General features: G+C 67.1%; 53 protein-coding genes and 1 pseudogene. 14 read left to right on the forward strand and 40 right to left on the reverse strand.

What is annotated here, in order from left to right:
- Nucleotides 1–113: 113 nt before the first annotated feature.
- The 4 genes from VGV06_09955 to merB form a co-directional block, all read right to left on the reverse strand.
- Entirely contained in the window at nucleotides 114–521 is a 408-nt protein-coding gene (locus VGV06_09955) for a hypothetical protein (GenBank protein HEV2055480.1), read from the reverse strand.
- Complete coding sequence (gene merF, locus VGV06_09960) at nucleotides 518–727, reverse strand: mercury resistance system transport protein MerF (protein ID HEV2055481.1); 210 nt, start codon at nucleotides 725–727, stop codon at nucleotides 518–520. Before merF ends, VGV06_09955 begins: the two co-directional genes overlap by 4 nt.
- Nucleotides 728–1022: 295 nt before the next feature.
- Nucleotides 1023–1262: a glutaredoxin domain-containing protein gene (locus tag VGV06_09965; GenBank protein HEV2055482.1), complete on the reverse strand. Its 240-nt coding sequence runs from the start codon at nucleotides 1260–1262 to the stop codon at nucleotides 1023–1025.
- Nucleotides 1259–2107, reverse strand: a complete 849-nt coding sequence (gene merB / locus VGV06_09970) for an organomercurial lyase (GenBank protein HEV2055483.1) — start codon at nucleotides 2105–2107, stop codon at nucleotides 1259–1261. Before merB ends, VGV06_09965 begins: the two co-directional genes overlap by 4 nt.
- Between merB and VGV06_09975 the strand changes: the two genes are divergently transcribed.
- A complete protein-coding gene (locus VGV06_09975; GenBank protein ID HEV2055484.1) occupies nucleotides 2037–2525 on the forward strand; it encodes a helix-turn-helix domain-containing protein in 489 nt (162 codons plus the stop codon). The two genes, merB and VGV06_09975, sit on opposite strands and share 71 nt — an antisense overlap.
- A 116-nt stretch (nucleotides 2526–2641) precedes the next feature.
- Here the strand turns inward: VGV06_09975 and VGV06_09980 are convergent, their stop codons facing one another.
- Nucleotides 2642–3301: a peroxiredoxin gene (locus VGV06_09980; protein HEV2055485.1), complete on the reverse strand. Its 660-nt coding sequence runs from the start codon at nucleotides 3299–3301 to the stop codon at nucleotides 2642–2644.
- Between the two features lie 188 nt (nucleotides 3302–3489).
- Between VGV06_09980 and VGV06_09985 the strand changes: the two genes are divergently transcribed.
- Both VGV06_09985 and VGV06_09990 read left to right on the forward strand, forming a co-directional pair.
- The gene (locus VGV06_09985) at nucleotides 3490–3696 is read left to right on the forward strand and encodes a hypothetical protein (protein HEV2055486.1); all 207 of its coding nucleotides are present in this window, start codon (nucleotides 3490–3492) and stop codon (nucleotides 3694–3696) included.
- A gap of 35 nt (nucleotides 3697–3731) precedes the next feature.
- Nucleotides 3732–4661: a cysteine synthase family protein gene (locus tag VGV06_09990; protein ID HEV2055487.1), complete on the forward strand. Its 930-nt coding sequence runs from the start codon at nucleotides 3732–3734 to the stop codon at nucleotides 4659–4661.
- A 446-nt stretch (nucleotides 4662–5107) separates the two neighbouring features.
- On the opposite strand, the gene VGV06_09995 is transcribed toward VGV06_09990, so the two are convergent.
- From VGV06_09995 to VGV06_10010, 4 genes and pseudogenes are all read right to left on the reverse strand, one after another.
- Entirely contained in the window at nucleotides 5108–5425 is a 318-nt protein-coding gene (locus VGV06_09995; protein ID HEV2055488.1) for an OsmC family protein, read from the reverse strand.
- The gene (locus VGV06_10000; protein HEV2055489.1) at nucleotides 5426–5620 is read right to left on the reverse strand and encodes a hypothetical protein; all 195 of its coding nucleotides are present in this window, start codon (nucleotides 5618–5620) and stop codon (nucleotides 5426–5428) included. It abuts the gene before it with no gap.
- Nucleotides 5621–5646: 26 nt separating this feature from the next.
- Nucleotides 5647–6042, reverse strand: a pseudogene (locus VGV06_10005) (redoxin domain-containing protein).
- Between the two features lie 12 nt (nucleotides 6043–6054).
- Nucleotides 6055–6303, reverse strand: a complete 249-nt coding sequence (locus VGV06_10010; GenBank protein HEV2055490.1) for a hypothetical protein — start codon at nucleotides 6301–6303, stop codon at nucleotides 6055–6057.
- A 413-nt stretch (nucleotides 6304–6716) separates the two neighbouring features.
- Here VGV06_10010 and VGV06_10015 point away from each other — a divergent pair, with 413 nt between their 5' ends.
- Nucleotides 6717–6869, forward strand: coding sequence for a hypothetical protein (locus VGV06_10015; GenBank protein ID HEV2055491.1), 153 nt, complete (start codon nucleotides 6717–6719; stop codon nucleotides 6867–6869).
- 257 nt (nucleotides 6870–7126) lie between these two features.
- Here the strand turns inward: VGV06_10015 and VGV06_10020 are convergent, their stop codons facing one another.
- The 4 genes from VGV06_10020 to VGV06_10035 are packed head-to-tail and all read right to left on the reverse strand — an operon-like array spanning nucleotide 7127 to nucleotide 9569.
- Nucleotides 7127–7600, reverse strand: coding sequence for a DoxX family protein (locus VGV06_10020; protein ID HEV2055492.1), 474 nt, complete (start codon nucleotides 7598–7600; stop codon nucleotides 7127–7129).
- Nucleotides 7600–8394, reverse strand: coding sequence for a DNA-binding domain-containing protein (locus tag VGV06_10025; protein ID HEV2055493.1), 795 nt, complete (start codon nucleotides 8392–8394; stop codon nucleotides 7600–7602). Before VGV06_10025 ends, VGV06_10020 begins: the two co-directional genes overlap by 1 nt.
- Complete coding sequence (locus tag VGV06_10030; GenBank protein ID HEV2055494.1) at nucleotides 8378–9253, reverse strand: DUF692 domain-containing protein; 876 nt, start codon at nucleotides 9251–9253, stop codon at nucleotides 8378–8380. The genes VGV06_10025 and VGV06_10030 overlap by 17 nt, the downstream gene beginning before the upstream one ends.
- 40 nt (nucleotides 9254–9293) lie before the next feature.
- The gene (locus tag VGV06_10035) at nucleotides 9294–9569 is read right to left on the reverse strand and encodes a DUF2282 domain-containing protein (protein HEV2055495.1); all 276 of its coding nucleotides are present in this window, start codon (nucleotides 9567–9569) and stop codon (nucleotides 9294–9296) included.
- 188 nt (nucleotides 9570–9757) lie between these two features.
- On the opposite strand from VGV06_10035, the gene VGV06_10040 reads away from it, so the two are divergent.
- Nucleotides 9758–10336 carry a sigma-70 family RNA polymerase sigma factor gene (locus VGV06_10040; GenBank protein ID HEV2055496.1) on the forward strand — a complete coding sequence of 193 codons (579 nt, stop codon included), beginning with the start codon at nucleotides 9758–9760 and terminating at the stop codon, nucleotides 10334–10336.
- Nucleotides 10333–11127: a zf-HC2 domain-containing protein gene (locus VGV06_10045; GenBank protein HEV2055497.1), complete on the forward strand. Its 795-nt coding sequence runs from the start codon at nucleotides 10333–10335 to the stop codon at nucleotides 11125–11127. Before VGV06_10040 ends, VGV06_10045 begins: the two co-directional genes overlap by 4 nt.
- 509 nt (nucleotides 11128–11636) lie before the next feature.
- Here VGV06_10045 and VGV06_10050 read toward each other — a convergent pair.
- Complete coding sequence (locus VGV06_10050) at nucleotides 11637–13754, reverse strand: DUF6600 domain-containing protein (protein ID HEV2055498.1); 2118 nt, start codon at nucleotides 13752–13754, stop codon at nucleotides 11637–11639.
- A gap of 359 nt (nucleotides 13755–14113) precedes the next feature.
- Here VGV06_10050 and VGV06_10055 point away from each other — a divergent pair, with 359 nt between their 5' ends.
- Together VGV06_10055 and VGV06_10060 are read left to right on the forward strand one after the other, a co-directional pair.
- Nucleotides 14114–14275 carry a hypothetical protein gene (locus tag VGV06_10055; protein HEV2055499.1) on the forward strand — a complete coding sequence of 54 codons (162 nt, stop codon included), beginning with the start codon at nucleotides 14114–14116 and terminating at the stop codon, nucleotides 14273–14275.
- Between the two features lie 95 nt (nucleotides 14276–14370).
- The gene (locus VGV06_10060; GenBank protein ID HEV2055500.1) at nucleotides 14371–15393 is read left to right on the forward strand and encodes an MBL fold metallo-hydrolase; all 1023 of its coding nucleotides are present in this window, start codon (nucleotides 14371–14373) and stop codon (nucleotides 15391–15393) included.
- 680 nt (nucleotides 15394–16073) lie between these two features.
- On the opposite strand, the gene VGV06_10065 is transcribed toward VGV06_10060, so the two are convergent.
- From VGV06_10065 to VGV06_10110, 10 genes are all read right to left on the reverse strand, one after another.
- Nucleotides 16074–17156 carry a DUF6282 family protein gene (locus VGV06_10065; protein HEV2055501.1) on the reverse strand — a complete coding sequence of 361 codons (1083 nt, stop codon included), beginning with the start codon at nucleotides 17154–17156 and terminating at the stop codon, nucleotides 16074–16076.
- 464 nt (nucleotides 17157–17620) lie between these two features.
- Complete coding sequence (locus VGV06_10070) at nucleotides 17621–17794, reverse strand: hypothetical protein (protein ID HEV2055502.1); 174 nt, start codon at nucleotides 17792–17794, stop codon at nucleotides 17621–17623.
- A 574-nt stretch (nucleotides 17795–18368) separates the two neighbouring features.
- Entirely contained in the window at nucleotides 18369–19838 is a 1470-nt protein-coding gene (locus VGV06_10075; protein HEV2055503.1) for a copper oxidase, read from the reverse strand.
- Nucleotides 19839–19868: 30 nt separating this feature from the next.
- Complete coding sequence (locus VGV06_10080; protein ID HEV2055504.1) at nucleotides 19869–21251, reverse strand: TolC family protein; 1383 nt, start codon at nucleotides 21249–21251, stop codon at nucleotides 19869–19871.
- Nucleotides 21238–21822 carry a cytochrome c gene (locus VGV06_10085; protein ID HEV2055505.1) on the reverse strand — a complete coding sequence of 195 codons (585 nt, stop codon included), beginning with the start codon at nucleotides 21820–21822 and terminating at the stop codon, nucleotides 21238–21240. Before VGV06_10085 ends, VGV06_10080 begins: the two co-directional genes overlap by 14 nt.
- Nucleotides 21823–22449: 627 nt before the next feature.
- Nucleotides 22450–22602: a hypothetical protein gene (locus VGV06_10090; protein ID HEV2055506.1), complete on the reverse strand. Its 153-nt coding sequence runs from the start codon at nucleotides 22600–22602 to the stop codon at nucleotides 22450–22452.
- Nucleotides 22603–22656: 54 nt separating this feature from the next.
- Entirely contained in the window at nucleotides 22657–23925 is a 1269-nt protein-coding gene (locus VGV06_10095) for an efflux RND transporter periplasmic adaptor subunit (GenBank protein HEV2055507.1), read from the reverse strand.
- A gap of 14 nt (nucleotides 23926–23939) precedes the next feature.
- Complete coding sequence (locus VGV06_10100) at nucleotides 23940–25238, reverse strand: TolC family protein (protein HEV2055508.1); 1299 nt, start codon at nucleotides 25236–25238, stop codon at nucleotides 23940–23942.
- Between the two features lie 6 nt (nucleotides 25239–25244).
- Nucleotides 25245–25664, reverse strand: a complete 420-nt coding sequence (locus VGV06_10105) for a FixH family protein (GenBank protein ID HEV2055509.1) — start codon at nucleotides 25662–25664, stop codon at nucleotides 25245–25247.
- Nucleotides 25665–25696: 32 nt separating this feature from the next.
- The gene (locus tag VGV06_10110; protein HEV2055510.1) at nucleotides 25697–28822 is read right to left on the reverse strand and encodes a CusA/CzcA family heavy metal efflux RND transporter; all 3126 of its coding nucleotides are present in this window, start codon (nucleotides 28820–28822) and stop codon (nucleotides 25697–25699) included.
- A 113-nt stretch (nucleotides 28823–28935) separates the two neighbouring features.
- Between VGV06_10110 and VGV06_10115 the strand changes: the two genes are divergently transcribed.
- A complete protein-coding gene (locus tag VGV06_10115) occupies nucleotides 28936–29241 on the forward strand; it encodes a hypothetical protein (GenBank protein HEV2055511.1) in 306 nt (101 codons plus the stop codon).
- Here the strand turns inward: VGV06_10115 and VGV06_10120 are convergent.
- On the reverse strand, nucleotides 29238–30038 hold the full coding sequence (locus tag VGV06_10120) for an NUDIX hydrolase (protein ID HEV2055512.1): 801 nt from the start codon (nucleotides 30036–30038) through the stop codon (nucleotides 29238–29240). The genes VGV06_10115 and VGV06_10120 overlap by 4 nt on opposite strands.
- A 334-nt stretch (nucleotides 30039–30372) precedes the next feature.
- Between VGV06_10120 and VGV06_10125 the strand changes: the two genes are divergently transcribed.
- Nucleotides 30373–30699, forward strand: a complete 327-nt coding sequence (locus tag VGV06_10125) for a PilZ domain-containing protein (protein HEV2055513.1) — start codon at nucleotides 30373–30375, stop codon at nucleotides 30697–30699.
- Nucleotides 30700–30768: 69 nt separating this feature from the next.
- Complete coding sequence (locus tag VGV06_10130) at nucleotides 30769–31230, forward strand: RidA family protein (GenBank protein ID HEV2055514.1); 462 nt, start codon at nucleotides 30769–30771, stop codon at nucleotides 31228–31230.
- Between the two features lie 35 nt (nucleotides 31231–31265).
- Here VGV06_10130 and VGV06_10135 read toward each other — a convergent pair whose 3' ends face one another.
- The gene (locus VGV06_10135) at nucleotides 31266–32075 is read right to left on the reverse strand and encodes a cobalamin-binding protein (protein HEV2055515.1); all 810 of its coding nucleotides are present in this window, start codon (nucleotides 32073–32075) and stop codon (nucleotides 31266–31268) included.
- Nucleotides 32076–32093: 18 nt separating this feature from the next.
- Between VGV06_10135 and VGV06_10140 the strand changes: the two genes are divergently transcribed.
- The 3 genes from VGV06_10140 (at nucleotide 32094) to VGV06_10150 (ending at nucleotide 33928) form a co-directional block, all read left to right on the forward strand.
- Entirely contained in the window at nucleotides 32094–33098 is a 1005-nt protein-coding gene (locus VGV06_10140) for a hypothetical protein (protein ID HEV2055516.1), read from the forward strand.
- Nucleotides 33099–33391: 293 nt separating this feature from the next.
- Nucleotides 33392–33634: a hypothetical protein gene (locus tag VGV06_10145; protein ID HEV2055517.1), complete on the forward strand. Its 243-nt coding sequence runs from the start codon at nucleotides 33392–33394 to the stop codon at nucleotides 33632–33634.
- A 9-nt stretch (nucleotides 33635–33643) separates the two neighbouring features.
- A complete protein-coding gene (locus VGV06_10150; protein HEV2055518.1) occupies nucleotides 33644–33928 on the forward strand; it encodes a hypothetical protein in 285 nt (94 codons plus the stop codon).
- A gap of 126 nt (nucleotides 33929–34054) precedes the next feature.
- Here the strand turns inward: VGV06_10150 and VGV06_10155 are convergent, their stop codons facing one another.
- From VGV06_10155 to argS, 14 genes are all read right to left on the reverse strand, one after another.
- Complete coding sequence (locus VGV06_10155) at nucleotides 34055–34498, reverse strand: VOC family protein (GenBank protein ID HEV2055519.1); 444 nt, start codon at nucleotides 34496–34498, stop codon at nucleotides 34055–34057.
- A 129-nt stretch (nucleotides 34499–34627) separates the two neighbouring features.
- Nucleotides 34628–35314, reverse strand: coding sequence for a DNA repair protein RadC (gene radC, locus VGV06_10160; GenBank protein ID HEV2055520.1), 687 nt, complete (start codon nucleotides 35312–35314; stop codon nucleotides 34628–34630).
- Nucleotides 35315–35361: 47 nt separating this feature from the next.
- Nucleotides 35362–35796: a tRNA (adenosine(37)-N6)-threonylcarbamoyltransferase complex ATPase subunit type 1 TsaE gene (tsaE, locus tag VGV06_10165; GenBank protein ID HEV2055521.1), complete on the reverse strand. Its 435-nt coding sequence runs from the start codon at nucleotides 35794–35796 to the stop codon at nucleotides 35362–35364.
- Nucleotides 35793–37346 (reverse strand): NAD(P)H-hydrate dehydratase, encoded by a 1554-nt coding sequence (locus tag VGV06_10170; GenBank protein ID HEV2055522.1) that lies wholly within the window; start codon nucleotides 37344–37346, stop codon nucleotides 35793–35795. Before VGV06_10170 ends, tsaE begins: the two co-directional genes overlap by 4 nt.
- Before the next feature lie 2 nt (nucleotides 37347–37348).
- Nucleotides 37349–38068, reverse strand: a complete 720-nt coding sequence (locus VGV06_10175) for a hypothetical protein (protein ID HEV2055523.1) — start codon at nucleotides 38066–38068, stop codon at nucleotides 37349–37351.
- 64 nt (nucleotides 38069–38132) lie between these two features.
- A complete protein-coding gene (gene acpS, locus VGV06_10180; protein ID HEV2055524.1) occupies nucleotides 38133–38549 on the reverse strand; it encodes a holo-ACP synthase in 417 nt (138 codons plus the stop codon).
- A 10-nt stretch (nucleotides 38550–38559) separates the two neighbouring features.
- Nucleotides 38560–39909 (reverse strand): phosphoglucosamine mutase, encoded by a 1350-nt coding sequence (gene glmM, locus VGV06_10185; protein HEV2055525.1) that lies wholly within the window; start codon nucleotides 39907–39909, stop codon nucleotides 38560–38562.
- Entirely contained in the window at nucleotides 39909–40286 is a 378-nt protein-coding gene (locus VGV06_10190; GenBank protein HEV2055526.1) for a CdaR family protein, read from the reverse strand. The genes glmM and VGV06_10190 overlap by 1 nt, the downstream gene beginning before the upstream one ends.
- A 142-nt stretch (nucleotides 40287–40428) precedes the next feature.
- A complete protein-coding gene (cdaA, locus tag VGV06_10195; GenBank protein HEV2055527.1) occupies nucleotides 40429–41253 on the reverse strand; it encodes a diadenylate cyclase CdaA in 825 nt (274 codons plus the stop codon).
- Nucleotides 41254–41255: 2 nt separating this feature from the next.
- Nucleotides 41256–42131, reverse strand: coding sequence for a dihydropteroate synthase (gene folP / locus VGV06_10200; GenBank protein HEV2055528.1), 876 nt, complete (start codon nucleotides 42129–42131; stop codon nucleotides 41256–41258).
- A gap of 64 nt (nucleotides 42132–42195) precedes the next feature.
- The gene (ftsH, locus tag VGV06_10205) at nucleotides 42196–44010 is read right to left on the reverse strand and encodes an ATP-dependent zinc metalloprotease FtsH (GenBank protein HEV2055529.1); all 1815 of its coding nucleotides are present in this window, start codon (nucleotides 44008–44010) and stop codon (nucleotides 42196–42198) included.
- A gap of 70 nt (nucleotides 44011–44080) precedes the next feature.
- The gene (hpt, locus tag VGV06_10210; protein ID HEV2055530.1) at nucleotides 44081–44617 is read right to left on the reverse strand and encodes a hypoxanthine phosphoribosyltransferase; all 537 of its coding nucleotides are present in this window, start codon (nucleotides 44615–44617) and stop codon (nucleotides 44081–44083) included.
- 24 nt (nucleotides 44618–44641) lie between these two features.
- The gene (locus VGV06_10215) at nucleotides 44642–45325 is read right to left on the reverse strand and encodes an SPOR domain-containing protein (protein HEV2055531.1); all 684 of its coding nucleotides are present in this window, start codon (nucleotides 45323–45325) and stop codon (nucleotides 44642–44644) included.
- 32 nt (nucleotides 45326–45357) lie between these two features.
- Nucleotides 45358–47031 carry an arginine--tRNA ligase gene (gene argS / locus VGV06_10220; GenBank protein HEV2055532.1) on the reverse strand — a complete coding sequence of 558 codons (1674 nt, stop codon included), beginning with the start codon at nucleotides 47029–47031 and terminating at the stop codon, nucleotides 45358–45360.
- Between the last annotated feature and the right edge of the window lie 76 nt (nucleotides 47032–47107).

The following is a 47107-nucleotide window of genomic DNA, read 5'->3' on the forward strand; positions in this document are numbered from 1 at the left end:
AGGTCATCCCTTCAACCGACAGCACGACCGTCGACTGAGCGGCTAGCACGACTTGCGCCGCCAACAGCAGAATGAGCGTAGCGACCCAGAATCCGTGTCTGCGCATCATCGCATCACCTCCCGCCCATGCCCTTCATGTCATGACCGGCGGCGCCGTGCCCACCTGTGTCACTCAGGCGGACCAGGATGTCAGAGGCCATTTCGGGGAACCGATCGAGCAGAACAGCCGTCACCACGACAAGGCTAGCCAGCCCCAACAGAGCCAAGGTAGTCCTGCCCCCCACCATGCGGCAGGCGAGCGCTTCGCACCGACGACGCTCCAGGATGTAGAGGGCGAAGCCCGCCACCACGCCAAGGATTCCCGTTGGGATAAAGATCCATCGGTATTGCATGGTCACCGCCATGAATGCGCCGCTTCCGAGGCCGAGGACGATGACGGTCAGCGGCAAGAGACAGCAGAGCGATGACAGCAGGGCGCCAGCCCAGGCGGCCACACCCGCGCCCAGCGAGCCAAGTTTCATGGTTTTCTCCTCCGGACCTGTCTGTACCGGTACAGGGCGAACCCGGTGAAACCGATGAGCAGAGGAAGCACGACCAGATCCAGGCGGCCCGTGAGCGCACCGAGGCCAAGTGCCCCCAGCAGCAGCACCAGCGCCGGGGTGAGGCAGGCCAGGCAGGTCAGCGCCGCGCCGATTACACCGAGGAGCAACCAGCGATCACGCCACATCGCTCCTCCTAGAGCGCCTCTGCGGCGTAGGCCCCGTATTCAAAGGTGAGCCGATAGCGCCGCCCGCAGCACTCGATCACGTCTCCCGCCTTGGCATCTTCCGACAGTGTCATCACCTCGTCGCAGCCCGGACAGCTCACCCGATACGCGAGGGTGGCAGACCACTGCCCTCCCTCATCCCTGATACGCAGGGCGTGGCCCGCGCAGTTCGGACAATCGAGCAGGTCCCCGGATGTGATTCCAGGGGGCAGCTCGATCTCTTCCCCGCAATCGGGGCATCGGACCTTCATCGCGATTAGAGCCCCAAGAGACGCTTCAGCCGCCCCCGGTCGAATCCGACGATCACTTCGTCGTCGACCGTGATGACGGGCACGGCCATGCGGCCGGTCTTGGCGACCAGTTCCTCCCGAGCCGTCGCGTCCTCCGCGACGTTCTTCGCGACAAAAGCAATCCCCTGAGACGAAAGAAACTCTTTCGCCGCGTGGCAGGACTGTCAGGTGGTCGCCCAGTAGACCGTGATCTGCTGGTTCGTCATGGCTTCTGGCCCCTCAGGAGCCCTCCAAAGACCCGCTCGCCGAGCTTGAAGGCCTCGGACACCGGAGTCCCCGCGCCTTCCATCGTGGGATTGGCCTCCCACCACGCCCTCATATGCTCTTCCGACCGGAAGAAGTTGAGGGCCGTTCAGGTTGTCGTCGAGGCTCGCCGCTCGCCGTCGCACCGTTTCCCCGCCCAGACCATGACCCCTTCGGCGTCCGGCCCCGGCCCGAATGGATCGGCCGACAACTCAAGGGTCTCCCCGCAATGATGGCAGCGCGATCGGATGCGCACCGACTCCCCGAGCATCGGCGCCACTCCCAACGCGTCGATCGCGCAGCAGACGTAGCGGTCTCCGCGTCCCGACAGATGGACGACAAAGGATGTGGGGGTGGCCGAAAAGGGATACGCCAAGTCCACGCGACCATCGCGGATTTGGATCAGGTCGTCCTCGTCCCGCCTCGTCAGGGCCGCTCGAATATCGTCCGGGGCCCGCTCGGGGAAGGCCCGGATGATCTCCTCAACCACGATCGGGTCGGGCCGCTCGACGAAAGCTCGCAGAATAGCCTGTAAAACTTCGGCTTCCCGCGCCACGCGCCGTGTGGTCCATCGCGCTTCCAGCGCCGGATCCGCCAGCTCTGCCGCGCTCTTGATCTGGAATGTCATGGGCATCCCCCTCCAAGGCCGTCGGTGACCGTCTCGAACCCCTGGCATAACGGTACAGTCTGTAGTAACTACAGACTCAAGCACTTTCTTCGAGGGGGTGGAACCAGGCATGAACGCCAGATCAGATGGGTTACCAATCGGAGCCCTGTCCAAACAGACGGGCTGCAACATCGAGACCATCCGCTACTACGAGAAGGCCGGCCTCCTACCCACCCCCGCAAGGAGTCCCGCGGGCTATCGGCGATACGGCAGCACTCATCTCAAACGCCTCACCTTCATCCGCCGCGCCCGGGCGCTCGGCTTTTCCATCGAAGAGGTCCGGAAGCTCCTCAAGCTCGCCGATGAACGCAAACGGCCGTGCGCCGAGGTCCGGGTCGTGGCCGGCGTGCACCTGAAGGATGTCCAAGCCAAAATCGCAGACCTTCGAGCCATGGAGCGCGTCCTCCGGGAGACCGTCGCCAAGTGCGCGAGCGGCAGGAGCCCCGACTGTCCGCTCATCGAGTCTTTGTCTCGCGAGGGCCCAGACAATCCCTCCACGTTAACGGCGAGCCATGTGCGGGCGCAGAGGAAGGCGTCAGAACGAAGCGCCCGGGATTGAAACGCGACTTTCAGTCCCCTAGGACGAGTGTGAAAGTCGCCCATCCCGAGACTGCACGGGCGGCCAGCCGCTCACCGGCGGCAGCGACACGGCCGCCGCCGGTGAGCACGTCTTGCCTATCGCGGCTGGGGGACGATCCGGATGTACGGTTTCGGCGCCTTCCAGCCCCCCGGGTACGCCTGCTTGGCGTCGGCATCGGAGACTGCCGGCACGATGATGACGTCCTCCCCCGGCTTCCAGTTCACGGGGGTAGCCACCTTGTGCTTCGCCGTCAGCTGGCAGGAATCCAGGAGCCGCAGCACTTCGTCGAAATTGCGGCCGGTGCTCATCGGATAGGTCAGCATCGCCTTGACCTTCTTGTCCGGCCCGATGACGAACACCGAGCGCACGGTCGCGTTGTCGGCCGCGGTGCGGCCCTGCGCAGTGGTGCCGGAGTCCTCCGGCAGCATGTCGTAGGCCTTCGCCACCTTCAGCTCGGAGTCGCCGATCAACGGGTAGGTGACGGCGTGCCCCTGCGTCTCTTCGATGTCCTTGGACCACTTCTGGTGATCGGGGACCGAATCTACACTGAGGCCGATGATCTTGCAGTTGCGTTTCTCGAACTCGGGCTTCAGCCCCGCCATGTACCCGAGCTCGGTCGTGCAGACCGGGGTGAAGTTCTTCGGATGCGAGAACAGGATGGCCCAGCCATTGCCGATCCACTCGTGGAAATTGATCCGGCCTTGCGTGCTCTCCGCCGTAAAGTTGGGAGCTTCACTGTTGATTCTCAGCGCCATGACGCACCTCCGCATCGTGTGAACCGTTCGTACGCGAGCTACCCGTGGAAGAACTGGGGCCATCACCTCCTGCCGCCGTCGCGTGACCACAGGCCCCCATTAAGTACCTCCGGGCTCCCCACGCGTCAAGTTCCGGCCGGGTATACCATGGGTCACGCGATGCTGCGGGGGCGACCCGGGGAGGGTTTATGTTTCAGCCGAACGAGCGGGTGACGGTAGACCTGTCCGGCCTCGTCATCCAGGGCGTCTCGTTCAGCCAGAACGTGCAGAAGGCCCTCGGGACGATCCTGCAGCAGGTATCCACGGACCCGTCCATCTACAAGGTCGAGCTCCTGTTCAGCTTCAAGGGCATCAAGCGGGTGGAGGTGCCGGAGGGGCGGATCCACCGAAGCTGACCGTGAGCTTGCTTCAGAGGAGCGCAAGAACCGTCATGCCCTGGGACAAACGCATCGAGCCGTTCCTGGACCGCTACCCGGCGCTCCGCGCCATCGGCAACACCCCGCTCGTCCCGGTGCACATCTTCGGCGCCGACCTGCCCGGCGTCGAGGTCTTCGCGAAGATGGAGTGCCTCAACCCGGGCGGCTCGCTCAAGGACCGCCCCGTCCTGCGCATGCTGCTTCCAGCGCTGGCGGATGGGCGGCTGCTGCCAGGGAAGATCATCCTGGACAGCTCATCGGGCAACGCCGGCATCGCATACGCGATGGTGGGGCGGATCATCGGCTACCCCGTCGAAATCGTCATTCCGGACAATGCCAGCGCAGAGCGCAAGAAGCGGATGCTGGCGCACGGCGCGCACCTGGTCTACACGGACGCGCTGAAGGGCTACGATGAAGCGTTGCGCGAGGTGCACCGCCGCCACGAAGCCGACGCCCAGCGCTATTTCTTCTGCGATCAGTACAGCAACGAGGATAACTGGCGCGCCCACTACGAGACGACGGCTGTCGAAATCCTGGACCAGACCGACGGCAGGCTCACGCACGTCATGGCAGGCGTCGGGACCGGAGGGACGGTGACGGGGTTGGGGAGACGCTTGAAGGAGCACGACCCCAAAATCCGCGTGATCTGCGTGCTCCCGGAGGTGTTTCCCGGGATCGAAGGCCTCAAGCCGCTCGGGGGTCCCGAGGATATCGTCCCCGCGATCCTGGACGAGGCGGTCATCGATGAGCGGATTCCCGTCACCAGCGATGACGCCTACAAGATGTGTGGGAGACTAGCCCGCGCGGGCTTTTTCGTCGGCCAGTCCTCCGGGGCCTACATGGTCGGGGTCGAACGCATCGCCCGTCGCGAGCGAGCGGGACGCTTCGTGACGCTGTTCAACGATCTCGGGGAGCGCTACTTCTCGACTCGGCTCTGGGACTAGCCGAGGCCGCGCCCGTCGCGTCCTTCCAGCGATGGAACTCGCGCACGCATGTCTCGGGATCGCCCAGGATGAGCCGATCGGGGGCGAGAATCGTCAACGAGAACTCCGTGCCCGGCGGGCTATTACGGCACTCCGCTAACCGGTTCTTCCAGTGGTAGCGCGTAAGTACCATAAGGCCTGTTCTCGCTCATGACCGGCCTGGTCCCAGGCCTTTTCCTTGGCGCAGTAAACGTTGGCGGCTGAAACGCGACTTTCAGTCCCCAGCACCGAGAACTGGAGTCGTTCGGCACCGTTGGTTCAAATCACGGGCCTGCAATTACCGAAATCGAACAACCTGACCTTCGGGGATGACCTCGTCTGAGGCTGGTGTCCTAGCGAGTTCGGTCCACGAATGCGCCGACGCGATCTCGTACCGGTCCATCCTCATCGTGGCCTCCTTCGGACCCCTACGCCGACGCCGCAGGGCGCCCATCTTCGTGGAGCGTCAGCACCTGCTCTCCTGCCCGGAGGGTGGCGGACCAGCTGATGGTGATGGCGTCCTTGACACTCTGATGGGCCGGGCAGCCCTGTGGGTGGACCTCCAGCGCCCGCTCGGTTGCCTCCCGCGCCTCCGCAGGGACCGTGAGGTCGTAGTGCACGTGGATCGCCGTGATACGGATCGTCTTGCCGATGCCGGAGATCCGCCCCTCGGCGGTCGCCGTGTAGGAGTCTCGATCAAACGCGATGTTGCGCCCTGCCAGGGCGCCGCGCAGTGTGCCGTACATTCACCCCGCGACGGCCGCCACAATGTGGTCGAGAGTCGAGGCGATCGGGGGACCTTCCGTGGCCCCGTAGTATTCCCGGAGGGTGCCCTGCACGCCGTAGACCACCGGCTCCGGGACCTCTCCAAGGTAGGCACGGCGGTAGCCGTCGCGGTATTCGAGCCTGGCGCGTGACGTGTATTCAAAGTCGTCGGCCATGGGACCCTCCTGTCGAGTGAAGCACCTCAGCGTTGCCGGGACAGCGCCCGCACCGCCTCGAGCGTGTCCTCCGGCTCGGGGCGGGTGGTGTAGTCTGGGTCGCTCTCGGCGGCCCGAATGATGCCCTGCGGATCGATGACGAAGCGAGCTGGGATCGGCAGCGTCCACGAGGCGTCCCCGTTGAACTTCTCGAGATCCAGCGGGAACGTGCCGTAGACCTGACGCAGATACGCCGGCAGCTCGAAGCGCAGCCCGAATTTCGTGGCGACCTCGTTGCCACGATCAGTCAGGATGTCAAACGTCAGCTGACGTGTCCGGCTCAGCTCCCGGTTGTGCTCAGGCAATTGCGGAGAAATCGCCACGAGGGTGGCCCCCAGCCTCGCGAGTTCCGGCAGGATCGCTTGTAGAGCCACCAGCTCTACATTGCAATAGGGTCACCACCGGCCGCGGTAGAAGGTGACGATGAGCGGCCCCTTGGCGAGGAGGGCGCGGGAGTCAATCGGCTGCTCGGCGGAATTGGGCAACACAAATTCTGGGGCCTTATCGCCCACCTTGAGGACCCGGTCAGCTGCCCCTGAGGCCCGAAGCTCCTCCACCGCCCGGTGCATGGTCGCCACCACATCGGCCGGGCGCCCGGATTCGAGGCGTGTCTGTAGCGCTTTGAGCTCTGCTTTCAGGGACATAGGCTGATCCTCTCCGCGACTGCGTCAAGATGCCACGCGATGCTTCAGCCCCAGCCCCTCGACACCATGGTGCGAAGGCAGGGGTCCCGATTCGATTCAGTCTGTCTGGAATTAGATGCATGGCCGGCTGCCTGCGATTCGGCGGCGGGTGCCCGGTCCGGCAGGAAGGGTATCGACAGGCCGGCGATCGTTGCCCGGGCCGGGGGTGGTCCGGCCCGCAGGCTCCGCCCAGGGGAGCGGCTTCTCGGGCAGGCGCCAACCCGTGCCGAGGCACTCCAGCCCGCCGGGTCCCTGCCGTACCAGGTCTCGGCCGATCGAGATAAATCTGCCATCGTTGTGACAACTGCCGACCGCTCAGGGCACACGATGGACTCCGAGTCAGAGCATTTCACCTTCCCTGGAGGAGGCCCCTTATGCGGCGGTGGACGATGCTGGTGGTTGCGCTGGTATTGGTGATGGCGTTCGGAACGGGCGGCTGCGCTCAGACGCCGAGCGGCAGCGGAGACATGATGGATAAGGACAAGATGATGGACAAGAAGGACGACAAGATGATGGACAAGAAGTAATAGGTTGGGTTCCAGGGGCTCCTGACACCCCATGACCTGCTCCCGCTGAATGCGCAGCGAGCGTCGGGGACAGCTCCGGCGCTCGCGCGGGGCATGTCACACGTCGACCGTATTTTCAAGACAACTGCTAGAACGAAGGGATTGGACACGCTCAATCCCCTCGCCTTCGAGGCTGACTTGGTCTAAACGGTAGCGCGGGCCTGCAAGCATCGATATCGAACAAGTTGACCTTGGCGGTGGAGATCATTTGCTCAACCTCAGCAGGGCCGGGGCCCGAGCCAGCGGCGGAGCAGGTGGTCCGCCGAAATCGCTCCTGCACCTCGCGTCAACAGGAAGAGCAGGATGGAACCCCAGACCAGGTGCTCGTGCCACGCCTGTGGGTAGACGAAGAGCTGGATGGTGACAATCTGTCCGAGCAGGGGGAGCGTGGCCAGTCGGGTGGCGAGCCCGGCAATGAGGAGGGATGAGCAGCCAAGCTCGAACGTGGTGGCCAGCATCGTCGCGATGACCGGCGGGAGCAGCGGAACCTTGTACTCGTCCTGGAACAACGCGATCGTGGACTCCCAGCTGGCAAGCTTGAGCAGACCGGCCGGCATGAACACGCTGGCGATGGCCAAGCGGAACAGAAGCTGGTGCACGGAGGGCGGCACGCGCCCGAGCAGATCGGTCACCGTTTCGCCCAGCTTGCGTAACGCCGGAGCGGCCTGGGCGTCCGGGGTACCGTCAGCCATCAACCGTGCTCCGGACCCTTTGACGAGACTTCATAGTCGACCGGCAGCTGCTCGGCGAACAGGTTCCGCAATGCCGGCGGGAGATCGAACGCGCCATTTGTCTCGAGAGCTGCCTCGGCCGCCTCAGCGAGACAATCGCCGCGGCTGAGCGCGCGGCGGAACACATATATCGCTGGATCGAGCGGGCGGAACACGGCATGGTCCCCCATCCGCCGCACCTCCAGACTCACGCCACCTGAGCCCAGATCCACCGTGGCGTCGGGGTCGCCCTCCGGCTGGTTGACCCGCCAGATCTGGTCGATGGGCCAGGGCGAGCGTAGCAGCGAGAGCGACGGATCAAGGCGAAGGGTCAGGCCTGGCAGATCCTCCACGGGCAGCTGGGAGAGCACCACCGGATCGAGCGCCGCGGATTGTTCAGCATGCGTGGCTGTGTTCAGCGCCCATTCGAGCCGCGCCACATCACGCAGGTACTGCAAGTGCCGGCAGGGCTCGAAGTCGGCGAGGAATGCTGGGAACGAGCTTCCGTACTCGAACAGGCAGGGCCCGGCCGGCGGGTGGGCGCGGATATATTGATCCGCCGCATAGCCGAAGAACCGCTCATGGACGAGACGGCAGACCACTGGATAGGTCGCCTGGAGCGCCGCCGTGAGCGTCGTGAACACATGATGCCGGTAGATATCAAGCCGTGCCTGGGGCCTTAGGCCGTCTGCCAGGATCTGCGCCGCAGCCGACTCCGTTGGGCCGCCAAGAAGGGCTTCCAGGAATGCGGCCTGCAGCTCACGCAGTGGCGGCATGAGGCGTCCCTGGGAGCGCCCTGTACAAGAGTCCATCGGCGACGCACGCTTCGGCGAGGAGGACATCCAGAGCCGGGATGGCAGTGTCCCATTCCACAAGGGTGGCTACCGGGCCGAGATGCGCCAAGGCATGGGCGTAGAGCTTCCAAACCTCGGGCGAGACCCGCGAGCCATGGTCGTCGATGAGGATGGTGAGCCCGTCGGCGTCATTGCGCGCGTGGCCGGCCACATGGATCTCATGCACGGACTCCCGCGGCAGAGCGTCCACGTAGGCCACGGCATCGAAACCCAGGTTGTGGGCCGAGACGTAGATATTGTTCACGTCGCAGAGCAGTCCACAACCGGTCTGCTGGGCCACCTCGATCAGGAACTCGGGCTCCGGGATGGGTGAATGCCGAAAGCGGAGATAGCTCGACGGGTTCTCAACCAGGATCTGCCGACCGAGCGCGACCTGTACGTGGTCAATGTGACGGCACACCAGTTCGAGGCTCTCCTCGGTATATGGCATCGGAAGAAGATGGTTCAGGTAGACGCCGCCCGTGATGCTCCACGACAGGTGCTCCGACACCAGGGCGGGCTCGACGCGCCCGACCAGGGTTGCGAGGCGCTTCAGGTGGCGTGCGTCCAGGCCATCCGCGCTGCCGAGCGAGAGCCCAACGCCGTGGAGGGAGACTGGATAGTCGCGACGGACCTGATCGAGGTCCCGCAGCGTCGGACCACCTCCCAGATAGTTCTCCGCATGCACCTCAAGCCAGGCGATGGGCGGGCGAGTGGTGATGACCTCCTGGACGTGGGGCGCGCGCAACCCGATGCCGGCCGCCGCCGGCGCGCCAGCTGTGTCTGCATCGCCTCCGGTCATCCCGCCACTCGCCCACCCATCGCCTAGTGCTCCCTCGCCCCTACGCCCTCTTGGGCTGCAGGCTGCCGTCCACGAGCTTCTCGCAGGTGCCCTTGGGGACGTACACCCAGGCATCGCCCTGCTTGTCCCGCTTGGACGTGCCCGCGCAGGACGAATTGGCCGTCTGGCAGTCGTTCTTGGCTGCCCGCGCGATGCTAAAGCACTTTTCGTGCTCGAACTTCGGCACCGGCGCCGGGCCGGCCTGCGCGCTGGTGAACAGCGGCACGGAGAATGCGGCGGCGACGGCAGTCGTGATGAGCACACGGGTCGTCTTCATCTGGTCTGTCCTCCTGGTCATGGGTGGATGGGAGTGTCCGATCGCGGACGCCTCAACTCGGTTCTCTAACACCGACAGCCGGCCGATTATTCCCATGCACCCCACCGAATCGCGGGCCTTCCCAGAATCCAGGGAATACAACAGCCGGTATCGGGGTTTACCATGTGGAGGTTCGCCCAGGGGGATCTATGCTCAGGTGGGTCAGAGGGCGCGGGCACGCGCCGGAATTCGAGGAGGTGGCGCTGGTCCACCTGGACCTTCTGTACCGCATGGCGCTCCGCCTCACCCACAACCGGTCAGAGGCCGAGGACTTGGTCCAGGAAACGTGGCTCCGGGCCCTCCGGCACTTCGACCAGTTCGATCCCGGGAGCAATTGCCGGGCCTGGCTGGTGACCATCCTGCGCAATGCCTTCTTGAACAAACTCCGCCGGGAGGGCCGTGAGCGCCTGGAGAGCGAGGCCGCTGGCGAGAGCGCCGGGTCGGCGACCTTCGAGGACTCGGCCGTGGAGCGGTCGACGCCCGAGGAGGAGTTCCTTCAGACAGTGTTCCACGGCGACGTCGAGCGCGCGCTCAAGACCCTGTCTGAGGCGTCTCGGCAGGTGATCATGCTGGCCGACCTCGAGGGCTTCACGTACAGGGAGATCGCCCAGGTCCTGAGCTGCCCGATCGGCACGGTGATGTCACGGCTGTCCCGCGCCCGGCAGCTGCTCCGGAAGGAGCTTCGGGCGCTGGCCCGTGAGCACGGCTACAGCGAGGAATCGCGATGACCTGCCGGGAGTTCGAACCAATGTTGCACGCCTTCGTGGACGGTGAGCTGGACGTCGAGACCACGACGGCGGCGCAGGCTCATGTCTCGTCCTGCCCCGAATGTCACGGACGGGCGGATGGGGAGCGTCGCTTCCGTGTCCTGCTGCGCCAGCAGCCCCACGACGTGGCGCCGCCGGAGCTCCGGGCGCGCCTACTCGCGGTGGCTCGCCGTGAGCGTCGGCGGGCGGCTTTGCGCGTCTGGCTGGGCGTGCCGGCCTTTGCCACCGCGGCCGTCCTGCTGGCGGCAATCCTCATCACCCGCGCAATGCCACCGGGTCCGAGTGCCCCCAGATTCGTTGACACGCTCGTGGACAAGCACCTCGCCTATGCGCAGATCGAAAGTCCGGCCGAGTTCACGTCGAGCGAGCCCGGCAGGGTGGCGGCGTGGGTCCGGGATCGGATCGGGATGCGTGTCCCGGTGCCCGACTATTCCCATGCAGGTATCCGTCTGGTCGGGGCGCGCATCTCGGAGGAGGGCGAACAGAAGCTCGCCTACCTGCTCTATGAGAAGGGGCACATGCTGATGTCGGTCTTCATGCTTCCCGACGCGGCGGAGGCACAGACCCTGCCCGGGAAGGCGGTGAGCTACCGCGGACACGAGTATCTGACCCGCGAGCGCAAGAGCCTCCGGACCGTGTCCTGGCGCGACGGGAAGGCGGTCTTTAGCCTGGTCTCGATGCTCGACTACGACGCCCTGCTCGAATGCGCGGATCGCCTTCGTGTCGAGCGAGCCCGCGAGGCCCAACTGTAAGAGGTGGAGATCCATTGCGACTTGGCCATTGAAGACAAGTCGAATAGTCGACCTGGGCGCAAACATCCGCATCATCGTCGAAGCTCTGGGGCAGGAGGCCCTGGAATCGACAGAGCTACATGGCCCACTGCAAAACGCCGAAATAAGTGCATTACATCACGCGGGCCGGAACTTCCCAGAAACAGTCAGCCCCACGCGCATGCCAGCAAGAGACAGCGACTTCCGAAGCCGGCCAACCGCGGCATAGCCGTACGGGAACTCCGAGAGCTCGGAAGGCATGAGGTCTGACGTCGCCGCTCGAGCGCGCGGTTTGAGATCCTGACCCTACGGGCCCAACCCTTGACGCGTTTCCGGCGTAGAGGCCTGCTCAATCCTTCGAGCTGGCTTTTGCAAGGGATTGCCAATCGACAGGGCTTGTCTTCATTGGCCGGACGAGAGGATGGGGGCTGAGACGGAGCGCACTAGGGCCTTAGTCCGAACCCGTGTTCCGTCGAGGACCCGACGCGGCCTTACCGCTCGCCTCGAGTGGGTGGTTCCACGTGAGCCGGGCGGTCAGTCGGTGCCGTGGCCGGGCCGGGATGATTGGCGCGGGGTTCCTCTCGCGCACGCCTGCTCGCGCCGTTCTGGGTGACGGGAGGCGGCGGGGGTGGCGGCGGCGTCTGACGTGACGCCATGCCCTCCTGCGTCGACCGCGCAGCGGCGATGGCGCCTGCTGGGCCACGCTCAGGGGTCGCAACTACTCGTTTGTCCTTTCGTGGCTCAGACCCCGCCCCTGTGGGGGCGTCGGAATGCACCGCATCGCGGGGTTGAGGCGGCGTCACCTTTGACGAGCCGGGCGTTGGAGGCGGTGATGCCCGCTCTGCCGTGCTGCCCTTCTTCTCGACTGGTCCGGGAACGGTGGGGCCGGCAACCGCAGGCGCCGCGCTCGGAGTACGAGCCGGGCCGGCTCCGGGTGCGACAGCAGCATTCGGAGAAGGAGGCGCAGACCGAGGCGAGGGCACACCCGACCCTGTGGGGAAATCAGAGCGCATCGTGTCGCGGGACTGAGTCGGCGCAGCCTTTGGTGAACCCGATGGTGGGACTGGCGACGCCTGCTCCGCCGCGCTCCCCTTCTTCTCTAGAGGCCCGCGAACGGTGGGACCGGCAACGCCAAGTGCCCCGCTCGGAGTCCGAGCCGGACTGGCTCCTGGTGCGACCGCAGCATTCGTGGAAGGAGGTGCAGACCGAGGCGAGGGCACTAGTCGGGGCGGCGCTGTTGGCGCGACCGCCGGCGTCGCGGCAAGACCCTGGGCCTGCAGCGCCGGCCGGAGATCGTGAGGCGCACGCGTCGCCACCACCGGGCGCGCCTGGATGGCCGCCGGTGGCGGAGCCGCAGAGCCGGTCGCCGGCTGCACGCTGGCCGCGATCGGCCGGACCGCGAGCGCGCCGCGCACCGGCGTGAGCTGCTGCGCCTGCGCTTGACTGATCCGCGTCGGCTGCACCTGGCCCTGGCCGAAGCGCTCGGCGGGCACGCCCACCACGGCGTTGGTCACCTGCACGTTCCGGTACACCGTGATGTTGGTCACGTTGATGTTCGTGGTGCGGTTGACGACGACGTTGTTGACGACGCGCGGGCCGCCCCAGCCGCCCCACCAGGCCACGCCGACGAAGCCAGGCCGCCCCCACCACGGGAACACCGGCTCGCCCCAGCCGAGCGGCGCCCAGTAGAGCGGCCGACCCACGGTCACCGCGCCGCCGCCGCCGAGGAAGACGACAAGCGCCGGGGCGTAGGCAGGGCGGACGACGACCGGCCCGGGGGCCCAGGCCCAGTAGTTGCCAAGGAAAACCCAGCGGCCGTAGTGATAGGGCGCCCAGCCCCACGGCGCATCATCGAGCCACGTCCATCCGAAGCGCGGGTCCCAAATCCAGCGGCCTGTGCTGTACGGCACCCAGTCCGGAGACACACCGGCGGGTACCCACACCGACCCGTACGTCTCGACCGGGCGCCAGCTCCCGTACTGATTGAGTGCCTCCCCTCCGTACACGGCAGGCGAGACGTAGCGCGTGCTCGCGGGCTGGAGGAGATAGTCCGTGCGCTGGTAGTTCCAGCGATCCCACGCGCTCAGCGCCGGGGCGGCAGCCATCTCCACGCGCGGCGAGTCCGTCCCGGTGATCACGACTTGCTGATTGGCCGCGACCGGTGTGGCGGCACCGCCCGCGGGAGTCACCGTGGCGCTGCCCCCGCGGTGGGTGTCGAACGCGGTGGACTCCTGGCTCACCTCGACATGGTAGTAGCCCGTGCGCTCGACGGTGAAGGCTCCGTGCGGGGTGTCGAGCTCCACCGTCTGCGCCGCCGTGAGCTCGCGCAGGTCAAGCGCGGCATGACCGGCCGTCACGCGGAACTGGACGAAGTCGGGCTCCTGGTTATCGAGGCCGACGTGCGTGCCTTCGGATGCCCGTAGGAAGGCGCGCTGCCCGACCTGGATCTCGACATTGCCGCCCTGTCCCGTATAGAGGAGGTCGCCCGGCGCCAGGGGCATGTTGACCTTGGCCGGTGTCCACTCCTGCCCGCCGGGGCGCCAGAAGGACACCTCACCGTTGAGGTAGCTCACGCGTGCCGGCGTGACGTCACTGGCCGGCGCTGGCACCGGCGCTCCGGGCGGGGCTGGAGGGGCAGCCGGAGCGGATGGGGCGGGCGGGGCAGGTGGCGGATCGACCGCCCGTGCTACCCCCGGGCCGCTCATCATGATCAGTGCCAGAAGCGCTGCAACGACTCGTCGTGGGATCATGGCTGACTCCTGTCTGTCCCGGGAGCGGCTATGGCCGGTCGGTCACGGCGCAGGCCGCAATCTCCTCGAGGACACTCTGCCTATCTGACGCAACAACGCGGTCGGGTATTTACCCGGATTTCCGATATCACGGGTGAACGCAGCGGGGTATCATGGCGCAGTTGCCGCTAAAAGACGCGGCCCCCGAGGCTCCTGGCTGGTTCGGAGGGCTCCACCCGATGGGTGACGCGACATCTGGCCTGTGTCGCCTCTCGTTCAACGCCCAGCTCCGTGTCGAGTTCCATCGTGCGACGGTGACCTCCGACGCCGGGCTGCTGTGGCCACGCGAGGTGGCCGAGCGGCTCGGCTTGGGCGCGCTGATCGAGCGACCACCTCGGTAGAGGAATTCGACAAGAAGGTGCTGCGCGAGCGCTTCAAGGGCTGGAAACCGAAGCCGTAGCGAGCCGTTCACCCATCACAGAGAAAGGAGATCGCTATGTGCTTCTTCGACACCTCCTCGCTCTCTCACGTGCCTGCAGGAGTCTCGCGACGCCAGTTCCTAGGCGGCGGGCTGGCCGCAGGAGTAGCCGGCACCGCGCTGGGCTTGGGCAAGTCGCTCCTGCTCCCCGGCGTGGCTGAAGGGGCTGAGCCCGCTCCCAAGAGCGGGGGGCCCGGTTCCGCAGGCGTGAATTTCAAGTGGTTCGGCACCGACGGATGGGAGATCACCTTCGGCAACAAGACGATCCTGCTCGATCCATGGTTCAGCCGGTTCGATACGGGATTCTTCGCGGGCAAGTTCAACGCGAAGACGCCCATCAAGGTGGAAGAGGCCCTGATCGACCAGCACATCCCGAAGGCCGACCAGATCCTCATCGGCCATGGCCACTGGGATCACATGGCCGACATCCCGTACATCGCGAAGAAGACCGGAGCCCAGGTCATCGGCTCCGAGACCCACGCCAATGTGCTCCGCGCCTCCGGCGTCACGGAGGGCAAGATCGTGCAGGTCAAGGGTGGCGAAGTCATGCAGTTCGATGGGTACACCATCGAGGTCTTCCCCGGCCTCCACTCCATGGGACCCACGAAGAAGCACGCGGTCCCGGGCCACCTCTACTCCGTCCCGCCGCCCCCCACGACCGTCGGGGACATGCCCGAGGGGGACAGCCTCATCTATCTGATCACGATCGGGGGCAAGTTCAGCATCTTCCTCATGAGCACCGCCAACTTCGTCGAGCGGGCCATCGCCGGCCTCAAGCCCGACGTGGCGCTGGTGGCCTCCATCTTCGCCAACCAAATCCACAACTTCACTCCGCGGCTCCTCAAGGCGCTGAACTACCCGAAGGTGATCCTCCCCACGCATTGGGACAACTTCGAGAAGCCCTACTCGGAAGGGCCGCAGGATTTGCGGGCGATCTTCGGCGACCCGGCGAATCTCGACCTCTGGGTGAAAGAGGCGAAGCAGGTGTCGCCCAAGAGCAAGATTGTGGTGATGAAGTTCTTCGAAGCCTACGCCGCGTAGGCGCCCGCGGGGTGCAGCTCGGTCCAGCCGCTGCCGGGCTGCGCCTCTAGCGGAAGCAATTCCCCGCGAGTGCAGCCGGGCGCGGGGGCGACGACTATTCCGCGGCTCCGTAGCGGCGCGGCAGCTCCGCGATGTCGCGGCGCCCGGTCCGCGTCGCGTGCCTGAGCGCCGTCATATCCGCCCGATCCCGCGCATTGGGAACAAGTGCAGCTGTTCCCCGCTTGTATCGGTTCAAGCCAGCCGACTCTTCAGTCCTGGCTAGAAGCCGCGCCCGGAGGGGACACCCGTGGGAATCCCAGTCTGATTCCCATATTCCGAAGACATTCCTACATCGGTCCCCACCTGATTCTCTCGGATTGAGCCTGCCAGAAAGACTCTCGAGCACAAAGCAGACGACTTCGGCTGGGCTCCAGCCTCCGATGATGTCCACCTCGAAGGTCAAGCGGGTCGATTTCGGTGGTTGCGTGGGCCCGCAACCACCTGTCGGCAAACAGGTCACTGATGTTTCAGTTCGAGGTCACGGTTTGAAACCGGTGTTTGGTCACGGCTACATTTTCGCCAAGTAACTCTGTGTGTTACAGCTCACTGAGACCGAAGAAAGGCGACGCGACTAAAACACTCTGGCGGGGGGTGACTACTCTCCCCGCCCCGCCAGTCTGTTGGTCCGTTCCTCAGCGGCATCAGCCCATTAGCAGCTTGCCCGGCACCTCCCGGCCCATGATCTTGATCTGCTCCTTGGTGATTCCCTCTGCCACGAGCCCGGCCACCAGCATCGCGTAGCCGTCCGGCTGAGACGGGTTGCCCGTCTGGCCGAGGTCGGTGCCGAGGACGAAGTTCTCGGCGCCCACGGCCTTGATATGGGCGGCGGACTCCTTGTACGTCACCTGCCGCCAGTGGCGCATCCAGGGGAGATGCGCGGTCGGCCCCATGAGCGGCCCCATGGCGTCGATCTCCAGCTTGGCGCCCATGGACGCGGCCTTCTTCATCTGCTCGACCGTCATGTTGACCACCTCGAACTCCGAGTGGGTGACGACAACGCGGTCGCAGCCGGCATCGCGCGCGGCCTCGATGATCGCCAGGCACTCGGTCGGTGAAGCATGGCCGGTGCAGAGCACGAGCTTCTGCTGGGCGCAGACCTTGAGCACGTCGCGGAGCGCGGGCAGGGCCTTGCCGTCGGGGCCCACGACCTTGATGCCCTCGGGCGCATCCTTGAAGTGCTTGACGTGGTTGTCGGCGTCGAAGGTCGGCAGCCACACCACGCGGCCGTAGCCGCCCTGCATCCGCCACATCCACTGCACGGCCTCCGTATTGATGCCGCCTGCGGCACCGTTGAGGGTCACACCGCCAAAAGCTTTGATGCCCGGGTTGTGCTTGCGTACAAGCCAGGCGCGATCGGCGGTGAGGGCCACGTGGTTCTTCAACACGACGGCTTCCATTTTGCGCGCCATGTAGAGTTGGGCCATCTCGTCATCGTCGACGGCACGACCGAAGACATCGGGGGCGCAGTGGTTGTGGAAGTCGATCAGGCCCTCGATGGGGCTGACGGCTGGCGGGGGCGGCGGGAACACGCGCACCTGGGCCGCCGCCGTGTCCTTCAGGGTCGCAAGCGCGGCGAGCCCGACGGCGCCGGCGGCCGCGGTCTTGAAGAAGTCCCTGCGGCTCGTGCTCCGGCCGTCAGCGGTGCTCCGGGGGTCGGGGTCGTGGCTCCAACTGTGGCCGCAGCAGTTCATGAAGCGCCAGCGTGGAAGGGTAAAGGGGTTCATGGGCCACCTCCTCTTTGAGGCAGGGTTGAGCGGCCAAGGCAGCAGGTCTGGTCCACGACACACTCCGGTTCTAGGCACCCTGCGGCATAGCACGAACCGATCTGCAACACAACCCCTACCCCGGGCGGGCATGATTGGGAGGCGACCGTAGACCACCCGGATCACCTCGAAGATCAGCTAGGTCGATAGCGGCAATTGCAGGCCCCCGCAATGTGACCCGCCAACTAGGAATTAGTGGCTCCCGGGCCTCGACTCCGACGGTCCTGCCGAGGACCGGGCGAGTCGACCTGCTCCTCGGAGAATTTCGAGCGCTTCATCGGTCCCGTCCTTTCGTGTGATGGACCATCGAAGGCGCCAGCGTACTCTAGTTTTGGGCCGTCGTCGTTTTCGGGGGAGAGGTCACGACTCTTGCCACGGGGAGGCCACCTGTCCAGGGTCCAGGTGGCCTCCCCGCACGTCGCTCGTCAGACCTTCGAGAGCTGGCCGGATCGAATCAGGTCAACCAGCACATTCCACTCGTCCTTGGTGAGAACCGCGAGATTGCCGGCCTCACCGACCCGGACGTGTTCGCCAGCGAACTCCACCTCCGGGCACTCCCCACACCCGGCTGGGCACAACAGCACTTTCCGGTTGTCCAATGTGTTCACCTCCTTCCTTTCACGATCTTGAGTCGCTCGATGTGATGGCAGACGGTGGCCTCGCCGCGTCGTGGTGATCGTGAGGACGATCTGAGTAGTTCCTTGAGACCGCGTCGCACTTCGGTCAGGTCAGCGAGCGTTCGGTCAAGCTCCTCGACCTTCTGCCGTACAAGGTCAAGGACGTGTGGACACGGGCAGCGGCCCGACCGCCTGATCTGGACCACCTCCTTGATCTCATCGAGGTGGAAACCGAGGCGCCGCGCCTGTGCGACGAATGCCAGGGTCGACAGAGTCTCCGGCCCGTAGACCCGGTAGCCCGATGTAGTCCGTCGCGACGCAGGGAGAATGCCTGTCCGTTCGTAGAGCCGAAGCGCCTTGCGGCTCACCCCGCTCCGTGAGGCCACTTCACCGATGAGTAGGCCGTCTCGTCCCATGGATGGAGCCTAAACCTTCCCCCTTGGGGCAAGGTCAAGTGCTTTTTTCAGCAGGCGTTCACGTTCACGGGGCCCCCTTGCGCAAGCGCAGGGCGGCTCCATCATGGATCAGCACAGCCCCCGCTATCACCGCCCTCGCCCTAATGACGGTGCCCACCGCTTGAAGGTTGCGTCGGAGTCGGCCGCGGCTGGGGAGGTGCGGCTTGCACGTCCGTTCCCGCTTCCTTCACGAGCGCCATGATCTCGTCGTACTTGTCAGGCGGAAGCACCCGGACCAGGGTCATCATGCCGCCCAGCGATGCCGACCAATCCTTCGGCAAGCCATAGGTCTCGGCCTTCGTGACCTCCTCGTCCATCGGCATCCACATGTCCTGAGGGAAGCCGGGCACCCGGCGTTGACCGCTCCCGGCCCCGTACCCGGGCGTGGCCGCCCGGCTCTGATGAGGCGGCTGGCCGACCATCGGGGACACGGGCTTCTCGGCGGTAGTCATGCCCATTCCCCGCCCAAAGCCGGGCGCGTTCTCGTCAGACAGGGCGTGCCCCTTCATGATCCCCATGCCCTCTTCCATCCCCTTGCCAGTCTGCAAGGGTCCGCCGTGCGCCATGGGGCCGACCATGGACACCATCTGGTTCATCATGTGGTGCGGCAGGTGACAATGCAGCATCCAGTCGCCTGGGTATTTTGCGACGAATTCAATGTCCCGCGCCTGGGCAACACCGACGAGGACGGTATTCTGCTGATAGCGAGCCGACTCTGGGATCCGTCCGGACTCCGTTCCCGTCACGGTGAACTGCATGCCGTGCAAATGGATCGGATGGTGATCCATCCCGATATTTATGATCCGGATGCGGACCCGCTCCCCAAGTTTGACCAGCATTGGTGTCGCCGCCGGGCCTGCCTTGCCGTTGAACGTCAGCCAGTTGAACTCCATGGACAGCGTGTTCGGGACCGTATTGTTCGGCAAAACGGCCCACTCCTGCAGGATGATCCCGAAATCCTTCTGCACGGCGGGCTCATAGGCCTGCGTCGGGTGGATGATGAAGAACCCGATCAGGCCGATCATCTCGGCCATGGCCATGTGGGTGTGATAGAAGAACGTGCCGTTCTGGTGGAGAGTGAACTCATAGGTGAACTGCTCGCCCGGCATCACGAGGGGCTGGCTAATGGCCGGCACGCCATCCATCTCGATCGGTACCTCGAGACCATGCCAGTGCACGGTCTGCGGCTCAGGCAGGCGGTTCTCAAAGAGAACACGCACGCGGTCGCCCTCGGTCACCTCAATCGTCGGTCCAGGCATGCTGCCGTTGTAACCCCAAACGTCGAAGAGCTTGCCGGGCACGAACTCGACCTTGACGGGTTCGGCCACGAGTCGGAATACCTTGACACCCTTGTCCATCTCGTACGGGAGCTTCGGCACATCAAGGACGTTCACTGCCACTTTGGTCCCGGTCGCCTTGCCCGTCGGTGCCGCGCCGCGCGCCTGCCCAGCAACCGGCCGCGCACCATGTCCAGCATGCTGCGCGTCGGCTCTGCCGGCCCAGGCGGCGCTGAGCATGCCGGCCGCGGCGCCGAGTGCTCCCTGGAGGAAATTCCGTCTGCGCACTGTCATGGTGGCTCTCCTTGTCGTCTCTGGAAATGTCTAGTCTGCGGGCCGGCCCGCGGCTGTCGGCACGTGGCCGGTCGGCGGCGGCTGGCTAACGGACATGTGGAAAGGCGCGTCCAGTCCCCCACTCAAGAGCATCCCCTCCAGAAGCGAAGCCGTGCGCCACAGGTCGACCAGCGCCTGCGTGTACTCGGCGCGTGACTGGAAGAGCGTGCGCTGCGCGATGAGTACCTGTGGGTACGCCGCGGCCATCTGCTGGAACCCTTTCCGGTAGAGCTCAACGGATTGCTGCGCGCGCGGGAGGATCTGGCGCTCGTAGCGCTCGACCTCCATCCTGGCGTCCTCGTAGCCACGAATGACCGTCGCGAGCTCGGAGCGGAGCGCCAGCTCCAGGCGCCGCACCTCGGCCTGCGCGTGCTCGAGGTCGGCCTGGGCTGTCGCCACATTGCCCTGCTGGCGGTCGAAGAGTGGGAGCGGGATACCAATCTCGATGCCGGTCTCGAAACCAACGTCCTTGCCAGGCGTAACCTGTTCCGAATTGTATCCGAGCTTCGTCCGCACGAACAGGTTTGGGATCCGCTCGGCACGCACCCGCTCGAGGGCGGCTTTGGCCCGCTCGACATTCACCTGAGCCTGCCGGACCTCTGGGCTCTCGCGCAGCACGCGGGCCAGCACCGCTTCGCCGTCGAAGCGCGGCATCTTCGCGGTCAGATCGCCCTCAAGTTTGGCGATCGGCAGTGATGGCTCGCCCACCGCCGAGGCCAGCATCCGCCAGACGCGCTGCTGGTGACTCTGCGCTTTCATCAGCTCGATCTCCGCCCGCTGGGCCTGCATCTCGACGTCCAGCACATCGGGGCGATCGGCCTGCCCCACGTTGAAGAGCTCCCCGGAAACTCCAACAGCCTCCCGAGTGAGCTTGGCCAGCGCCTGCCGCTCGTCCACAATGCGTGCGGCGCCGAGGCCTTCGTAGTAGAGCATCCGCACCGTGGTCAACACGCGGAGCCGCTGCATATCCGCCGTGATGGCGGCGCGCTGGCTGTCTGTCGCCGCGAGGTCCCGGCTCTTCTGCAGCTTGCCGGCGGTGACGATGGGCACCTGGAACCAGAAGAAGTTTTTGTTCTGGTTAGGCGTACGGGTGTTCTGGTCCTCAAGCTGGTAACCGACCAGGGGATTCGGATAGAGGCCCGCCTGCGTCTGGCGGCCTTGCGCGGCGCGGATGGAGGCCTGCACTTGGGACAGCGTGGGATTCTTCTCGAGCGCAATACGCTCGAGGTCTTCGAGGCGCAGCCCGCCCATGGGTGTAGCCGCTTGTGGCGCCTGCGCGCTGACGAGCGTCACGGACCCCAGGAGCGCGGCCGCGCCGACCAGCGAGGCCAACCCACACGCACCCACGACACCAGTCCGCTCAGTGGCCAGCATGTCCGCCTCCCAACCCAGGATGCTCGCCCGGTGTATGTGGCCCTTGATGCCCCGAGAGAGTGTGAACATAAGCGATCACAGCCCACCGGTCGGGGATCGTCAGCTCGCCCTTCCATGGCGGCATGGCCGACCCAATGGACTTGTACGGCTCGACGAGCCCGCCTTCGCTCACGCGCCAGAACCAGAAGTTGCCGGCCATCTCGCCTACCATCTTGGCGTCGGTGAAATCGGCCGGCTTGAGCGGCAGATTGAGGCTGCCCGGCCCTTTGCCGTCCCCCTTCTCGCCATGGCAGAGAGCGCACTTGGCCGTGTAGATTTCCTTCCCCTTGGCGATCATCTTGGGATCTGTCCAGGCCCGCGCCGGAATGTGCGAGGTCGCGTAGGCGGCAGGCACCGGCGCATGCACGTGAGCGTGAGCGCCGGCGGCCGGACCCGTTCCCGGTTGCTGGGCCTGAGCAAGGATCTGCTGAGCGCCCAGCGCCGGGTCGCCCATGCCAGGACCGAGCGTCCGCAGCGCGGCGGCCAAGGTCGTGATGCCGAGCACCTTCCAATGGAGCCGTCCAACCGTCATAAAAGCCTCCAACGGGCTCGTACGGGCCCGGAACGTAGGTAAAGTGCGAGCTGCCCGGGCGGTAGCCAGAGCGGACACGACGTGAGCCGTCCGCAAGGCAAAATCCTTGGAACTTGGGATACCGCGGGCAACTACGGCTTACAGAGGACGGCTAAATCAGGAGTGCAGCGTGGAGGATGAAGCGAGGTGGACCGCTGAGGGATACCGGTCGCATGCCGACAGCTACGACGTGGTCCTGCAAAGGCACCGCCCAGGCCTCCAGACTCGGCAGAAACGCCACCGCGTCAAGTCCGAATGCGGGCGTATTGCTGGGCGCAGTGGCGGCGCCCTCGCAGGCACTGAGGTGTGCCGCACTGTGGTGGTGCGGCTCGCCGCCCTGGTCGATCTCGTGTGCCGGTGCCGCCTCAGCACTGTGCGACTCCGTGGAGAACTCACAGACGTTGCCGAAGACCATCAGGGTCGCCGCGAACACCAGCGTCCACCGGGAGCCGAATCGCCAGAATCTAGGCGCGCGCATGATCGCGAAGGTTACTCGACGGTTCCGCCGGTGTCAACAAATGGTGGCGCCGGCGGCACGGCAACCGCCGCGACACGTGCGGTGGTCTGCACCGATCTCACGGCCGGGGTTCATCGCCCGTCATCGCCCCTGCGCCCGCTGAGCCATCGGATTGCTAGCACGACGGCCAGAACCACCAGCGCGAGCACACCCAGCGCCAGCACCCAGCAGATCACCATCATCCAGCCACCGCCCATCATTCTTCCCATCATGTCGGTCATCATGACGACTCCTTTCTACCAGGTCATCCCAGTGAGACTCACGTCCAGTTCCCGCACCTAGCCGGACGGCGCATTCCGGGCGGCCTCGGCGCGCAGGAGAAAGCTTCCGTCCGTGACCACGATCTCGCCCGGCTGTAGGCCGCTGAGGACGACCTGGCTCTCGCCCCTCTGCTCTCCCAACCGCACGATGCGTTGGATGAACTTGCCGGCCTCGCCCTTGGCGGGCAGGAAGACGACCTGTCTGTCGCCGAGGCTCTGGACTGCCACTTTCGGGACCAGCACCACGCGCTGTCCCGAGCTGGTGTCGAAAGCCATGGACAGGTACATGCCCAGCCGGAGTCGGCTGTCACGGTTGGGCACCTCGACCCGAACCTTGGCCGTTCGGGTGGCCGGCTCCACCCTCGGATCGATGTAGGTCACACGGCCTTGGAGCGTCAGTCCGGGATAGGCCGGCGTCGACACCGTCGCGGCGGAGCCCACCCGTACGGCTGCGAAGTCCTGCTCGTAGAGATCGCCCACCGCCCACACCTCGGACAGATCCGTCACGACGAACATCTCCTGGCCCATGCCGACGACCTGCCCGAGGTTCGCAGTCCTCGCTGTGACCACGCCATCGATGGGCGCGGGCACGGTCACGCTGGACACGATCTGGCTCGGTGACTGGAGGACGCGGATCTGCGCAGGCCCCAAGCCCAGCACCATGAGCCGCTGGCGGGCAGACTCCAGCTCCGTCTCGTGGGTCGCGTGCACCGCCGTAACCTCTTCCAGCTCCTGGCGACTCGCGGCCCCGATCTCCGCGAGCTCCTGCGTCCGGCGGAGCTTTCGGTGATCGGCCTCCAGCATGGCCGCCATCGAGAGGAACTTCGTCTGCGCGTCGGCAAGCTCGCTGCTGAACACCGCGGCGAGCGGTTGCCCTCGCTTGACCGTGCTGCCCAGCTCCACGGCGACGCGGGTCACGATGCCCCCCGCGACCGGCGTCACCTTCACCTCCCGGTACGCATTGGCCATCACGGTCCCCGGCACGGTGATCGCGCGACTCTCCTCGGCACTGATCACGGCGGCGGTCTTGATTCCCGCCCGCGCGATGGCCTCGGGCGTCAGCACGACCTCGACGGAATCCGACGGTGTCGTGACGGAAGCCGGTGGCGTGGAGACGCGAGCAACCGGAGAGACCTGAAGTGGCTGGCCGAGCCACCCGGTCCTCATGACCAGCACCGCGCTGCCTGCGCCCAGAGCCACGAGCCCGAGTGCCCCGGCCACCAGAAGGGAAGGCGTCAGCCGGCGCGGCTGATTGGGCGGAGCGCCACCGTCCCACTCGTTGTCCATGTCGGCGTCTCCTTTCACCGCTCGGGCTCCCCGATCGCGCGCTCGACCTCCACGGCGGTGGTGTACGCCAACTTGAGGGCCTCCGTGTAACCCATCTCCACCTCGATGAAGCGGCGCTGCTCGGCGATGACGTCGAGCAGTGGGCGTCGGCCCAGCTCCCATGTCCGGCGCACGACATCGAGGTTCCGCTGGGCCACGTCACGCACGCCGTGGGTGTAGATGTCGAGCGCCTGCCGCACCGCCTGGTATTGCGCGAAGGCCGACGCGACTTCCTGTCGGACGGTCAGGATCAGCGCATCCAGGCGCCGTCCAGCCCCTCGGGTCTCCGCCTCGGCGGCCGCCACGTTTCCCTCGTTCCGGTTCCGCACCGGCACCGTAATGGACACGCTGCCACCGAAGTAATCGAAGACGCCCTGAATTGGTCGCGTGCCGCCACGATCGGTCAGCCCCATCAGGTCGAAGCCGGTTGACTGCCGCTGGTACCCCACGTTGATGCTGGCATCCCATCGGCCCTCGGCCCGCTCTTTGGCCACACGGGCGCGGGCCGTGGCCGCCTCGGCGCGCGCCATCGCCAGATCCGGGCGGACCTCGAGGGCACGCGCCGCGGCTGCCACCCGGTCGAGGGTAACGGGCGGCGGCGTGAAGAGGTCTCCTGCGACAGAGAGCGGCGCCTCGGGCCCGAGCCCCGCCAGCGACTTCAACTGCAGGGTGAGCACCTCTCCGCGACTGGCGACGAGTCGCCGGTTGGCGTCAAGGCGGCTCACCTCGACCTGAAGCAGACTCTCCTCGAGCGCCGGCACTGCGCCCTGTCGGACCCGCTCGCCGACCAGCGCGAGTCCCTTGCGGTTCACTCGCAGGAGCTCGTCGGCCGTCTCCAGGTCGCGCTGGGCTCCAAGGAGCTCGGCGGCCTTCATCCGCACCTCGGCCCGGAGCCGCCGCTCACGGTCCGCCACCTGCGCGCGCTTGGCCTCGAGCTCTTGCCCGGCGACACCGATCCGCCCTTCCTGGCGGCCATTGAGATCGAGGGGCACGGTGAGCCCGACCGTCACGTTGTTATCCGAAGTCAGCGCCTTTTGGCCGCCGAGCTCCACCGTCGGGTTCGGCCGGAGGCCGGCCTGGAGCAAGCGGCCGCGCGCGGCGTCGATGTCCGTGCGGGCGGCGGCCAAGTCAGGGTTGTCCCTGAGTGCCCATGCGACCACCTCGTCAACCGTCAGTCGCCCCGGCAAAAGCTGGGCCCATGCCTCGGACACAGCAACGGCGAGCACCGTCAGCGCAATGACCCCGCCGGCGATACGATGTCCCCGGATGGTCATGGCCTGTTACCGCACCGAGACGGAGAAGCGCGCCGAGCCTTTGCCGGCCGGGCCGTCCCAGGAGACCGCGACCTGCCGGGTGCCGGCGTCGGGGAACTCGATCGTGCCAACGTAGCGCCCGGGCGCCTTGTCGGGCGTCACCGTCGCTCCTGCCACCATGGGCGCCATACCGGGCATCCCCATGCTGGTGCTCAGGCTGACCTTGTCCATGTCCATCGGCTGCTTGGTCGCGGCCGAGGTGAAGTCGAGCACGAAGGCGTTCTTCCCCGGCTTCCACTGCCCCGTCTCGCTCTTGAGCGTGACGACCACGTCCTTCGTCTGCTGCGTCTGGATCACCTTGAGATCCGCGGCCCAGCCGGCCATGAGCGGCCCGGTCGCCACCGCCCATCCTGCCAACACCAACGCCGCCATCAATCGCTTCAGCATGTTTTGTCTCCTTTGACGCTGCATTGTTCCATTCATTGTCTGCCCTCTTCGCGCCCAATCTGTCGCTCGCGAAGCCAGTAGAAGATCACCGGCGTCACGATCAGGACCAGCGCGAGCGAGCTCAACATTCCGCCCAGCACCGGGGTCGCCAGGGGTTTCATGACCTCGGCGCCGGTCGAGTGGCTCCACATGATGGGCAGGAGGCTCGCCACCACCGCCGAGACCGTCATCACTTTCGGCCGGAGCCGGAGCAGCGCCCCCTCCTGCACCGCCTCGAGCAGGGCGGCCCGGGTGAGCCGCCCCCCGAGCGACTCCCGCTTCCTGGCCACCGCCTCATCCAGGTAGATCACCATCACCACGGCTGTCTGCACGGCCGTTCCGAACAGCGCGATGAACCCCACCCACACCGCGACCGAGAAGTTGTAGCCGAGCGCGTACTGGAGGTAGATCCCGCCCGCGAGCCCGAAGGGCACCGCGAGCAAGACCTGCGCGGCGTCGAGGATCGAGTGATACGTGAGATAGAGCAGCAGGAAGATGATCACGATGACGACCGGGACCACGAGCTGGAGCCGCTGCTTGGCTCGCACCTGATTTTCGTACTGCCCGCTCCACTCGATGTAGGACCCCTTCGGCAGGGGCACCGACTTTGCGACGATGCGCTTGGCCTCGTCTACGAAGCTCCCGACGTCCCGTCCGCGGACATTGAGGAGCACGGTCACGACAAGCAGACCGTTCTCGCTCGAAATCATCGCCGGCCCGCTCACGGATCGCACTTCGGCGAGCTGCCCGAGGGGCACCTGGATGCCGGTCGGCCCGGACACCAGGACGCCGGCCAGGGCCTCGGCGCTCGCGCGGTACTGCGGGGCGTACCGGACCCGGACGGGGAAGCGCTGGCGCCCTTCGATCGTGAGCGTGAGATTGGTTTCCCCGACGGCGGTCTCGATGACGTCCTGGACGGCGCCCACGGAGATGCCGTACCGGGCGGCCGCCTCCCGGTTGACCGTGATGTCGAGGTAGGGCACTCCGCTTACCTGCTCCGCGTAGACGTCCGCCGCGCCCGGGATCGCGCGCAGCACCTCAGCGACAGCGCGGGCCCGCTCTTCCAGCAGGCGGAGGTCAGCGCCGAAGATCTTCACGCCCACCTCCGAGCGGATGCCCGTCGTGAGCATGTTGATCCGGTTGATGATGGGCTGGGTCCAGATATTGGAGACTCCGGGCATGGTCGTCGCCGCGTCGAGCTCGCCGATGATCTTCTCCCGCGTCATCCCGGGTCGCCACTGTGACTCGGGCTTGAGGCCGACCACCGTCTCCGTCATGTTGAGAGGCGCCGGATCCGTCGAGGTGTCGGCGCGAGCCACCTTGCCCACCACCGAGGCCACCTCGGGCACGGTCAGGATGGCCGCATTCTGCTTCCGCGTGAGCTCGATCGCCTGAGGCAGCGATACCGCCGGGTCGGTGATCGGCATGAACATCAGGTCGCCCTCGTTCAGCGGCGGCATGAATTCCTTGCCCATCCGGGGGATGAGGGCGACCGCGCCCACCACGACCAGCGCGGCGACAGCGAGCGTCGGCAGCCGATGCCGGAGCGCCCAGTCGAGGACGGGGCGGTACAGCCAGATCAGGGGCTTCATGACCGGGTTCTCCTCCTCCCCTCGCACCCGGCCGCCGATCAGCAAGGTGCAGAGGACCGGCACCAGCGTCACTGAAAGGATCGTCGCCCCTGCCATCGCGAAGGTTTTGGTGAAGGCGAGAGGATGGAAGAGCTTGCCTTCCTGCCCGGTGAGGGCGAACACCGGGATGAAGGCAAGGATGATGATGGCCATCGAGAAGAAGATCGGACGGCCCACCAGCCGCGTCGCGTCGAGCACCGCGACTGCCACAGCCGCCCGGTCGCGGGGGTTCACGCCGCGCTTCTCGATGAAGCGGAACGCGTTCTCGGTGACCACGATCGCGGCGTCCACGAGCACGCCGATCGCGATGGCGATCCCGGCCAGGGACATGATGTTCGAGGTGATCCCCAGATACCGCATGAACAGGAAGGCTGTCAGCACGGCGAGGGGGATCGGGATGGTCACGATCAGGACCGAGCGCAGGTGGAGGAGGAAGAGGATGTTCACGAGCGTGACGACAAGGGCTTCCTCCAGGAGTGCGCGCTTGAGGGTCTGCACGGCCCGCTGGATCAGCACCGATCGGTCGTAAAAGGGCACGATGTGGACGCCCGGAGGCAAGCCGGGCTCCAAGACGCGGATCTTTTCCTTCACCCGCTCGATGACGTCAACCGTGCTGACGCCGTACCGTGCCACGACCACGCCTCCGACTGCCTCGTTCGTGCCCTTGACCAGGGCCGCGGCGCGGAACGCGTCGCCGATCTTGACGTCGGCGACCTGACGCAGATAGATGGGCACGCCATTCTCGGCCCCGATCACCACCTGCTCCAGGTCTGCCGGCCGCTCGATCAGGCCGAGCCCCCTGACGACCGACCACGTGCCGCTGCCCTCGACGACGTTGCCACTCACGTTGCGGTTGCTTCGCATCACCGCGTCCACCACGGCCGACAGGGGAATCCGAAGGGCGCGCAGGCGCTTGGGATCCACGTCGATTTGATACTGGCGGACCATCCCGCCGACGCTGGCGACTTCGGCCACGCCGGGAACCGCGTTGAGCTGGTAGCGGATGTACCAGTCCTGGATGGCCCGAAGGTCACGTAGGGATTGCCCCGCGCCTTCGACCGTGTACCAGAAGACGTGGCCGACCCCGGTGGCGTCGGGCCCGAGGGTCGGGACCACGCCGGTTGGCAACGACTTGGTGACGAGATTCAGCCGCTCAAGGACGCGCGTGCGGGCGAAGTAGAGGTCCACCGCATCCTCGAAGATCACGTTGATCATCGAGAAGCCGAAGGCGGAGGACGATCGCACCACCCGCACACCGGGCAGGCCCTGGAGGCTCGTGGTCAGCGGATAGGTGACCTGGTCTTCGACCTCCTGCGGCGAGCGGCCGGGCCAGTCGGTGAACACGATGACCTGGTTGTCCGAGAGATCCGGAATCGCGTCGATCGGAGTCGTGAGCAGCGCCCAATAGCCCCACCCTGCGAGCGCTGCAAAGCCCGCAATCACGAGGAAGCGATTGCGGAGCGAGACCGCGATCAGCCAATCGATCACGGCTGAGCCCCGCACGGACGTGACGCCAGATGCCAGAACATGGACACTCTCCCTCGCTCCCGGTGAGCGGACTTCGCCCCGGGCTGCTAACGGTCGTTACGACGGATCGTTGAGTGAACTACGCGGAGAGGAGCGAGGGCTTCGGCGGGGGCTTCGGGACGGTCAGCGGAACGGCGGCAGCATGGTCAGGAGCCAATATAACCAGGGTCGTTACGGGATCCAGCGACGTGCCAGCGGTTGGTGCGGCCGTCGTGCCCGAGGATGCGCCACAGGAGTCCTCGCACACGAACATGACGCACATCGCCAGGCACGGGTCGGCCGCTATCGCCAGCGGGATCAACAATGCCCACAGGAGGACGACGGCCGTTGCAACGCAGACGACCCAGCGCTTCATATGCATGGATTATAGCATCCCTTAGTACCAACGCGGGTCGCCCGGCAGGACAGCGAGAGGCTTGCCGTCCATTTGGAGCACGCGCGGCCTGATCGTCTGCACCTCTCGCCTGCCCAGGGACTCCAGCACGCTCGAGGCCGGGGCGCCACCGGCCGCCACCAGCTCGAGGTTCTTGATGGTCGGAAAGCGGAGACCGATGTCTTTACGCTGAGAGGCGGCAATTGCCTCCGCCGGGGTCAGCCATTTGAGGTCCACGATCTCGTGGCCATCCACGACGGGCTCCTGCCCCGGCGGCATGACAGCGGCGAAGAAGCGCGTATCGAAACGGAGCGGCTGCTCCTCGGGCGTGATCCAGTGGGCGAAGTAAGCCACGCGGTCGGTTGCCAGCGTCAGATGCTCGGCCCTCAGCATATCGAAAAAGGCCGGGTTGGCCTTCTGGCACGCGATCCGATAGGCCTCGTAGCGGGGCTTGGCGTCCGACGCAATGCGGAGCAGGCGGCCGTCGGGCTCATAGGCCAGAAGCACCCCCACCTCCTCGAAGGCTTCGCGGATGGCTCCTACCCAGTATGAGAGAGCGTCTCGGGGCGCGAGTCCACCGCCGAGCCGAGCCGCCGCGTGCCCGGCCGTGAGACCACGGCAGAAGCCTTCACCGTCGGGGGGCATGTCGTCGGCTTCGACCTTGCCGCCCGCGAAAACGTAGTCTCCGGCGGCAAACTTGCTCTTGGCATGGCGCTGGAGCAGCAGGGCCTCGACTTCCGTGGGTGGCCGGTCTCGAAGGACGACGAGGGTAGCGGCCGGGGACGGGATAACGGGCTGGGTCATAGGGCGAGTCCATCGGATTGTCACACAGGAGACCGGGGGCTGTCCAAGCGCATGCTAACCTTGGTGTATCCGCATGAAACCTCTCGCTCTGCTAACGGTCCTGGCCCTGGGGCTCCTCTTGGGTGGCTGTGCTTCGAGCACCCCGCCCGCTCGCCGAGACTCTCCCCCGATCCGCACCCGCTGCCTCAATGACCGGAGCGAGGGATCCACGCGGCCCATTATCTTTCTCTTCTGCGCGGAGTCACCCTGAGCGCCCGGTCGGGCAGGAGCCGAAAGAGGCTTGCCAGGGCCCTGCTCTGGTGAGAGAATCCCCAAGTAATAGAGGGGGTTGGGCATGAACGAACGCAGGGCCGATCTCAGGCGATACCCCAGAGCCAAGGTAGCTTGGCCGGTAGTCCTCGAGGTTGGAGACCGCCACTTCAACATCCAGACCATGGACCTGAGCCCCATGGGCACCAAGGTCGGGCTGGTGGAGGCCCCCCTCGAAATCGGTAGCTCGGCCAAGCTCCGCATCCGCCCCCCGAACGGCCACAGCCTCGACGTCAATGCCATCGTCTGGCGCTCGGACCGAGACGGCTCGGCCTTCTTCTTCATCGGCGTGGACGGGGACGACGACGTGTACGCTGAGACCGCTCCACGGCCTGTGCCGCTGCCGTCCTGACCGCTCGGCCTCCAGCAGCCCACTCCCCGCGTCACGCCTACCTACCACCGTCACCAGCGAGGATCCCTCATGAGCGCGGAAGCCAGGATCAAGGAGCTCGGCCTCGCCCTGCCCCAGCCGGCCAAGCCCGGGGGTAACTACGTCCCGGGTGTGCGCGTCGGCAACCTCCTCTTCCTCTCGGGCCACGGGCCCGTTCGGGTGGACGGCGTGCCGACGGTGCGCGGCAAGGTCGGACGCGACCTCTCGCTCGAGGACGGCTACAAGGTCGCGCGGGACGTGGGCATCAACCTGCTGGGCTCGGCCAGGACACTCCTGGGCAGCCTCGACAAGGTCAAACGGGTCGTCAAGGTGCTGGGCATGGTCAACTCCGCCGAGGGCTTCGGCGACCAGCCCAAGGTGATCAACGGCTTCTCGGACCTGATGGTCGAGGTCTTCGGCGAGAACGGCCGGCACGCCCGCTCGGCGGTGGGCATGGCCGAGCTGCCCATGGGCATCCCCGTCGAGATCGAGATGATCCTCGAGGTCGAGTAGCGCGGCGAAGCCGAGCGCGGACACCGTGGCCGCGCTTACTCGCCGGCGATGAGACGGGGCAGGACGCGGAGCGCCTCGGCGATGCGGGGGCCGTACCAGGTGGCGAGCTTACCGTCAACCAGGTGGACGCGGCGGTCTCGCACCGCGGGGATGTCGGGATGCGCGTCAAAATCCGCGAGGTGGGCCCGGCGAAACCGGTACGGCTCGTCGGGCAGCAGGATAATCTCTGGCGCTGCGCGGGCGACATCCGGGAGCGTCACCTCCGGGTAGCGCGTCGCTGACTGACCGAAGACGTTGTCGCCTCCGCACAGCGCGAGCATGTCGTGGGCGTACGTGTCGCGGTTCACGGTCATCCAGGGTTGGCGCCAGATCGGGTAGAACACTCGGCGGGCGGGCGTTCCCGCGCAGCCGCTGCGCACGTCATCCAGCGCGGCCTCGAGCGCCGCGGCCATCTCTTCCCCCCGTTCCGGCAGCCCGACTACCAAGCCGAGATCGCTCACGAGCCGAATGCCCTCGGCGACGGTCCGGGGATACGTGACGTAGACCGGGATGCCCCAGCTCCGCAGAGTCTCGACGTGCTCGCGGACGTTCTCTTCGATGTTGGCGACGACCAGGTCCGCGTTGAGCTCGCGGATCACGTCCAGCTTCGGGTTCTTCTCGCCGCCCACGCGCGTCTTGGTCGCGACACCCTCTGGAGGCTCGGTGCAGTACACCGTGCAGCCCGCCACCGAGGGACCGGCGCCGAGCGCGAAGAGAATTTCCGTGACGCTCGGAATGAGCGAGACAATGCGCCGGGGCGGCGCCGGCAGGACCACGGCGGCTCCCGTTGCGTCGTGGAACCTCATCGCGCTCTAGGATACCATGTGGCCGGAACGACCATGGAGCGCGCCACCGATCTCCTCTACCGTCTGCTCTACGGCGGCGTGCTCTCGCGGCTCCCGGAGCGAATCGCCGTGCCGCTCGGCCAGTGGGCACTGCGACTCGTCCCGCTCGACCTGCTGCCGGTGTTCCGCAACGACGATCCTCGCCTCGCGATCACGCTGGGCGGCGTGAGGCTGCCGAACCCGCTGATCTTGTCCTCCATGTACTACGACACGACCATTCTCAGGCGGGCAATGGGGCTCGGGTTCGGCGCCGTCACCGCCAAAAGCATCACGCCGAAGCCGCGCCCGGGGCATCCGCGGCCGAACCTCGTGCGCATCACCACGCCGGAGGGGCCCGGGCTCGTCAACTGCAACGGCTTTCACAATCCCGGCCTCGAGGCCTATCGCATCGCGCTGGCTTCCCTTCCTCACCGCGTCCCGCTCATCGTCGCCGCGGCGGGCGAGTCGGCGGACGACTACGTCGCAGTGGTCGAGGGCTTGGCACCCTTCGGCGACCTGGTGGAGATCAACATCTCCTCGCCCAATACCAAGCTCGTGTACGGTTGGTCCGAGCGGCCCCAGGAGCTGGCGAAAGTCTTCCGCGCGGTGCGAAAGGCAACGGACAAGCCGGTCATCGTAAAGGTGTCGCCGGATTTTCGCCGGATCAATGAAGAGACGACGATCCCGGCTGCGCGTGACGCGGGCATCACCATCGTCAACTGCGGCAATGCGCACCGCGTGGAGGAGCCGCGCCTCTCGCAGAAGGCCGGAGGGCTCTCGGGGCCCGCGCTCTTTGAACGCACGCTCGAAAACGTGCGGCGCCTGCGTGAGAAATTCGGCGACGGCATCGAGATCATCGCCACCGGAGGCATCGACGCGCCCGACAAGGCCCTCCAGGTACTCCAGGCCGGCGCGACGGCGTGCGGCTACTTCACCGGATTCATCACGCGCGGCCCGCTCCTGGCGCGACGAATCCTCGATGCGCTTGTCAAGGCCTCTCGGTAACCCACACCTTATCCACTTATCCACAGCCATCCACACCATGAAAAAATGCACGGTCCGATGCGGTTCTGCGGTCACGTATCGAATATATGACGCTCCGACCGTCCACCGCTTCGATAGGTTGAAAGACACACAGCATTCACGCGTGTCCCACGCTCGCAGAGCGAGAAAACCCGCATCTGGCGCGGCGAAACGAAGCCTTGACATGGTTTGTGCCCGTACCTAAGGTGGACACCTGCGCGGCATTTACGAGGTAGAAAAGAGGACGTGAACACGCAGCTGAGGGGACGGTGAGTATGGAGGCCAGCCGGAAGCCACTGGCGAAGGTCGAAGGCAGGAAGCGGATGCGGCTCAGCGGACTGACGGTGGTGTGGAGGGGGACGCCGAGCCTGGATGACTGGGTCGCCTACATCGCCAACGGTACGAAGTCGAAGAAGCTGATCCTGGCCGATCACACCTCGGAGCGGAAGGTAAAGGGCCTCCTGGTGCGCATCCAGGGCCTCTCCAAGAAGGAAGTCGAAAAGCTGGCCAAGGGCTAGGAGATCTCCGTGCGACGACTGCTATCGTTTGTAGCCGGAATCGCCCTGCTGGGGCTGGCGGGCTGCGCCAGCACGCAGGCGCCGCCCACCGTGGACGTGAGCGGCAAGTGGCAGGGTACGTGGGTCGCCCTCATGCCGTCCCAGGACGGTGGCCAGATCCAGATGGACATCAAGCAGACCGGCTCTCGGTACAGCGGGACCATCCTGGTGACCGGCGGCCGGAACGACCCGACCGGTCTCACCGAGGGGTTCGTCACCGGCAACCGGTTGAGATCACCGTGCCGGCCGGCATGACGGGCTCCCTGACCGTGACCGGCGACGAGATGAGCGGCACCCTCGCCGGCATGAGCGGCGCGAAGATCACCCTCCGGCGGCAGAAGTAACCTCGGCCGCCGCGCGCCTCAGCCGCGCGGGAAGAGGCTAGTCTAAGGTCAGCGGGTTGATGGTGGCCACGGTCGAGGGATCCTCGGCCCAGATGGCCGGATCACCGTCCACGAAGAGCTCGACGGTATTGCCATCGGGATCCTCGCAGTAAATCGATTGGCTCACACGATGATCCCGCGTGCTCCGAATCGGCACCTGGTGGGCGTCGAGCTGGGCCTTCGCCTCCCGCAGCAGGTCCAGAGAGTCTCCGATCTTGAGGGCGACGTGCGCCAACCCCACCGCGTCGTCAGGCGGCGAGGGGGCATCGGCACCTACGGCCATGACCGCCAGGTCATGGTGGTTGTTGCCCGCCGAGAAGAAGACCATCCGCCCCGGGAAGCGCGCGACCTCTTTGAGCCCCAGCACGCCCTCGTAGAAGGCCTTCGAGCGCTCGAGGTTCCTCACCTTCAGCACCACGTGCCCCACTCCCTGGATTTTCATAGAACCTCCGGTTAGCTCGCCTCGTCGCTCTCGTGCCTGCGGCAACTCGGCAGCGCCTCGGCTCAGACTGATCAGCCCTCGCCTCGTCGCTCTCGTGCCTGCGGCAACTCGGCAGCGCCTCGGCTCGCACTACAGCGCTCCTCGCTGTGCCAGGCTGATGAACCGCTCCCGACCGATAATAACGTGGTCGTGGATGCGCAGGTCGAGAAGCTTTGAACACTCGACCAGCTGGCGGGTGAGTCTCAGGTCCTCGCGGCTCGGCGTGGGGTCGCCGCTCGGGTGGTTGTGGAGCAGGATGATGGAAGCCGCGGATTCGAGGATGGCAGGCTTGAAGACCTCCCGCGGATGGACAAGGCTCGCCGACAGCGTCCCCTCGGAGACGACCACGTCCTTGAGCAGGCCGTTCTGGGCGTCGAGGAGGGCCAGCCTGAATACCTCCTTCTTGAGGTCTTCCATCAGCGGCCCGTAGCGCGCGAAGACCTGCTCGGGGCTGGACAGCACCGGGCGCGCGTGACCGTTGCGCGATCGAAGCCGCCGCGTGATCTCGAAGGCGGCCGCCAGCCGGACAGCCCTGGCCCGCCCCACACCGCGCACACCCGCCACCTCGGCCACTTCGCGCCCCGCCAGCTCCTGGAGCGTGCCGAACTGCGTCAGGAGCCCGCCCGCCACGTCGAGGGCGCTCATCCCCCGGATGCCCGTCCCGAGCTGTATCGCCAGGAGCTCGGCGTCGGACAAGGCCGCCGCGCCCTTGTGATAGAGGCGCTCCCTGGGCCGCTCCTCGGCCGGCCACTCCGCGATCCGAAGCTCACCCGTCATGCCGTTCTCGTAACATGAAGCTCGTCGCAGGCACAATGTCCACTCTCTCAGACGCCCGCCAGGACCTCCGCGGGCCCGGCGAGCTCGATCTGGCGGGGCTCGTCGCCCAATCCCGCGATCGTCACGGTAATGGTACGGGGCGGCAGGAGAGACAGGAGCTTGTCGGCCCACTCGACGACCGTGACGCCCTCCCCGTGGAGCATCTCCTCGAGGCCCAGGTCCACGAGCTCGGTCAGGCTTCCGGTGCGGTACGCGTCAACGTGATAGACCGGCAGCCTGCCCCGATACTCGTTGACCAGGACGAAGGTCGGGCTCGTGACATCCGTCATGACGCCCAGGCCGCGCGCGAGGCCCTGGAGGAAGCAGGTCTTCCCCGCCCCGAGCGGGCCGATGCAGGCCACGACGTCGCCCCTGCCGAGCCGGGCACCAAGCCGGGCACCAAGGGCCTGCGTCTCCTGGGCGCTTCGTGAGACGACCTTCATCGGGCAGCCGGGTTGAGCGCCCCCGGAATCGCCTCGATGATGTCGGAGGCGATGAGGCCTTCCTCACCGCGATCGGCTGCGGCAAGGTCCCCCGCCAGCCCGTGGAGGACGCAGCCGGCCTGGAGCGCGGCGAGCGGGTCGAAGCGGCGCGCGAGGAACGCGCCGATCATGCCCGTCAGCACATCGCCGCTGCCGCCCGTGGCCATGCCGGGATTGCCCGTGTGGTTGATGAAGACGCGCCCGTCCGGGCCACCGAGCACACTGCGCGCCCCTTTGAGCACGAGATGGACGCGGTAGCGGGCGCAGAATTCCCGCACGGTCTCGATCCGATCGGCCTGGACCTCGGCGATCGAGGTCCCGAGCATCCGCGCCATCTCGCCCGGATGCGGCGTGAGAACGCGAGGCGCCGGCGCGTCGCCGAGTAGGTCGAGGTGACCGGCCAGCGCCGACAGCGCGTCGGCGTCGACGACCATGGGCCGGTCGAGCTCGGCGACGAGCGCACGCGCGAGGGCCTGGCTCTCGGGGTCCAGGGAGAGCCCGGGCCCAAGCGCCACGGCGTCGCGCTGGGACGCGAGCTCGAGGACGCGGTCCTTTGCCCTGAAAGAGACGGACTGGGCCGCGGTCTCCGGCAGCGCCTCGGTCATGATCTCCATACTGAAGCCGGCGACGATAGACTGCTGGGACACCGCGGTCGCAACGGTGCAGAGGCCGACACCGCTCCTGAGCGCCGCGCAGCCCGCCAGCGCCGCGGCGCCGCTCTTACCGATCGATCCCGCTACGACCAGGAGGTGGCCGTACGTGCCTTTGTGGGCGTCGGGCTTTCGCTTCGGGAAGAATCCGCTCACCGAGGTGTCATCGAGTAGAAAAGTGGCTATCCCGCGCCCGACCTCCGCCTCGGGGATGCCGATGGGGACGACGACCACGCGGCCGGCTTGCTCGGCGGCGGGATAGAGGAGGAGGGAGCGCTTGTAGCCCGCGAAGGTCGCCGTGAGCGTGGCACGCACCGCGGGACCGGGGAGAGCGCCGCCGTCCGAGCCTAGCCCCGAGGGCAGGTCGAGCGCGACCACGACACACCCTGCCCGTGCCGCCGACTCGTTCAGCCGTCCGATGACGTGAGCGGCAAGTCCGCGGGCCGGCGCGGTGAGCCCGGTGCCGAGTAGCGCGTCCACGGCGAGGTCGGTTCCGTCGAGGGCGCGCGAGACCGTCGCGGCCTCCGCTTCGGTGCGGATCTCTTCGACGCCCCCTCGCCATTGGGCGAGCGCGTGGGCCGCGTCCCCCTTCACCTCGACGCGCGAGCCGATCAGAAGGACACGGACCTTCGTCCCCTTGGCCTTCAGGTGCCGGGCGACCACGAAGCCGTCGCCGCCGTTGTTGCCCTTGCCGCAGAGGACGAGGACCCGCTTTCCCCTGATCGGCGCCCACTCGCGGGCGATCAGCGCCGCGGCGCCGCGGCCGGCATTCTCCATGAGCCGGGGCCCGGAGATGCCGAGCGTCTCGATCGCGCGGGCGTCGAGGGCGCGCATCTCGGCGGCCGTGAAGACCGGCCACATCGCTACTTGCCTCGCGTGGAGGCCTGGAGATCGGCCCACTGGGTCAGGAAGTCCCCGAGCATGGCCGTGTAGGCGTCTCGGTAGGTCGTGCGCACCGACATCGGCAGCTCGATGTGCAGCGACCTCTCCGAGCGGCCGAGGAGGCCGCCCGATTTGGAAGCCGACGCGCTGTAGCGCAGCGTATCCACGGGCTCGACGAAGATCTCGAGCTTCGGCGCTTCGGGTTGGCTGCGCAGATGGGCGTCCCGCACGAGCTCGAGGAGGGTCTTGAGCCGCCAGGCCTCCTCCAGGGTGAGGCCGACCGTGGCGATCTCGACACGCGAGGCCGTATCCTGGTGGCCGTTGCCGTGGATCTCGACGTAGAAGCGCAGCGGCCCCTGGGCAGCCTCGGCGACCGAGCGGCCGTAGCTGTCGTAGACGCGCCGGGCGGCCTCGGTCTCCCCTTCCGAGCGCGGCGGATCGCCCGCCACGCTCTCAGTCGGGCGGTTGACGTTGTAGCGACGCCCCTGGGCGTCGAGCTTGCCGAAGCCCGTGGCGACAACGGCGCCGAAGCCGGTGCTGCGCGCGAGCTCGAGGCCGATCAGGTCGGTGGCGGTGTCGGTGGTGCCGTGAGGGGCCCCGATGACGTAACCCGGGCGGCCCTTCTGGACATTGAAGCTGCCCTGGCCTGGGAAGCTGCCCTGCCCCGGCAGGGTCGGGCGCGGCGCATCGCCTACGGACACGGGCTGTTTCCCCCCGATGAGCCCCGCGCAGCCGGACAGGCAGAGCGCGAGGCCAAGTACGACGCTAGGTGCTGTGGCCCGCCCCGGCATCCGGCAGGTCTCCCACGAGCATGGCCTGGGCCATGGCGTAGTCACCGTCGTGGGTAAGCGAGAGCAGCACGCGCGAGGCGCCCTTGGCGCGCGCGATGGCCGCCGAGCGCCCCGTCAGCACCATGGTCGGCGCCTGGCCGGGCTCGCGGCGGACCTCGAGCTCGCGCCAGTTGACGCCCATGCGCAGGCCCGTGCCGAGCGCCTTGAGCGTCGCCTCCTTGGCCGCAAACCGCGCTGCCAGGTGGGGAATGGGGTCGCGGCGCCTGCGACAGTAGGCGATCTCCGCCTCGGTGAAAACGCGCTGAAGGAAGCGATCGCTCCAGCGCTCGACGACGCGGCGGAGGCGCGAGATCTGCGCCAGGTCGACGCCGATGCCTTTGACCTCCGTCATGGGACCTCCGTCATGCTCCGATCGACTTCCTGATGATGGTCGACAGCTCCGAGGCGATGCTCTCGATGCGCGCCCTGTCCTCGCCCTCGATCATGACGCGAGCCAGGTTTTCCGTGCCTGAGTAGCGGAGGAGGATGCGCCCCGCCGCGCCCAGCTCGCGCGCGCGGGCCGCGTGGCGGTCGGCGAGGCCCGGAATGGATTCGAGCGGAGGCTTCTCACGCACCCGGACGTTGACCAGCACCTGCGGACACTTGGTCATGCAGGATGCCAGCGCCGAGAGCGGCTGCCCGGTCTCGCGCATCACGGCCAGGAGCTGGAGCGCCGAGACGATGCCATCGCCCGTGGGCGTGTGGTCGAGGAAGAGGAGGTGCCCGGACTGCTCGCCTCCCAGGTTGGCGCCGGTCTTGACCATCTCCTCGAGGACGTAGCGGTCGCCCACCTGCGTCTTCACCGTCCGGATGCCCACCTCGGCCAGCGCCTTGTCGAGACCCAGGTTGGCCATGACCGTGGTCACCACGGTGCCGGTCTTGAGCCGGCCGCTCGCCGCCAGGTGCCGGCCGCAGACAGCGAGGGCGTAGTCGCCGTCGCGGATCTCCCCCGTCTCGTCCACGGTGATCAGCCTGTCGCCGTCGCCGTCGAACGCCAACCCCAGGTCCGCGCCCGCGGCCCGCACGCGGCGCTGGAGCCGCTCGGGGTGCAGGGCACCCGAGAGGCGGTTGATGTTGAGGCCATCGGGCTTCGCGGCCAGGACAGAGACCTTGGCGCCGAGGGCACGGAAGAGCCGCGGGGCGACGCGGCTGGTGGCGCCGTGGGCACAATCAAGAGCCAGCGTGACGTTGCCCAGGTCGAAGGGGAAGGTCTGGCGCGCGTGGGCAATGTACTCGGCCTCGGCCCGATCGTAGTGGACCAGGCGTCCGACCGAGGCGCCCGTGGGCTTCGGGGCGACGTCCGGGCTGCCCAGGCGCGCCTCGATCTCATCCTCCCAGCTGTCGGGAAACTTGGCGCCCTCGGAAGAGAAGATCTTGATGCCATTGTCCTGGAAGGCGTTGTGGGACGCCGAGAGCACCACGCCGCCGTGGGCCTCGAGGCTTCGCGTGAGATACGCGATGCCGGGCGTCGGCAGCACGTTCACCGCGAAGACATCCGCCCCCGCCGACAGCGCCCCCGAGACGAGCGCTCCCTCGAGCATGGGCCCCGACAGCCGCGTGTCTCGCCCCACGACAAGGCGGACCTTCGTCACACCGTGATGCTCGAGAAGCGTCGCCACGAGCTGGCGTCCGAGGCGGAAGGCCAGCTCTGTCGTCAGCGGCTCCTCGTTGGCGACGCCGCGGATGCCGTCGGTGCCGAAGAGGCGGCCCATCAGCGCCTGCGGGCCAGCGCCACGCGCACGACGGCAGGATTCACGCGCAGCACGCTCACACCGGGGGGCACGACGATCTGCTCGGCTCCCAGGCTGACCACGAGGTCACCGGGGCCGGCGCCGGCCAGGCTCACCCTCACCCGGAGGGACTCGGGCGACATGCGCGAGAGCGCGGATCTCAATCCGTGCAGCTGCACCTCGACGCTCTCGGGCCTCTCGCCCGTCACGACGAGCCCCGGCGGCACCGAGTCGAGCTCGAGCGGCAGGGAGACGACGAGATTGGTCTTCTCGGAGGTCATGACGAAGACCCAGAGCCCCGCGGAGAAGGCCAGGGCCAGGAGCTTGAGCTCCCAGTGGCGCGTCAGGACAGCGATCATCCGGTTCTGGGGGGGAGCGGCGCCGCTCCTCCCCCAGACCCCCCCACCGCACTGATCATCCGCGACGCGGGCAGCGCTCCTCCCCCAGACCCCCCCACCGCCTGGGTCGGCTGGTCTGTGGCGGACCACATCGTTTGGCAGGTCATTTGCGGAGCCATCCGCGGGCCGGCTCCCACCAGGGCTGGTCGGCCGGCAGCGGAGCGGCCTCGAGGGAGAAGAACTCGGCCAGGCGCCGGCGGAGGGCATCGGAGTCCAGGGGGCTCTCCATGCGGCCCTCGACCGCCAGCGAGATCCGGCCGCTCTCCTCAGAGACCACCAGCACGACGGCGTCGGTCTCCTCGCTGAGCCCGAGCCCCGCGCGGTGCCGCGTACCCATCGTGCGCCCGAGCTGCGCGTTGCGGGAGAGCGGCAGGAAGCCGCCCGCCGCGGCGATGCGCCCGCCGCGGATGAAGACGGCACCGTCGTGCAGCGGCGAGTACGGAAGGAAGAGGCTCTCGAGCAGATCGGCCGAAACGAGGGCGTCGAGCGGCACGCCGAGCTCGACGTAGTTGCGCAGCCCCGTCGCCCGCTCCAGGACCACGAGGCCGCCGATGCGCTTGCCGGCCAGGGACTGGGCGGCCTTGACCACCTCGTCGAGCAGGTGGCTCTGCTGCTCCCGTCCCGCCCGCGTCACCACGCGGAAGAACGGGTTCTGGCCGACCTGCGCCAGCGCGCGGCGCAGCTCGGGCTGGAAGAGCACGATGAGGGCGAGCACCCAGAAGGACCAGAAGTTGTCGAGGATCCAGCTGGTGCCGTACAGCTCGAACCGGTGGGCGAGGAACGAGGCGGCCATGAGGGCGGCGAGCCCGAGCAGCATCTGGACGGCCCGCGTTTCCTTGAACATGACGAAGACACGGTAAAGGACGAGCGCGACCAGGAAGATGTCAATCGCGTCCCGCACCCGGAAGGCCTGCAGCGCCGGCCACATGCTCAGGCGTCGCCTTGGGAACGGCGTATGGGGGAGCGGCGTATGGCTTCGGCGACGCGCACGGCCTGGACGGTATCTGCAACGTCGTGGGCGCGGACCAGGTGGGCGCCGCCCAGCACCGCCGCCACCGCGGCGGCCAGGGATCCGGGCAGGCGCCGGCCGGGATCGGCCTCGCCGGCAATCTCTCCCACGAAGGACTTGCGCGAGACGCCGATGCAGATCGGCCGACCGAGGTCGCGCAGCCGCCCGAGGCCGGCCAAGATTTCGCAGTCCCACTCGTGCCAGGCGAGACCGCGCCGCCTGAAGAAGCCGATGCCGGGATCCACCACGATGCGCTCTTCGGGGATACCCGCCTGGGTGGCGATGCGCAGGCTCTCCTCAAGGAGGTCCATGACGGCGTCTACAGGGCCCTGCCCCTTGGCGCCGCCCCGCTCCGACGCCATGAGGATGACGCCAGCCCCCGCCCTGGCGACCAGGGGGGCGAGAGCGGGATCGGCAGTAAGACCGCGGACGTCGTTGATGATCGCGGCCCCAGCCTCGAGAGCGGCCCGCGCCGGCTCCGCGCGGCTCGTGTCCGCCGAGACGGGCACCTCGAGCTTCGAGGCCAGAATCCCCACCGCCCACGCGAGGCGCTCGGCCTCCTCGGAGGCGGAGATGGAGCCCGACAGGTAGGGGGCCGTGGACATGGCCCCCACGTCGAGGAGAGCCGCGCCTTCGCGCGCCATGCGCTCGGCAGCACGCAGGAGGTCGTCGCCCCCCGTGACCACCGAGCCCGCGTAGAAGGAGCCGGGGCTGACGTTGAGCGCGCCCATCACGGCCACGGAGACGCCGTCGCCGAGATGCACGCCTGCCAGAGCCGCTCGGATGGGGGTGGTCACGCCAATAAAAATACCATTGACGCCGAGGCCAATGGTATCGAAATGCTGAGGAAAAAAGCGTGAATCAGGCGGGCGTCGGGGCTTCCTGGAACGGCCGGGCGAGCAGCAGCCGGTTGATCTCCTCGCCGTCGAGGGTCTCGCGCTCGAGGAGCGCGCGCGCCAACACGTGGAGCTTTTCGAGGTTCGACTCGAGGAGCTGCCGCGCGCGCGACGCGCAGTCCGTCACGATGCGCTTGATCTCCGAGTCGATGAGGACGGCCGTCTCCTCGCTGTAGTCCTTCGGGCGCGACATCTCGCGGCCCAGAAAGACGTGCTCCTCGGCCTTGCCGAAGGTGAGGGGCCCCATCTTGTCGGACATGCCCCATTCGCAGACCATCTTGCGCGCCATCTCGGTCGCCTTCTCGAGGTCATTGCCGGCGCCGGTGGTCTGCTGCTGAAACACCAGCTCCTCGGCGGAGCGCCCGCCCAGGAGAATAATGACCTGGTTGACCAGGAACTCCTTGGAGTAGCTGTAGCGGTCGTCGGTCGGCAGCTGCATCGTGAGGCCGAGCGCCCGCCCGCGCGGGATGATCGTCACTTTGTGCAGCGGGTCGGCACCCGGCAGGAGGTAGGCCACGAGCGCGTGGCCGCCTTCGTGATAGGCGGTTGTCCGCTTCTCGGCCTCTGGGATGATCATGGAGCGCCGCTCCACGCCCATCAGCACCTTGTCCTTGGCGTTCTCGAAGTCGATCATCTCGACGGACTTCTTGTCCTGCCGCGCCCCCAGCAGCGCCGCCTCGTTGACGAGGTTTGCCAGGTCGGCACCCGAGAAGCCCGACGTGCCGCGCGCGAGGACCATCAGATCCACCTTCGGCGCGAGCGGGACGCGGCGTGTGTGGACCTTGAGGATCTCCTCCCGCCCCTTGACGTCGGGCCGCGCCACCACCACATGGCGGTCGAAGCGGCCGGGACGGAGCAGCGCGGGGTCGAGCACATCCGGGCGGTTGGTCGCGGCGATCAGGATCACGCCCTCGTTGGTCTCGAAGCCGTCCATCTCGACCAGGAGCTGGTTCAGCGTCTGCTCCCGCTCGTCGTGGCCGCCGCCCAGACCCGCGCCGCGGTGACGGCCCACGGCGTCGATCTCGTCCATGAAGATGATGCAGGGCGCGTGCTTCTTGCCTTGTTCGAAGAGGTCGCGCACGCGGGAGGCGCCGACACCGACGAACATCTCTACGAAATCGGACCCCGAGATCGAGAAGAACGGGACGTTGGCCTCACCCGCGATCGCCTTCGCGAGAAGGGTCTTGCCCGTGCCGGGAGGGCCGACCAGCAGCACGCCCTTCGGGATCTTGCCGCCGAGCTTCTGGAACTTGGGCGGATCCTTGAGGAACTCGATGATCTCGCGCAGCTCTTCCTTGGCCTCTTCCACGCCCGCCACGTCCTGGAAGGTGATCTTGTTCTGCTTCTCCGAGATGAGCCGCGCGCGCGCCTTGCCGAAGGACAGCGCCTTGGCGCCGCCGCCCTGCATCTGCCGCATGAAGAAGATCCAGACCCCTATGAAGAGCAGCATGGGCACCCACTGGAGCAGGTAGGCGTACCAGGGGTTGCTGTCCTCGGGCTCGACGGCGATCTTGACGCCCTTGTCCTTGAGCGCCTTGATCAGGTCGGGATAGTCGGCCGTGAACGTGCGGAACGTGTTGCCGTCGGCGAGCTTGCCGGTGACGGACTTGCCGCGGATCAGAACTTCCCTGACTTCACCCTGCTCGACGCGCTTGAGGAAGTCGGAGAAGATAAGCTTGTCGCGCGAGGGCTGGCTCGCCTGAAAAACGTTGAACAGGACAATGACGATGAGGCCGATCACCATCCAGAGGGCGAGGTTCTTGTAGAACGGCGAATTCATAGCGTTTTGAGTATAGCACAGGGGTCCAGAGGGCTACCCGCCAGAGGGCTATCCGGACCCCCGGTCATGGCTAGGCCCCCGGAAGGTCCTCCAGGACGTGAATGTCCGGCAGGCCGCGGTAGAGGCCACCCAGGTCGAAGCCGTAGCCGAGCACGAACCTGTCCGGGATGGCGAACCCCACGTAGTCGAGCGACACGTCGACCTGGCGGCGCTCGACCTTGTCGAGCAGCGCGCAGACCCGGAGGCTGCGTGGGTGCCGCGTCTCCAGGTTGCGCCGCAGATAATCGAGCGTCCGGCCGCTGTCCACGACGTCCTCAACGATGACGACATCCCGCCCCTCGATGGACACCGACAGGTCCGCCGTCAGGCGCACGGCGCCGGACGAGCGCGTGCCGGGGCCGTACGAGGATACGCCCATGAAGTCCATGGCAATGGGCGCGGGGATGGCGCGGATGAGGTCAGCCATGAACACTGCCGCGCCCTTGAGCACCCCCACCAGCAGCGGGACGTGCCTGGCGTGCTCGCGAGCGATGGCATGGCCGAGCTCGCCAACCCGGACGGCGATCTCCTCGCGGGAGATGAGCACCCGGCCGGGGCCCTGGGGCATTGGGTCTCCTACCTTCGGGGCGGCCTACCTGGGAGTGACGAAAGCGGCCAGGGAACGCTCGCCACGCACCCGCTCGACCATACGCTGGGCCTCGGCCTTGCTCTTGAAGGTGCCGACGCGGACGCGGTAGTTCGTCTGGCCGTCGCTCGCGACGGCGGGCGCGATGTAGGCGTCGAAGCCTGCCTCCCTGAGCTGCCTGTGGACCGAGGCCGCCTGCCCCTGCGTCTTGAAGGCCGCGACCTGCACTGACCAGAGGCCGGACCAGAGGCCGGCCGCGTCCGCCTGCGCCCGCGGGGGCGCCGCCTCGGCCTCCGGCGCCGCGGGCTTCTCGACGAAGGTTTCCCCGCGACTCGTGTACGGATAGGGCGGCGGTGGCGGCTCGGCACGCACGGGCTCAGGAGCGAACTGGACCTTGGCCTCGGGATGCTGCGAAGCGTCGGCAGAGCCGCGGCCCAGCGGCGCGGTGAGCGTCTGGTAGAAGGTGAGCTTCTGGTCGACTTGGGTCGGCGGCTCGACGGCGGCGGCCGACAGGCCGCCCCGCTTGCCGGGCGGCACGGTCTTCCTCGCGACGCTGTCAGCGCTGGCCGCGGCGGCAGGGCGGCTCCACTGGCGTCCCACGAGCACGCCAAGCGTGAACGTCAGCCCCATGATGACGGCGCCCGCGGTGAAAAGGGCGATCCACTGGAGTGAACCGGGCCCGCTCTTCACGCGGCCTCGCGGTGACGCCGGGCGGGCGGGACTCACATGGCCTCCGGAGCCGAGACGCCCAAAAGGCCGAGGCCGTTGCGCACCACCTGCCCCACGGCGGCAGACAGGCCGAGGCGCGCGAGCGTCAGTGCCCTCTCCTCAGTGATCACGCGATGGGATTTGTAGTACGGGTGGTAGAGGCCCGCGATCTCGCTCAAGTAATAGGCGATGCGATGGGGCTCGCGGGCGCGCGCCGCTCCCGCCACGGTTCCCGGGTACTGGAGGAGGCGTTTGATCAGGCTCTGCTCCACCGGCAGCCTCAGCGGCCGGAAGTCGACCTCGTCCCACGGGGGCAGCGGAACCCTCTGCTCCGCGGCCATCCGGAACAGGCTCGCGACGCGCGCATGCGCGTACTGGACGTAGAAGACCGGGTTGTCGGCGGACTGCCGCGTCGCCACGGCCAGGTCGAAGTCGAGCGGGCTGTCGTGCCGGCGCGTGAGGAAGGTGAAGCGCGCGGCGTCCGTGCCGACCTCTTCGATCAGCTCCTCCATCAACACGAACTCGCCGCGCCGCTTCGACATACGCACGGGCTGGCCGTCGCGGAGCAGGGTGACGAGCTGGACGATCAGCACCTCGAAGCACTCGGGAGCGTGCCCGAGGGCCTGCATGGCCCCCTTCATCCGGGCGACGTGGCCGTGGTGGTCGGGTCCCAGAAAGTCGATGACGACGTCGGCGCGAGCCTCCTTGAACTTCAGGAAGTGATGAAAGCCGATGTCCACGGCGAAGTACGTCAGCTCGCCGTCCGACTTCCGCAGCACGCGGTCCTTGTCGTCGCCGAAGGCCGTCGAGCGGAACCAGAGCGCCCCGTCCTCCTCGAAGGTGTGGCCGGCCGCCGCGAGCGCCGCGATGGCCTTGTCCGCCAGATTCGGGCGCCGCACGTCATCCTGCTCATGCGTCCAGCTGTCGAACTTCGTCCCGTAGGCTTCGAGGACTTGGCGCTGGCGCGCCACAAGGGCCGCGACGGCCTTGCGTCCGAGCAGCTCCACGCGCTCGGCCTCCGGCGTCTTTACCATGGCGCGCGTGCCCTCGGCATCCGCCGCCATCCAGTCCTTGACGAGGTCCACGAGGTACTCGCCCGGATACGAGTTCTCCGGCAGCTCGGCCGACTCGCCCAGGGACTGGCGCAGCCGCACGTCCACCGAGCGGGCGAGCGCTTCGAACTGGTTGCCGGCGTCGTTGACGTAGAACTGGCGCTCGACGTCATGGCCCTGCGAACGGAGGATGCGCGCGAGCGCATCGCCCACCGCCGCGGCCCGGGCGTTGACGATGACCAGGGGGCCCGTCGGATTGGCCGACACGAACTCGAGGAGGAAGCGCGTGTCCCGGCCCGCCGCGCTCGTGCCGTACGTGTCACCGGCCGCGAGAATGCCCTTGAGCGACTCGGCGCACCAGTCCGGCGCGAGGAAGACATTCAAGAAGCCCGGCCCCGCGATCTCGAGCCGGTCCACGAGCCCGCGCTTGGGAAAGTGGCTCGCGATGGCTTCCGCGATCTGTCGCGGCGCCTTCTTCGCGGAGCGCGCCAGCGTCATGGCGACGTTGGTGGCGTAGTCGCCGTGCGCCTCCTCTCTCGGAACGTCCCATACAATGTCGTCCGGAACGGGCAGGCCCGCGCCGGTGAGCGCTTCTCTCAACGCTGTCGCCAAGTGGTCGGTGATGGTGTCATGCATTCCCGGCTCGTTAAGACACGAATCGCCGCACGTGGCGGCGTCGATTAATAATACGCCCCGGCTCTCGCGGAGCCGC

This window comes from Candidatus Methylomirabilota bacterium (assembly GCA_035936835.1).
In the GTDB taxonomy this organism is placed as follows: domain Bacteria; phylum Methylomirabilota; class Methylomirabilia; order Rokubacteriales; family CSP1-6; genus AR37.

What these genes read in the sequence shown, in the direction of transcription:
- VGV06_09955 (HEV2055480.1), bottom strand. Translation starts at nt 521, where the DNA reads ATGAAACTTGGCTCGCTGGGCGCGGGTGTGGCCGCCTGGGCTGGCGCC.
- merF (HEV2055481.1), bottom strand. Translation starts at nt 727, where the DNA reads ATGTGGCGTGATCGCTGGTTGCTCCTCGGTGTAATCGGCGCGGCGCTG.
- VGV06_09975 (HEV2055484.1), top strand. Translation starts at nt 2,037, where the DNA reads ATGAACGCCAGATCAGATGGGTTACCAATCGGAGCCCTGTCCAAACAG.
- VGV06_09980 (HEV2055485.1), bottom strand. Translation starts at nt 3,301, where the DNA reads ATGGCGCTGAGAATCAACAGTGAAGCTCCCAACTTTACGGCGGAGAGC.
- VGV06_09985 (HEV2055486.1), top strand. Translation starts at nt 3,490, where the DNA reads ATGTTTCAGCCGAACGAGCGGGTGACGGTAGACCTGTCCGGCCTCGTC.
- VGV06_09990 (HEV2055487.1), top strand. Translation starts at nt 3,732, where the DNA reads ATGCCCTGGGACAAACGCATCGAGCCGTTCCTGGACCGCTACCCGGCG.
- VGV06_09995 (HEV2055488.1), bottom strand. Translation starts at nt 5,425, where the DNA reads ATGTACGGCACACTGCGCGGCGCCCTGGCAGGGCGCAACATCGCGTTT.
- VGV06_10000 (HEV2055489.1), bottom strand. Translation starts at nt 5,620, where the DNA reads ATGGCCGACGACTTTGAATACACGTCACGCGCCAGGCTCGAATACCGC.
- VGV06_10010 (HEV2055490.1), bottom strand. Translation starts at nt 6,303, where the DNA reads ATGTCCCTGAAAGCAGAGCTCAAAGCGCTACAGACACGCCTCGAATCC.
- VGV06_10015 (HEV2055491.1), top strand. Translation starts at nt 6,717, where the DNA reads ATGCGGCGGTGGACGATGCTGGTGGTTGCGCTGGTATTGGTGATGGCG.
- VGV06_10020 (HEV2055492.1), bottom strand. Translation starts at nt 7,600, where the DNA reads ATGGCTGACGGTACCCCGGACGCCCAGGCCGCTCCGGCGTTACGCAAG.
- VGV06_10025 (HEV2055493.1), bottom strand. Translation starts at nt 8,394, where the DNA reads ATGCCGCCACTGCGTGAGCTGCAGGCCGCATTCCTGGAAGCCCTTCTT.
- VGV06_10030 (HEV2055494.1), bottom strand. Translation starts at nt 9,253, where the DNA reads ATGACCGGAGGCGATGCAGACACAGCTGGCGCGCCGGCGGCGGCCGGC.
- VGV06_10035 (HEV2055495.1), bottom strand. Translation starts at nt 9,569, where the DNA reads ATGAAGACGACCCGTGTGCTCATCACGACTGCCGTCGCCGCCGCATTC.
- VGV06_10040 (HEV2055496.1), top strand. Translation starts at nt 9,758, where the DNA reads ATGCTCAGGTGGGTCAGAGGGCGCGGGCACGCGCCGGAATTCGAGGAG.
- VGV06_10045 (HEV2055497.1), top strand. Translation starts at nt 10,333, where the DNA reads ATGACCTGCCGGGAGTTCGAACCAATGTTGCACGCCTTCGTGGACGGT.
- VGV06_10055 (HEV2055499.1), top strand. Translation starts at nt 14,114, where the DNA reads ATGGGTGACGCGACATCTGGCCTGTGTCGCCTCTCGTTCAACGCCCAG.
- VGV06_10060 (HEV2055500.1), top strand. Translation starts at nt 14,371, where the DNA reads ATGTGCTTCTTCGACACCTCCTCGCTCTCTCACGTGCCTGCAGGAGTC.
- VGV06_10065 (HEV2055501.1), bottom strand. Translation starts at nt 17,156, where the DNA reads ATGAACCCCTTTACCCTTCCACGCTGGCGCTTCATGAACTGCTGCGGC.
- VGV06_10075 (HEV2055503.1), bottom strand. Translation starts at nt 19,838, where the DNA reads ATGACAGTGCGCAGACGGAATTTCCTCCAGGGAGCACTCGGCGCCGCG.
- VGV06_10080 (HEV2055504.1), bottom strand. Translation starts at nt 21,251, where the DNA reads ATGCTGGCCACTGAGCGGACTGGTGTCGTGGGTGCGTGTGGGTTGGCC.
- VGV06_10085 (HEV2055505.1), bottom strand. Translation starts at nt 21,822, where the DNA reads ATGACGGTTGGACGGCTCCATTGGAAGGTGCTCGGCATCACGACCTTG.
- VGV06_10090 (HEV2055506.1), bottom strand. Translation starts at nt 22,602, where the DNA reads ATGATGACCGACATGATGGGAAGAATGATGGGCGGTGGCTGGATGATG.
- VGV06_10095 (HEV2055507.1), bottom strand. Translation starts at nt 23,925, where the DNA reads ATGGACAACGAGTGGGACGGTGGCGCTCCGCCCAATCAGCCGCGCCGG.
- VGV06_10100 (HEV2055508.1), bottom strand. Translation starts at nt 25,238, where the DNA reads ATGACCATCCGGGGACATCGTATCGCCGGCGGGGTCATTGCGCTGACG.
- VGV06_10105 (HEV2055509.1), bottom strand. Translation starts at nt 25,664, where the DNA reads ATGCTGAAGCGATTGATGGCGGCGTTGGTGTTGGCAGGATGGGCGGTG.
- VGV06_10120 (HEV2055512.1), bottom strand. Translation starts at nt 30,038, where the DNA reads ATGACCCAGCCCGTTATCCCGTCCCCGGCCGCTACCCTCGTCGTCCTT.
- VGV06_10125 (HEV2055513.1), top strand. Translation starts at nt 30,373, where the DNA reads ATGAACGAACGCAGGGCCGATCTCAGGCGATACCCCAGAGCCAAGGTA.
- VGV06_10130 (HEV2055514.1), top strand. Translation starts at nt 30,769, where the DNA reads ATGAGCGCGGAAGCCAGGATCAAGGAGCTCGGCCTCGCCCTGCCCCAG.
- VGV06_10135 (HEV2055515.1), bottom strand. Translation starts at nt 32,075, where the DNA reads ATGAGGTTCCACGACGCAACGGGAGCCGCCGTGGTCCTGCCGGCGCCG.
- VGV06_10145 (HEV2055517.1), top strand. Translation starts at nt 33,392, where the DNA reads ATGGAGGCCAGCCGGAAGCCACTGGCGAAGGTCGAAGGCAGGAAGCGG.
- VGV06_10155 (HEV2055519.1), bottom strand. Translation starts at nt 34,498, where the DNA reads ATGAAAATCCAGGGAGTGGGGCACGTGGTGCTGAAGGTGAGGAACCTC.
- radC (HEV2055520.1), bottom strand. Translation starts at nt 35,314, where the DNA reads ATGACGGGTGAGCTTCGGATCGCGGAGTGGCCGGCCGAGGAGCGGCCC.
- tsaE (HEV2055521.1), bottom strand. Translation starts at nt 35,796, where the DNA reads ATGAAGGTCGTCTCACGAAGCGCCCAGGAGACGCAGGCCCTTGGTGCC.
- VGV06_10170 (HEV2055522.1), bottom strand. Translation starts at nt 37,346, where the DNA reads ATGTGGCCGGTCTTCACGGCCGCCGAGATGCGCGCCCTCGACGCCCGC.
- acpS (HEV2055524.1), bottom strand. Translation starts at nt 38,549, where the DNA reads ATGACGGAGGTCAAAGGCATCGGCGTCGACCTGGCGCAGATCTCGCGC.
- glmM (HEV2055525.1), bottom strand. Translation starts at nt 39,909, where the DNA reads ATGGGCCGCCTCTTCGGCACCGACGGCATCCGCGGCGTCGCCAACGAG.
- VGV06_10190 (HEV2055526.1), bottom strand. Translation starts at nt 40,286, where the DNA reads ATGATCGCTGTCCTGACGCGCCACTGGGAGCTCAAGCTCCTGGCCCTG.
- cdaA (HEV2055527.1), bottom strand. Translation starts at nt 41,253, where the DNA reads ATGTGGCCGGCGCTGCAGGCCTTCCGGGTGCGGGACGCGATTGACATC.
- ftsH (HEV2055529.1), bottom strand. Translation starts at nt 44,010, where the DNA reads ATGAATTCGCCGTTCTACAAGAACCTCGCCCTCTGGATGGTGATCGGC.
- hpt (HEV2055530.1), bottom strand. Translation starts at nt 44,617, where the DNA reads ATGCCCCAGGGCCCCGGCCGGGTGCTCATCTCCCGCGAGGAGATCGCC.
- argS (HEV2055532.1), bottom strand. Translation starts at nt 47,031, where the DNA reads ATGCATGACACCATCACCGACCACTTGGCGACAGCGTTGAGAGAAGCG.